The organism is Synechococcus sp. LTW-R (assembly GCF_014217875.1).
Lineage (GTDB): Bacteria > Cyanobacteriota > Cyanobacteriia > PCC-6307 > Cyanobiaceae > Vulcanococcus.
Window position 1 is genome coordinate 537,121 of sequence record NZ_CP059060.1, and the last position, 54,898, is coordinate 592,018.

At 63.2% G+C, this 54,898-nt stretch carries 57 protein-coding genes and 1 riboswitch (2 of these 58 running past the window's edge); of the genes, 41 read left to right on the plus strand and 16 right to left on the minus strand.

The features are described from left to right. Nucleotides 1–173 carry the 5' end (the start) of a class I SAM-dependent methyltransferase gene (locus H0O22_RS03105; RefSeq protein ID WP_185187573.1) on the minus strand. The gene continues 883 nt to the left of window position 1, outside the view, so the window shows 173 of its 1,056 coding nt (coding positions 1–173); it begins with the start codon at nucleotides 171–173; its stop codon lies off the left edge, out of view. Between the two features lie 162 nt (nucleotides 174–335). Between H0O22_RS03105 and H0O22_RS03110 the strand changes: the two genes are divergently transcribed. Continuing rightward, nucleotides 336–566, plus strand: a complete 231-nt coding sequence (locus tag H0O22_RS03110) for a hypothetical protein (protein WP_185187574.1) — start codon at nucleotides 336–338, stop codon at nucleotides 564–566. Between the two features lie 54 nt (nucleotides 567–620). Here H0O22_RS03110 and glnA read toward each other — a convergent pair whose 3' ends face one another. Continuing rightward, nucleotides 621–2,039, minus strand: a complete 1,419-nt coding sequence (gene glnA / locus H0O22_RS03115; protein ID WP_185187575.1) for a type I glutamate--ammonia ligase — start codon at nucleotides 2,037–2,039, stop codon at nucleotides 621–623. Between the two features lie 242 nt (nucleotides 2,040–2,281). On the opposite strand from glnA, the gene H0O22_RS03120 reads away from it, so the two are divergent. Together H0O22_RS03120 and H0O22_RS03125 are read left to right on the plus strand one after the other, a co-directional pair. After that, nucleotides 2,282–2,812, plus strand: coding sequence for an allophycocyanin subunit beta (locus H0O22_RS03120; protein ID WP_185187576.1), 531 nt, complete (start codon nucleotides 2,282–2,284; stop codon nucleotides 2,810–2,812). A 74-nt stretch (nucleotides 2,813–2,886) separates the two neighbouring features. Further along, nucleotides 2,887–4,056 carry an alanine--glyoxylate aminotransferase family protein gene (locus H0O22_RS03125; RefSeq protein WP_185187577.1) on the plus strand — a complete coding sequence of 390 codons (1,170 nt, stop codon included), beginning with the start codon at nucleotides 2,887–2,889 and terminating at the stop codon, nucleotides 4,054–4,056. Here the strand turns inward: H0O22_RS03125 and H0O22_RS03130 are convergent. After that, nucleotides 3,986–4,471 (minus strand): nucleoside deaminase, encoded by a 486-nt coding sequence (locus H0O22_RS03130; protein WP_370521469.1) that lies wholly within the window; start codon nucleotides 4,469–4,471, stop codon nucleotides 3,986–3,988. The two genes, H0O22_RS03125 and H0O22_RS03130, sit on opposite strands and share 71 nt — an antisense overlap. A 94-nt stretch (nucleotides 4,472–4,565) precedes the next feature. On the opposite strand from H0O22_RS03130, the gene H0O22_RS03135 reads away from it, so the two are divergent. After that, complete coding sequence (locus tag H0O22_RS03135) at nucleotides 4,566–5,996, plus strand: pyridoxal-dependent decarboxylase (protein ID WP_185187579.1); 1,431 nt, start codon at nucleotides 4,566–4,568, stop codon at nucleotides 5,994–5,996. Beyond that, on the plus strand, nucleotides 5,993–6,208 hold the full coding sequence (locus tag H0O22_RS03140) for a hypothetical protein (protein WP_185187580.1): 216 nt from the start codon (nucleotides 5,993–5,995) through the stop codon (nucleotides 6,206–6,208). The genes H0O22_RS03135 and H0O22_RS03140 overlap by 4 nt, the downstream gene beginning before the upstream one ends. Here the strand turns inward: H0O22_RS03140 and H0O22_RS03145 are convergent. From H0O22_RS03145 to H0O22_RS03155, 3 genes are all read right to left on the minus strand, one after another. After that, on the minus strand, nucleotides 6,132–7,709 hold the full coding sequence (locus tag H0O22_RS03145; protein WP_185187581.1) for a YcjF family protein: 1,578 nt from the start codon (nucleotides 7,707–7,709) through the stop codon (nucleotides 6,132–6,134). The genes H0O22_RS03140 and H0O22_RS03145 overlap by 77 nt on opposite strands. 61 nt (nucleotides 7,710–7,770) lie before the next feature. Then, a complete protein-coding gene (lspA, locus tag H0O22_RS03150; RefSeq protein ID WP_185187582.1) occupies nucleotides 7,771–8,220 on the minus strand; it encodes a signal peptidase II in 450 nt (149 codons plus the stop codon). Continuing rightward, on the minus strand, nucleotides 8,220–8,792 hold the full coding sequence (locus H0O22_RS03155) for a biotin transporter BioY (protein ID WP_185187583.1): 573 nt from the start codon (nucleotides 8,790–8,792) through the stop codon (nucleotides 8,220–8,222). Before H0O22_RS03155 ends, lspA begins: the two co-directional genes overlap by 1 nt. Nucleotides 8,793–8,847: 55 nt before the next feature. Here H0O22_RS03155 and H0O22_RS03160 point away from each other — a divergent pair, with 55 nt between their 5' ends. Beyond that, nucleotides 8,848–9,066: a DUF3148 domain-containing protein gene (locus tag H0O22_RS03160; protein ID WP_185187584.1), complete on the plus strand. Its 219-nt coding sequence runs from the start codon at nucleotides 8,848–8,850 to the stop codon at nucleotides 9,064–9,066. Here H0O22_RS03160 and H0O22_RS03165 read toward each other — a convergent pair. Both H0O22_RS03165 and H0O22_RS03170 read right to left on the minus strand, forming a co-directional pair. After that, on the minus strand, nucleotides 9,063–10,346 hold the full coding sequence (locus H0O22_RS03165; protein WP_255439437.1) for a pitrilysin family protein: 1,284 nt from the start codon (nucleotides 10,344–10,346) through the stop codon (nucleotides 9,063–9,065). The genes H0O22_RS03160 and H0O22_RS03165 overlap by 4 nt on opposite strands. Continuing rightward, a complete protein-coding gene (locus tag H0O22_RS03170) occupies nucleotides 10,343–11,599 on the minus strand; it encodes a pitrilysin family protein (protein WP_255439438.1) in 1,257 nt (418 codons plus the stop codon). Before H0O22_RS03170 ends, H0O22_RS03165 begins: the two co-directional genes overlap by 4 nt. Nucleotides 11,600–11,667: 68 nt before the next feature. Here H0O22_RS03170 and H0O22_RS03175 point away from each other — a divergent pair, with 68 nt between their 5' ends. The 11 genes from H0O22_RS03175 (at nucleotide 11,668) to H0O22_RS03225 (ending at nucleotide 22,433) form a co-directional block, all read left to right on the plus strand. Further along, nucleotides 11,668–12,399: a phycocyanobilin:ferredoxin oxidoreductase gene (locus H0O22_RS03175; RefSeq protein ID WP_185187587.1), complete on the plus strand. Its 732-nt coding sequence runs from the start codon at nucleotides 11,668–11,670 to the stop codon at nucleotides 12,397–12,399. Beyond that, a complete protein-coding gene (locus H0O22_RS03180; protein ID WP_185187588.1) occupies nucleotides 12,399–13,307 on the plus strand; it encodes an HlyD family efflux transporter periplasmic adaptor subunit in 909 nt (302 codons plus the stop codon). The genes H0O22_RS03175 and H0O22_RS03180 overlap by 1 nt, the downstream gene beginning before the upstream one ends. Further along, complete coding sequence (devC, locus tag H0O22_RS03185; protein WP_185187589.1) at nucleotides 13,304–14,491, plus strand: ABC transporter permease DevC; 1,188 nt, start codon at nucleotides 13,304–13,306, stop codon at nucleotides 14,489–14,491. Before H0O22_RS03180 ends, devC begins: the two co-directional genes overlap by 4 nt. A gap of 4 nt (nucleotides 14,492–14,495) precedes the next feature. Further along, on the plus strand, nucleotides 14,496–15,206 hold the full coding sequence (locus tag H0O22_RS03190) for a DevA family ABC transporter ATP-binding protein (RefSeq protein WP_185187590.1): 711 nt from the start codon (nucleotides 14,496–14,498) through the stop codon (nucleotides 15,204–15,206). A gap of 47 nt (nucleotides 15,207–15,253) precedes the next feature. Continuing rightward, the gene (locus H0O22_RS03195) at nucleotides 15,254–15,409 is read left to right on the plus strand and encodes a hypothetical protein (RefSeq protein WP_006850288.1); all 156 of its coding nucleotides are present in this window, start codon (nucleotides 15,254–15,256) and stop codon (nucleotides 15,407–15,409) included. Between the two features lie 72 nt (nucleotides 15,410–15,481). Beyond that, nucleotides 15,482–16,414 carry a glycosyltransferase family 2 protein gene (locus H0O22_RS03200; protein ID WP_185187591.1) on the plus strand — a complete coding sequence of 311 codons (933 nt, stop codon included), beginning with the start codon at nucleotides 15,482–15,484 and terminating at the stop codon, nucleotides 16,412–16,414. A gap of 154 nt (nucleotides 16,415–16,568) precedes the next feature. Beyond that, entirely contained in the window at nucleotides 16,569–17,288 is a 720-nt protein-coding gene (gene rpsB / locus H0O22_RS03205; RefSeq protein WP_185187592.1) for a 30S ribosomal protein S2, read from the plus strand. Between the two features lie 105 nt (nucleotides 17,289–17,393). Then, entirely contained in the window at nucleotides 17,394–18,050 is a 657-nt protein-coding gene (gene tsf / locus H0O22_RS03210) for a translation elongation factor Ts (RefSeq protein WP_185187593.1), read from the plus strand. A 29-nt stretch (nucleotides 18,051–18,079) separates the two neighbouring features. Next, nucleotides 18,080–19,258, plus strand: coding sequence for a hypothetical protein (locus H0O22_RS03215; protein ID WP_255439439.1), 1,179 nt, complete (start codon nucleotides 18,080–18,082; stop codon nucleotides 19,256–19,258). Next, on the plus strand, nucleotides 19,207–21,711 hold the full coding sequence (gene recG / locus H0O22_RS03220; RefSeq protein ID WP_370521470.1) for an ATP-dependent DNA helicase RecG: 2,505 nt from the start codon (nucleotides 19,207–19,209) through the stop codon (nucleotides 21,709–21,711). Before H0O22_RS03215 ends, recG begins: the two co-directional genes overlap by 52 nt. After that, on the plus strand, nucleotides 21,711–22,433 hold the full coding sequence (locus tag H0O22_RS03225; RefSeq protein ID WP_185187594.1) for a M15 family metallopeptidase: 723 nt from the start codon (nucleotides 21,711–21,713) through the stop codon (nucleotides 22,431–22,433). The genes recG and H0O22_RS03225 overlap by 1 nt, the downstream gene beginning before the upstream one ends. Here the strand turns inward: H0O22_RS03225 and sir are convergent. Beyond that, nucleotides 22,422–24,137 carry a sulfite reductase, ferredoxin dependent gene (gene sir / locus H0O22_RS03230; protein WP_255439440.1) on the minus strand — a complete coding sequence of 572 codons (1,716 nt, stop codon included), beginning with the start codon at nucleotides 24,135–24,137 and terminating at the stop codon, nucleotides 22,422–22,424. The two genes, H0O22_RS03225 and sir, sit on opposite strands and share 12 nt — an antisense overlap. A gap of 182 nt (nucleotides 24,138–24,319) precedes the next feature. Between sir and glyS the strand changes: the two genes are divergently transcribed. Both glyS and H0O22_RS03240 read left to right on the plus strand, forming a co-directional pair. Then, nucleotides 24,320–26,485, plus strand: a complete 2,166-nt coding sequence (gene glyS / locus H0O22_RS03235; RefSeq protein WP_185187595.1) for a glycine--tRNA ligase subunit beta — start codon at nucleotides 24,320–24,322, stop codon at nucleotides 26,483–26,485. 152 nt (nucleotides 26,486–26,637) lie between these two features. Next, on the plus strand, nucleotides 26,638–27,663 hold the full coding sequence (locus H0O22_RS03240) for a fatty acid desaturase (protein ID WP_221625490.1): 1,026 nt from the start codon (nucleotides 26,638–26,640) through the stop codon (nucleotides 27,661–27,663). A gap of 83 nt (nucleotides 27,664–27,746) precedes the next feature. On the opposite strand, the gene chlP is transcribed toward H0O22_RS03240, so the two are convergent. Continuing rightward, on the minus strand, nucleotides 27,747–29,111 hold the full coding sequence (gene chlP / locus H0O22_RS03245) for a geranylgeranyl reductase (RefSeq protein ID WP_185187596.1): 1,365 nt from the start codon (nucleotides 29,109–29,111) through the stop codon (nucleotides 27,747–27,749). A gap of 195 nt (nucleotides 29,112–29,306) precedes the next feature. Here chlP and H0O22_RS03250 point away from each other — a divergent pair, with 195 nt between their 5' ends. The 8 genes from H0O22_RS03250 (at nucleotide 29,307) to ccsB (ending at nucleotide 38,504) form a co-directional block, all read left to right on the plus strand. Then, on the plus strand, nucleotides 29,307–30,011 hold the full coding sequence (locus H0O22_RS03250; protein WP_185188268.1) for a D-alanyl-D-alanine carboxypeptidase family protein: 705 nt from the start codon (nucleotides 29,307–29,309) through the stop codon (nucleotides 30,009–30,011). A gap of 16 nt (nucleotides 30,012–30,027) precedes the next feature. Continuing rightward, on the plus strand, nucleotides 30,028–32,544 hold the full coding sequence (locus tag H0O22_RS03255; protein WP_185187597.1) for a U32 family peptidase: 2,517 nt from the start codon (nucleotides 30,028–30,030) through the stop codon (nucleotides 32,542–32,544). Nucleotides 32,545–32,829: 285 nt separating this feature from the next. Further along, nucleotides 32,830–34,638 carry a translational GTPase TypA gene (gene typA, locus H0O22_RS03260; protein WP_185187598.1) on the plus strand — a complete coding sequence of 603 codons (1,809 nt, stop codon included), beginning with the start codon at nucleotides 32,830–32,832 and terminating at the stop codon, nucleotides 34,636–34,638. Next, a complete protein-coding gene (locus H0O22_RS03265; RefSeq protein WP_185187599.1) occupies nucleotides 34,635–35,030 on the plus strand; it encodes a DUF309 domain-containing protein in 396 nt (131 codons plus the stop codon). The genes typA and H0O22_RS03265 overlap by 4 nt, the downstream gene beginning before the upstream one ends. Nucleotides 35,031–35,134: 104 nt before the next feature. Continuing rightward, the gene (locus tag H0O22_RS03270; protein ID WP_255439441.1) at nucleotides 35,135–35,611 is read left to right on the plus strand and encodes an LptA/OstA family protein; all 477 of its coding nucleotides are present in this window, start codon (nucleotides 35,135–35,137) and stop codon (nucleotides 35,609–35,611) included. Continuing rightward, a complete protein-coding gene (gene lptB, locus H0O22_RS03275) occupies nucleotides 35,608–36,336 on the plus strand; it encodes an LPS export ABC transporter ATP-binding protein (RefSeq protein WP_185187601.1) in 729 nt (242 codons plus the stop codon). The genes H0O22_RS03270 and lptB overlap by 4 nt, the downstream gene beginning before the upstream one ends. Beyond that, nucleotides 36,333–37,535, plus strand: coding sequence for an LptF/LptG family permease (locus H0O22_RS03280; protein WP_185187602.1), 1,203 nt, complete (start codon nucleotides 36,333–36,335; stop codon nucleotides 37,533–37,535). The genes lptB and H0O22_RS03280 overlap by 4 nt, the downstream gene beginning before the upstream one ends. A gap of 54 nt (nucleotides 37,536–37,589) precedes the next feature. Further along, nucleotides 37,590–38,504, plus strand: a complete 915-nt coding sequence (gene ccsB, locus H0O22_RS03285) for a c-type cytochrome biogenesis protein CcsB (RefSeq protein ID WP_370521471.1) — start codon at nucleotides 37,590–37,592, stop codon at nucleotides 38,502–38,504. A gap of 72 nt (nucleotides 38,505–38,576) precedes the next feature. Here the strand turns inward: ccsB and rpe are convergent, their stop codons facing one another. Continuing rightward, a complete protein-coding gene (gene rpe / locus H0O22_RS03290) occupies nucleotides 38,577–39,245 on the minus strand; it encodes a ribulose-phosphate 3-epimerase (RefSeq protein ID WP_185187603.1) in 669 nt (222 codons plus the stop codon). Nucleotides 39,246–39,483: 238 nt separating this feature from the next. On the opposite strand from rpe, the gene glpX reads away from it, so the two are divergent. The 7 genes from glpX (at nucleotide 39,484) to H0O22_RS03325 (ending at nucleotide 46,576) form a co-directional block, all read left to right on the plus strand. Next, entirely contained in the window at nucleotides 39,484–40,488 is a 1,005-nt protein-coding gene (gene glpX, locus H0O22_RS03295) for a class II fructose-bisphosphatase (RefSeq protein WP_010316931.1), read from the plus strand. Between the two features lie 87 nt (nucleotides 40,489–40,575). Beyond that, nucleotides 40,576–41,880, plus strand: a complete 1,305-nt coding sequence (locus H0O22_RS03300; RefSeq protein ID WP_185187604.1) for a glutamyl-tRNA reductase — start codon at nucleotides 40,576–40,578, stop codon at nucleotides 41,878–41,880. A gap of 137 nt (nucleotides 41,881–42,017) precedes the next feature. Next, nucleotides 42,018–43,313 carry a glucose-1-phosphate adenylyltransferase gene (locus tag H0O22_RS03305; protein WP_185187605.1) on the plus strand — a complete coding sequence of 432 codons (1,296 nt, stop codon included), beginning with the start codon at nucleotides 42,018–42,020 and terminating at the stop codon, nucleotides 43,311–43,313. Nucleotides 43,314–43,457: 144 nt separating this feature from the next. Further along, a complete protein-coding gene (gndA, locus tag H0O22_RS03310) occupies nucleotides 43,458–44,876 on the plus strand; it encodes an NADP-dependent phosphogluconate dehydrogenase (RefSeq protein ID WP_185187606.1) in 1,419 nt (472 codons plus the stop codon). A gap of 10 nt (nucleotides 44,877–44,886) precedes the next feature. Further along, nucleotides 44,887–45,612 carry a 6-phosphogluconolactonase gene (gene pgl / locus H0O22_RS03315; protein WP_185187607.1) on the plus strand — a complete coding sequence of 242 codons (726 nt, stop codon included), beginning with the start codon at nucleotides 44,887–44,889 and terminating at the stop codon, nucleotides 45,610–45,612. 4 nt (nucleotides 45,613–45,616) lie between these two features. Continuing rightward, a complete protein-coding gene (locus H0O22_RS03320; RefSeq protein WP_255439442.1) occupies nucleotides 45,617–46,189 on the plus strand; it encodes a CIA30 family protein in 573 nt (190 codons plus the stop codon). 3 nt (nucleotides 46,190–46,192) lie between these two features. After that, entirely contained in the window at nucleotides 46,193–46,576 is a 384-nt protein-coding gene (locus H0O22_RS03325) for a hypothetical protein (RefSeq protein ID WP_185187608.1), read from the plus strand. On the opposite strand, the gene ilvD is transcribed toward H0O22_RS03325, so the two are convergent. Genes ilvD through upp form a run of 3 tightly spaced genes read right to left on the minus strand, consistent with a single transcriptional unit; the run spans nucleotide 46,573 to nucleotide 49,284 of the window. Further along, the gene (ilvD, locus tag H0O22_RS03330) at nucleotides 46,573–48,249 is read right to left on the minus strand and encodes a dihydroxy-acid dehydratase (protein ID WP_185187609.1); all 1,677 of its coding nucleotides are present in this window, start codon (nucleotides 48,247–48,249) and stop codon (nucleotides 46,573–46,575) included. The genes H0O22_RS03325 and ilvD overlap by 4 nt on opposite strands. 42 nt (nucleotides 48,250–48,291) lie before the next feature. Beyond that, nucleotides 48,292–48,588 (minus strand): hypothetical protein, encoded by a 297-nt coding sequence (locus H0O22_RS03335; protein ID WP_185187610.1) that lies wholly within the window; start codon nucleotides 48,586–48,588, stop codon nucleotides 48,292–48,294. A 24-nt stretch (nucleotides 48,589–48,612) separates the two neighbouring features. After that, entirely contained in the window at nucleotides 48,613–49,284 is a 672-nt protein-coding gene (upp, locus tag H0O22_RS03340; RefSeq protein ID WP_185187611.1) for a uracil phosphoribosyltransferase, read from the minus strand. Between the two features lie 88 nt (nucleotides 49,285–49,372). Here upp and H0O22_RS03345 point away from each other — a divergent pair, with 88 nt between their 5' ends. The 3 genes from H0O22_RS03345 (at nucleotide 49,373) to cobW (ending at nucleotide 51,670) form a co-directional block, all read left to right on the plus strand. After that, nucleotides 49,373–49,855: a pentapeptide repeat-containing protein gene (locus H0O22_RS03345; protein WP_255439546.1), complete on the plus strand. Its 483-nt coding sequence runs from the start codon at nucleotides 49,373–49,375 to the stop codon at nucleotides 49,853–49,855. A gap of 5 nt (nucleotides 49,856–49,860) precedes the next feature. Further along, a riboswitch (cobalamin riboswitch) is annotated at nucleotides 49,861–50,009 on the plus strand. A gap of 21 nt (nucleotides 50,010–50,030) precedes the next feature. Continuing rightward, nucleotides 50,031–50,612 carry a HupE/UreJ family protein gene (locus tag H0O22_RS03350; protein WP_185187612.1) on the plus strand — a complete coding sequence of 194 codons (582 nt, stop codon included), beginning with the start codon at nucleotides 50,031–50,033 and terminating at the stop codon, nucleotides 50,610–50,612. Between the two features lie 2 nt (nucleotides 50,613–50,614). After that, on the plus strand, nucleotides 50,615–51,670 hold the full coding sequence (cobW, locus tag H0O22_RS03355; RefSeq protein ID WP_185187613.1) for a cobalamin biosynthesis protein CobW: 1,056 nt from the start codon (nucleotides 50,615–50,617) through the stop codon (nucleotides 51,668–51,670). On the opposite strand, the gene H0O22_RS03360 is transcribed toward cobW, so the two are convergent. Then, on the minus strand, nucleotides 51,667–52,002 hold the full coding sequence (locus tag H0O22_RS03360; protein ID WP_255439443.1) for a hypothetical protein: 336 nt from the start codon (nucleotides 52,000–52,002) through the stop codon (nucleotides 51,667–51,669). The two genes, cobW and H0O22_RS03360, sit on opposite strands and share 4 nt — an antisense overlap. A 92-nt stretch (nucleotides 52,003–52,094) precedes the next feature. Here H0O22_RS03360 and purS point away from each other — a divergent pair, with 92 nt between their 5' ends. Genes purS through H0O22_RS03375 form a run of 3 tightly spaced genes read left to right on the plus strand, consistent with a single transcriptional unit; the run spans nucleotide 52,095 to nucleotide 53,983 of the window. Continuing rightward, nucleotides 52,095–52,364 (plus strand): phosphoribosylformylglycinamidine synthase subunit PurS, encoded by a 270-nt coding sequence (purS, locus tag H0O22_RS03365; RefSeq protein WP_185187614.1) that lies wholly within the window; start codon nucleotides 52,095–52,097, stop codon nucleotides 52,362–52,364. Nucleotides 52,365–52,367: 3 nt separating this feature from the next. Beyond that, entirely contained in the window at nucleotides 52,368–53,021 is a 654-nt protein-coding gene (purQ, locus tag H0O22_RS03370) for a phosphoribosylformylglycinamidine synthase subunit PurQ (RefSeq protein ID WP_185187615.1), read from the plus strand. Next, a complete protein-coding gene (locus H0O22_RS03375) occupies nucleotides 53,018–53,983 on the plus strand; it encodes an LD-carboxypeptidase (RefSeq protein WP_185187616.1) in 966 nt (321 codons plus the stop codon). Before purQ ends, H0O22_RS03375 begins: the two co-directional genes overlap by 4 nt. 55 nt (nucleotides 53,984–54,038) lie before the next feature. Here H0O22_RS03375 and H0O22_RS03380 read toward each other — a convergent pair whose 3' ends face one another. Next, nucleotides 54,039–54,629: a peroxiredoxin gene (locus H0O22_RS03380; RefSeq protein ID WP_185187617.1), complete on the minus strand. Its 591-nt coding sequence runs from the start codon at nucleotides 54,627–54,629 to the stop codon at nucleotides 54,039–54,041. A gap of 153 nt (nucleotides 54,630–54,782) precedes the next feature. On the opposite strand from H0O22_RS03380, the gene H0O22_RS03385 reads away from it, so the two are divergent. Then, nucleotides 54,783–54,898, plus strand: partial view of a hypothetical protein gene (locus H0O22_RS03385; protein WP_185188470.1) — the 5' portion only. The gene runs 199 nt beyond the window's last position; only the first 116 of its 315 coding nucleotides appear in the window; its start codon is at nucleotides 54,783–54,785; its stop codon lies beyond the right edge, outside the window.

The window sequence follows — 54,898 nt, forward strand, 5'->3', positions numbered from 1 at the left end:
TGGGAGGCCTGGAGGCCCCGCAGCATCTCGGGTGGGATGGGCAGGGTTTTAGGCGCGCCGTCCGGGGCGACCAGTTCCATCAAGCGGGTGCTGATCTCCTTGTGGGCGACCCCGACCAGGCTCTTGCCCTGTTGCAGGGCCTCATAGGCGAGCTTGGTGACGGCGTCAGCCATGGGCGGGATTCAGGTGCAATGAAGCGATATCCATTTCAGCCGATGGAACGGCACTGCCGTGGCCCTGTATCGCCTTGAACCCAGGTCAAGATTAATGGAGTTACGGGCCATTCGGTAGTAACCGCTACAGAATGAAGGTGTGAAGCAGGAGGAAGGAGGCCAATGATCGAGTCCACCCCCACCGCTCGCTTAAACGAGCCCCACTACGTCGCTTGGGTGCGTGAGCGCCAGCGCAACGCCCGTCGTGTCTCTGGTTGGCTGTCCCAGCGCCGTGCCAAGCCCGATTTGGACCATGAAGAGCGGGTGGATGCCCAAACCTTGATCTGGGCTGAGCGCCACGCCCATGAACAACGGCTGCATGACAGCGCCCTCGAGCAGCTTCGCCACGGCTGAGTCGGCATAAAAAAGCCCCGGCCGAAGCCGGGGCAGTGGTTGCTGCGACGTTGATCAGGCGTCGTAGTACATGGTGAATTCGTGGGGGTGGGGCCGCTGACGCAGCTGCTGCACCTCCTCGTACTTCAGTGCGATCCAGTTGTCGATGAAGTCTTCGGTGAAGACGCCACCGGCCAGCAGGTATTCGTGGTCGGCCTTCAGGGCTTCGAGGGAGCCGTTGAGGGAGGCGGGGACGGTGGAGATCTTCGCCAGTTCCTCGGCGGGCAGCTCGAAGAGGTCGACGTCGGTGCCGTTACCGGGATCGATCTGGTTCTTGATGCCGTCGATGCCGGCCATGAGCATGGCGGCAAAGCCCAGGTAGGGGTTGGCGAGGGCGTCGCCGGAGCGGAACTCCAAGCGCTTGGCCTTGGGGTTCGACCCGGTCAGCGGGATGCGGACGGCGGCGGAACGGTTGCCCTGGGAGTACACCAGATTCACGGGCGCCTCGAAGCCTGGCACCAGGCGCTTGTAGCTGTTGGTGGTGGGGTTGGTGAAAGCCAGGAAGCTCGGGGCGTGCTTCAGCAGGCCGCCGATGTACCAACGGGCGGTCTGGGACAGGTTGGCGTAGGTGCCGTCGCCCCACATCAGGGTGTCGCCATTCTTCCAGATGCTCTGGTGGACGTGCATGCCGCTGCCGTTGTCGGCAAAGATCGGCTTGGGCATGAACGTGGCAGTTTTGCCGTACTTCTTGGCAACGTTGCGCACGACGTACTTGTAGATCATCACGTTGTCGGCCGCGGTGATCAGCTCGGCGAATTTCATACCGAGCTCGTGCTGCGAGGTGGCCACCTCGTGGTGGTGCTTCTCAATGGGAACCCCCAGGGAGCCCATGGTGAGGAGCATCTCGGTCCTCATGTCCTGAAGGGTGTCGTTGGGGGCGACGGGGAAGTAGCCCTCCTTCAGTTGGATCTTGTTGGCGAGGTTGCCGCCCTCTTCAACCCGATCCGTGTTCCAGGGGTTCTCGATCGAGTCGACGCTGTAGAAGCTTGAACCGTTCGCGCTCTTGTAGCGGACGTCGTCGAAAACGAAGAATTCGGGCTCGGGACCGAAGTAAGCGGTGTCGGCGAGGCCGGTGGAACCCAGATAGTCCAGGGCCTTTTGGGCCAGGGCCCGCGGGCAGCGGGAGTAGGGCTTGCCGCTGCGGGGCTCCTGAATCGAGCAGATCAGGCTGAGGGTCTTGTGGCCGTAGAAGGGGTCGATCCAGGCGGTGTTCGGGTCGGGCACCATGGCCATGTCCGACTCGTTGATGGCTTTCCAGCCGCGGATCGAAGAGCCATCAAAGGCCACGCCCTCGGTGAAGGCTTCCTCTTCCACCAGGTCAGGGGTGACCGTGAGGTGCTGCCACTTGCCGTGGAGATCAATGAACTTCAGGTCGATCAGTTCAATGCCTTCGTCCTTGATCTGACGGAGGACGTCCTGGGCGGTCTTGGCCATGACGCGTCGAAAGTGGCTGGGTGGGTGCCCGCCTATACCGGGCGGGAGTGACGGTACGGACTGGGTTGGGACCTGCTTTGTATCACCGGTAACCAAATGGGCGACTGATGGGCCTGCTTTTCGCCGGCGTCGCAGTTTGAGTAACCGTTTCTGTCAACTTCTTCAAAGGCTCGATCCAGCAAGGGATCTGGACGTTTGCCGGTGCTACGGTCCGCCTCAGGTGCGTCGATCTCTCACCCCCCATGCGTGATGCCATCACCGGTCTGATCGGCCGTTACGACCAGCTGGGTCGTTATCTCGATGGGTCGGCCCTCGACCGCATCGCCACCTATTACTCCGAGGCTGCCCTGCGCCTGGCCGCCGTCGAGCTGATTAACTGCGAAGCCGCTGAGATCGTCCGTGAAGCGAGCCAGCGTCTCTGGCAGGCCGATCCTGAGCTCCTCCTCCCCGGGGGGAATGCCTACACCACCCGTCGGTGGGCGGCTTGCCTGCGGGACATGGACTACTTCTTGCGCTACGCCAGCTACGCGCTGGTCGCCGACGACAGCACGATCCTCAACGAGCGCGTTCTCAACGGCCTCGATGACACCTACAAAAGCCTGGGTGTCCCCACTGGCCCCACCGTTCGCAGCATCGCCCTGATGGCCGACGTGGTCTCCGAGAAGTTGCTCGATGCTGGCGCCGCCAGTGCCGATGCGATCAACGCCGTTGTCCGTGCTCCCTTTGAGCATCTCTGCCGCGGTCTCGGTGCGACGAACGTCCGTGCCCGCTGATCGGTCGCACCTGCGACTGCGTAGTCTCAACCCATCCAGCCCCCTCCCAGGCCTTGGCTTCCATCACCTCAACCGTGTCTGACCGGCATCGGCTGTCGCTTGCTCCGATTGACACTCCGGAGCGTCTGCTGTTGGGACCCGGCCCCTCCAACGCCCATCCCACCGTTCTGGAGGCCCTGAGCCGCTCTCCGATCGGCCACTTGGACCCCCTCTATGTGGCCCTGATGGGTGAAGTCCAGGAGTTGCTTCGCTACATCTGGCAAACCGACAACCGCCTGACCCTGCCGATGAGCGGCACTGGCTCGGCGGCGATGGAGGCCACGATCGCCAACATCGTTGAACCGGGCGACACCGTTCTGGTTGCGGTCAAGGGCTATTTCGGCCTGCGTTTGAAGGACATGGCCGGCCGCTACCGGGCCAATGTTCAGACCATCGAGAAGCCCTGGGGTGAAGCCTTCAGCCTCGAGGAGATCGAAGCCGGCCTGAAGCAGCACAAGCCCAAGGTCCTGGCGATGGTGCACGCCGAAACCTCCACGGGCGTTTGTCAGCCGATGGAGGGCATCGGTGATCTCTGCCGTCAGCACGACTGCCTCCTGCTGCTGGACACGGTGACCTCCCTGGGCGCTGTTCCCCTCTACCTGGATGACTGGAAGGTTGATCTCGCCTACAGCTGCAGCCAGAAAGGACTGAGCTGCCCTCCAGGTCTGGGTCCCTTCTCCATGGGTCCCCGTGCTGAGGAGAAGCTCGCCGCCCGCAGCGGCAAGGTGCCCAACTGGTACCTGGATGTCAGCCTCTTGAACCAGTACTGGGGAAGCGATCGTGTGTACCACCACACCGCCCCGGTGAACATGAACTTCGGCATGCGGGAAGCTCTCCGCTTGATCGCTAAAGAGGGTCTTGAGAACGTCTGGTCTCGCCATCGCAGCAACGCCGAGCGTCTCTGGTCCGGACTGGAGCGCCTGGGCCTTGAGCCCCACGTGCCGCTCGAGCTGCGTCTGCCCACCTTGACCACCGTTCGCATCCCCGAAGGTGTGGATGGCAAGGCCTTCACCACCCACCTGCTGAACAAGCACGGCATCGAAGTGGGCGGTGGCCTGGGTGCGCTGGCTGGAAAGGTTTGGCGGATTGGCCTGATGGGTTACAACAGCCGCGAAGAGAACGTCGACCTGCTGCTCAACCTCCTCGAGCAGGAGTTGCCGGCTTTCCGTTCTTCTGCTCCTGCCGTTGCAGCCGCCGTTGCCTGAACCAGCGCTCTAGCGCACTGCGGCAGTCCGGCTCCAGCACGCCCCCCACGACTTCCATGTGGTGATGGGCGCTGGGGTCGGTTGCCAAGTTGAGGCATCCCCCCAGGGCGCCGCGCTTGGCATCGTGGGCCCCAAAAATCACCCGCCCCATGCGGGCTTGCACGAGGGCCCCGGCACACATCGGACAGGGTTCCAGCGTCACGATCAGGCTGCAGCCATTGAAGCGCCAGTCCCCCCTCAGCCGCGCCGCCTGCTCGAGGGCCATCAGCTCGGCGTGCCCCAGGGGACGTTGCTCCCGTTGCCGGCGATTCACCCCCCAGCCCACGGCCCGTCCCTCTTCATCCAGAACAACGGCGGCGACAGGGATCTCGCCGATCTCCCCCACCTGCGCGGCGCGGCGCAGCAGGCGTCCCATCCAGATTTCGTGTTCCTGAACTGCGTGCAAACCCGACGCCCACCGGCAGGCTTCTTGAACCATGCCAGCACGGCGGACCCGACGACACGGGACAATGACCGCTGACCGCCCAGGGCCATTGGCTCACCTCGATCCGAGCCAGCCGCCGCGCAGCCTTGTCTGCTTTCCGGATCCCCTGCGGGATGATCCGGCCCTTGAAGCTTTTCTGCAGCAGGCCAGCGATCGGCTCTGTCAATGGTGGGCCGGTTCGGAGCAGCGCTCGCCCCTGCCCCTGCTGAGCGTTCTGCCGGAGGCGGCTCCGCTGCAACAGGGCTTGAGCCCTGATGCTCTGCTCGAGGACCTACAGCTGGTGATGGATGGGGCCTACAACCCCGCACACCCCGGTGCCATGGCCCATTTGGATCCGCCACCGTTGACCGCTTCAGTCGCGGCGGATTTGGTCTGTGCAGGCCTGAACAACAATTTGCTGGCCGAGGAACTTTCCCCCAGCCTCTCGCGTCTGGAACGCAGCCTGACCACCTGGATGGCCGAGCAGCTGGGCCTGGGTGAGACCGCCGGTGGCGTCGCCGCCAGCGGGGGCAGCTTGAGCAACTTGATGGCTCTCGTTGTGGCCCGGCACCAAGCAGGCCTGGCTTCAAGGCAAGACCTGAGCGTCTTCTGCAGCGCTGATGCCCACGTCTCCATCAGCAAGGCCTTGATGGTGATGGGCTTGCCCAAAGGGTGTCTGCAGGCCATTGAGACCGATGCGGAGGGGCGTCTCTCCTGTGAGGCCCTCGCCGAAGGCCTGCTGGCGGCAGAGCGTGCCGGCCGCGCCGTGCTCGCCGTGGTCGCCACCGCCGGCACCACCGTCCGTGGCGCGATTGATCCCCTGGCCGCTATTTCGGACCTCTGCCGTCGCCATGGCGTTTGGCTTCATGTCGACGGTGCGATCGGTGCTGTCTTTGGCTTGAGCCAGAGCCACAGCCAGTTGGTGCCTGACCTTGATCGGGCCGATTCCCTCACGGTGAATCCCCAAAAGCTCCTGGGGATCACCAAAACCTCCTCCCTGCTTCTGCTGAAGCGTCCGGAGCTGTTGGCGGCTTGTTTTGGCACCGGCTTGCCCTACATGGAACCCAGTTGGGCCGACGCCCATGGCGGCGAATGTGGCCTTCAGGGCACACGCCCCGCGGAAATCCTCAAGCTGTGGCTCGGTCTACGGCAGCTGGGCCGTGATGGGATCGAAAGCCTTTTGCAGGGAGCCCTCGACCGCCGTGCTGAGCTGCAACGTCAGCTCTCGGTCTTGCCCTTGACGCTGCGAAGTGGCCCGCTGCATCTGCTCGCCTTCACGCCATCACACCTCGAGGCCCACGAGGCCGAAGCGTGGTCCGTTCAGACCCGGCAGCGCCTGCTGGAGCAGCAGCTCATGCTCTCCCGCCCCTTCTATGCGGGACGGCACCACCTCAAAGCGGTGCTGGGCAATCCCAACACCCGCTCCACTGACCTAGCGGCAGTGGCTTCGGTCATCCAAGACTCCCTTCTGCCATGACGCAAGCCAATCCCCAAGGCCGCTGGGTCGCGATCGTCACCGGCGCGATTTCGATCCTGATTGCTGTCGCCTACCTGGCCTTCATCACGGTCTTGGATGCCCGCGGTCCACTGCAACCGCCTCCGCCGGAGGCCTTCAGGGACGCTGCTGGGGGCGTGGCGGCAGTTGCCCCTGCTTCCCCTGACGCTGCAACGGCTCCACCACTCGGTTGATGGCGGCACTCAGGAAGGCATTGAGGGCGGACTCCCGCTTGTTGAGGTCGTACTGACGCTGGACGACTTCCTGAATCCCGCCGTCGCCCCAATCTTGGTCCTGCTGGAAGTAGGTGATGAAGCTGCGGCCCGCAATGCGGGTGAGCCAACCGGCACCGACCGCTTGAACGGCACGACTGAGCAGCAAGGCCGGCAGGTTCAAGCTCAGGGCCGCGCTGATCAGGCTGATCCCCCCCTTGATCAGGCCCAAGCTGGCCAAGGTCCGTCCCACGGAAACGGCTAATTCCTGCGCGGATGCCTTGGAGAGGCTCACGCCATAGACGCGTCCGATCTCCATCACCATTTGGGCATTGACCGCGGCGGCGCCGAGCAGATCCACCCCCGGTAAGGGCGTGGCCGCCAGCACCCCTGCACTAATCCAGCTGTAGCGATCCACCACCCCCTCGGCATCGAGCTGCCGCTGCTCTCCGAGGAGCCGCCGCCCCGCTTCGCTCAGGCGACTGCTCTGCATGAGGATGTTGTCCGCGATTAACTCCTCCCCATCGCTGTGGAGGACTTGGGCAATCCGTCGCAGAAGGCGATCGATTTCCGGCGGTGGTTGCAGTGGTCTCCCTCCGGGCATCGGGACCGACTGGGGCGAGGCGCTCGCCGTGATCACGTCCTCTGGGGCCATGCGTCCTTGGGTTCGCCGGCGCAGTAACTCCAGCAAGCGCTTCCCTTCGTCTTCACCGCGCAGGTCGCACTTGTTGAGCACAAGCAGCAGCCGTTTCCCCAGGCTTGCCAGGGCGGCAAAGACCTCGAGCTCGGCGGCCCGCAGGTCCCCATCGACGACCAAGACCAGTAGATCGGCATTGGCGGCCTGATCCCGGGCGATCTGTTCCCGCTTTTGCCCTTCAATGCCCGCTTCCAAAATCCCGGGCGTGTCAATCAGGCGAATGCCACGCTCCAGGTTTCGAAGGCGCAACCGATAGCTCGTGGTTGTCGTTGTCGATCCCATCGCGGCACCGACCTCCCCGACCACTTCCTTCAGCAGGGCTCGAATCAAGGACGTCTTGCCGGCGGAACCCGTGCCAAAGACCACCAGCACCAGATCGCCGCGTTCGAGCTCTGCGGCAACGCGCTCGCGCTCCTGCTGCAGAGCCTTGCGCTGAACCTCATCACGGATGCCTTGCAGTAGGGCATCCAAGCCAGCGAGATTTTGTTGCGCGGCCTCCTGGCGGTTGCTGGGGGCCTCAACCTCCACGGCGTCAGCCGGACCCTTTCCGTTGAAGACCGTCCAGCCGGAACGGCGGACACTGTTGAACCACGGCCAGGCAAAGCGGGCGATCAGGAGCGCCGCCCCTCCGAAGAGGAGCAGGCTGAAGGGACCCACCAGCCAGCTGGGCAGCAGATAGCTCAGCTGCCAGAGCAGGTTGTTGACCGCTTGAAGCACGGCCGTCACCACGACCAGGACCCCGAGGGCCAGACCGAGCCACAGCCAGATTCGACCAGGGGGTTTCACGGCAGCACCTGTGGGTGGAGGTCAAGAACGCCCAGACCACTCCCTCTGATGATCCCGTTGATTAGCGCCTGCGCCAACCGGGCAACAGGGAGAGCGCGAGGCAGAGCACGGCGAGGTTGATGGCGACATCCGCCAAATTGAAGATCGGGAAGGAGATCGGTACGAACTCCAGGAAGTCGACAACCCGACCGAGACGCCAACGGTCGATCCCATTGCCGATGGCCCCACCGAGGAGAAAACCCAGACCGAGGGCTTGCCAGCGCTCCATTGGGCCGCTGGTTTGAATCCAGACCACCAAGCCGGCGGCAACGCCGAGGCTGACGACGCCCAGCAGATTGGCGTTGCCCTCGAGCATGCTGAAGGCCGCTCCACTGTTGAAGACCAGTTGCTGCTGCAGCAGTCCTGGAACCAGTGGACGGATGCCGACTCCAGCGAGATGCTCGAGCGCCCACGCCTTGCTGAGCTGGTCCATCAGCACGACGGCGATGGCAATCCAGTAACTCGGGGCCATCAGCGATCCAGCAACAAGAGGCGGCGCGTTGGCCAGGCCAGCACCGCAACGGCGCAACACAACAACAGCTGGGGCAGCAGCGGTCCAAGGCTGTAGGTCAGCACCAACTGCGGGAGTTGTCCGCCCCAGCGTTGAAAGAGTCCCCCGAGCAGAAGGTTGGCTAAGCCGCATCCCTGGAGGATGAACAACCCCAAGACCGCCGCGCCCAGCAGGTTCAACAGATCATCCATGTCCTGCTGCTGAGCCAGGCGGCCGGTCAGCCAGGCCGCTGGCAGGAAGCCAGCCAGGTAGCCAAAGGCTGGATCGCTCAGGTAACTCAGCCCCCCGCCGCCTTGGAAGACCGGCAGTTGGAAGAGGCCGAGGCTGATGTAAGCCATGCCCGCCAACATCGCTGGGCGGTGGCCGCAGACGAGCGCCGTGAAGAGCAGGGCCGGCACCTGCAGGGTCATCGGCAAGGGCAGCACGGACACCCCCTGTTCCCCAGGCCACGGGATGGCCGCCTGAATTAACCCGCCACAAAGAATCAGGAGTAATCCGGCTAAGGCACCACTCCAGTTGGCAAGGGCGCGCACAGTTGGCCTCTCAGTGCGACCATCCTGCAGGAGAGTGGTGGTCTTGCAAGGACCGATGTCTCAGGAATCCATCAGTGTTGGCACCCAGGTGCGGTTGCTGCACCAACCCAGCTATCTGAAGACGGCCGATGCCATGTCGATGCTCCGCCCGCCGGACCTGATTGACGCCGGCGAGATCGGTCAGGTGGTCGCTCTGAAGGCGATGGAACAGGTTGCCGTGCGGTTCCGGCGCGGCACCTTTCTGCTCGAGCTCAAGCAACTGGAAACGCTCTAGGCGCGGTTCAGCGGGTGCTGGTTCCAGACCGTTTCGGCGACCTTGATCGCGTCGTCGGGTCCGCAGAGGCTCAAGCAGGGCTGCTGCAGAAGGGCCTTGGCCGCTTGATGCAGGTCGTTCGCGGTGAGGCTCTCGGCTTCGATCAGGCACCGATCCGCGAAGTCAAAGGGCAGTCCATGGCCCAAGACCAGGGCATGGCGGTCAGCGATCTGACTGCAGGTTTGACGGCCCAAGGCCTCCTGCCCTCGGAACTTCGCCTTGGCCAGTTGGAGTTGCTCCTCGCTGATGGGTTCCTCGAGGAGGCGCAACCATTCGTTCAAGAGCTCTTGGCTGGCCTCTTTGGCGCGATCGCTGGAGCTGGAGAGATGGAACACAAAGGGCGCATCGCCCAGCCGCGCCGGGTAGTGGACCCCCACGTCGTAGGCCAGACCGTGTTCCTCACGCAGGGCCACAAAGAGACGACTGGACATGCCGATGCCCAGATGACAGTGGAGCAGGCGTAGGGCCAGGGCCTGCTCGCTGCCGAGTGGGCCGGTGGTGGTCCCCAGCATCAGCACCAATTGCTCGGTGTCGTCGAGCTTGCTGGCGAGGGAACGCTGTTTCAGACCGGGTGCTCCAGGGTGGCGGACGGGGGCCTGAGTGCTCCAGCCTTGACCACCCAGACCCTCCAGCAAGAGCCGCTCCGGCTGCTCGGGCAGCTGACCGGCCAGTACCAGGACCGCACCGCCCTGCCCCAGCTCCTGGGTGCACTGCTGGAGCTCCTCTCGTCCCAGTTGGGCGAGCTCGGCCTCAACCCCGAGGGGGTCATGCCCGTAGGGCCCATCGCCGTACAGCTGATGGCGCAATTGGTCGTGGGCGACCTGGAAGGGATCCTCTTTTTGCCGTTGGAGGGTCTGCAGATTCAATTGGCGCTCGAGCGTGATCTGGTCCTCGACCAACCAAGGACTGCTCACCATCTGCAGGATCAGGGGCAACAGCAAGGTGGCGTCATCGCTGGCGCATTTCAGGCTGATCAAGGTGCCGTCTTCGGCGGCTTCGCAGCGCAGACCTGCTCCCCGTCCTTCCACGAGATCGGCCAGCGCTTCACCACTGAGGCGTCCGCAGCCTCGGCTCAAGACCCCAGCCAACAGCTGAGACCGACCGCGTTGGCCGGTGGGATCGGCGGCGCTTCCGCCGCGGATCCAGAGCTTGGCCGAGAGGATCGCCGGGCCCGGTCGATCGAGCAGCCAGAGCGGGCAACCGCCCTCCAGTTCGCGTTGTTCCACGCCGCCTGTCTTCACGCTGGGACGGCCTCCAGTACGAAAGCTCGCTGGGGCTGAAGCTGCGGAACGAGCTCCTGCACGAGGCGCCGACCGTCCCATTCATCCAGCCAGTCCAGCGGAGCTTGGAGATTGTGCTCGCGTCCCCAGAGGGCACTGTTGCCAACCATCGCGGCAACGGCGCTGGGTGCTTCGAGGCTGAAGCGGTAGCCGTTCCCGACCAATCGGCGGGCGCGATCCACCTCCGCCTCACTCGGACTCTCCTGCAGGAGTGCCAACAGAACGGCATTGATCTCGGCGCGAACCGCGCTGAGCTGCTCGGGTTCACAAACCGCCTCCAGCAGGACGAGGCAGCCGGACTCCAACACATTCAGATCCAGATCCACGCTCTCCACCAGGCGCAATTGCTCCCGGAGCCGCTCCACCAGACGACTGCGCCGTCCCTCCGCCAGAAGCGTGGTGATGAGATCGCCACCAACGACGGACATTTGATCCGCGGCACCGGGGAGTGGCCAGGCCATCAGCAGCCGTGCCGCCTCGAGCCGCGGCAGTTCAAGGCGTTCCTCGCCGGGTTCGAAGTGGAGGGGAACGGGACGAACATCCCGCTTGGATTGCTTTAAGCCGGCCAGGGCCGAGTTCGAGAGCAGTGCATCGAGCTCCAGGGCGGCCAGGGGACCGGCCACGGAGAGACAGCAGCGGTCGGCTCGGTAATGGCGGCCGTGGAAGGCTGCCATGGCCTCCGGTGTGTGGTCTAAGAGGGCCTCGCGGGCGCCAAGGATCGGAAGGCCATAGGCGTGATTCAGGCAGCTCTGCTTGAGCAGTTGCTGAAAAGCCACCTCTTCTGGCTGATCCTCACTTTGGGCGAGCTCCTCGAGCACCACCTGGCGCTCCATGTCGAAGTCCTTGGCGTCCAGCCGGGGTTGGAGCACCAAATCCGTGAGTAGCTCCAAGGCCTCGCCGCAGGCCCCTGGCGGTATCAAAACGTGGTAATGGACGTCGTCGAAGCCGGTTGCAGCGTTGCTGTTGCCGCCCAGGGCTTCGATGCGCAGGTCGAATTCCCCCGCCTGCAGGGTGCGACTCCCCTTGAACACCATGTGCTCGAGGAAGTGGGCGAGGCCGGACTCGTCCGGTCCTTCCATGCCACTACCGGCTCGGCACCAAAAGTCCAGGCAGACCACCGGTGCGTTTGGCAGGTCCAGTTGCACCAGGGTGGTTCCGTTGGCGAGCTGACCACGCTGCGGTTCCGGCAGCGGTGTGGTGTTCAGACCTGGCAACGACTGGAAATCTTGGGTTTGACCCATTCTGCTGGCAGGATCGCCCAGTCGGTCGTCCCCGAGCCCTGATGAGTTCTGCAGCCCTGGGCATTCATCCGCTGGTTGATGGGCTCGCAGAACGAATCCGTCAGCAATGGGAGTCGCTGCCCGAGGTTGAGCACCTCGCCGTCGATCCCGAGCTCGAAGCCATTACCGGCAGCTTGGATGGCGAAGACCTATTCATTCGCAACGAGCTGCGCTCCAGCCGTGGCTTGCGCAAATTGCACCTCGAAACGGCACGCCTTGGTGCTGGTCTCCAGGTCTTGCATTGCGTCTTCTTTCCCGATCCTCGCTTTGATCTGCCGGTTTTTGGGGCCGACATCGTTGCCGGTCGTGGCGTTGTCTCGGCCGCTATCGTTGATCTCTCACCTGTTGATGGGACCTTGCCGCCCGCGGTCCTGGAGCGTCTTGAGGACTTACCCAAGCGTGAGTTCAGTCAGGAGCGCGAGCTTCCTGAGTGGGGCACGATTTTTTCTCCGTACGTTCGCTTCGTTCGCCCTGCCGATGCCGAAGAGGAGCAGCGCTTCATCGAAGTGGTGAGTGATTTCCTCCAGGTCCTGGCTGAGGCCTGCCTGGAAGCGACGGCTCAGCCGATCGATCACCCAGATACGGTGAGGCGACATCGTGGCCAGCTCTCGTATTGCCAGCAGCAGAAGCGCAACGACAAGACCCGCCGCGTTCTCGAGAAGGCGTTCAACCCCGAGTGGGCCGATCGCTACATCGAGGAACTGCTCTTCGACGATCCCTTGCCCCTGCAGTGATGTGGCACTGGGTCCAGCGGCACCCTTGGCGCAGTGCCGGCGGGGCAGTCGCGTTGGTGCTCGCTTTCATGGCGATTGGGCGGAGCGTCGACCGCCCGGTCCCGCCCCCACCGGCCCCGGTGGTTCAACCCAGAATTGAGTCCGTTTCGGCTTTGGGGCGTTTGGAACCTGCGGGTGACGTTCGCCAACTGGCGGCCCCGATGGGTTCGATGGGCGGAAGCCCGCGAATTTCCAGCCTCTCGGTGCAAGAAGGGGATCGCGTGAAGCGCGGTCAGGTGCTCGCGACCTTCGATAACCGCCCTGGACTCCTGGCTGATCTGGCGGCCGTGAATGCTCGGATCAGCACCCTGGATCGTTCGATCGCGATGCAGCGTCGTGAGGTCAGTCGCTATCGCGACGCCGCCCGTGAAGGGGCGGCCAGCATGGTGCTGCTGGAGGAGAAGCAGGACGAACTGGAGAAGTTCGAGGGGCAACGCCGTGAAGCCCTGGCCGAGCGCCGTGGGGTGGAGGTGGACCTCAAGGACAGCCAGCTTCGCTCCCCGATCGATGGCACGGTCTTGCGCATCTATGCCAGGCCTGGTGAGCGCCCGGGTTCTGACGGAATCCTCGCGGTGGGTGCCAGCGACCGGATGGAGGCCATTGCAGAGGTCTATGAGAGCGACATTGGCCGGATCCGTCTGGGCCAGAGCGCCTCGTTGATTAGCGAAAACGGCGGCTTCACGGGCAAGTTGAAGGCCGAGGTGGTCCGGATCTCTCCGCAGATCCGCCAGCGGGATGTGCTGTCCACCGACCCCACGGGAGATGCGGACGCCCGCATCGTTGAGGTGCGTCTGGCCTTGAGCCCGGAGGATGCCAAGCGGGTCCAACAGCTTTCGGGCCTCAAGGTCATCGCTCGCTTTGATCCGTGAGCGTTCAGCGTTGGTTTGAGGGGGCTTGGCAGCGCCGGCGCATTCCACTGGCCCTGCTGCTGTTGACCAGACAGCCGGTTCGCTTGGCCGTCGCCCTGGCGGGCATCAGTTTCGCCGGGATTCTGATGTTCATGCAGCTCGGCTTTCGTGATGGTCTTTTCGATGCCAGCGTCACGATTCACCGGCTCTTTGATGCCGACTTGGTGCTGATCAGTCCGCGCTCCACCAGCTCGGTGAGCATGGCCGGCTTCCCGAAACGCCGACTGGTTCAGACCATGGCGGCCCCTGAGGTTGAGGGCATCACGCCTGTCCATTGGAACCTGCTGCTCTGGCGCAACCCCGAGACGCGGGGCACCCGCTCGATCCTCACCTTGGGCTTTGAGCCCAATGACCCCCTGTTCACCGATCCGACCTTGGCGCCGAAAGCCCGCGCCCTGACCCAAAAAGGGAGGGTCCTCTTTGATGCACAGTCCCGCCCCGAGTTCGGCCCGGTGGCGGAGTGGTTCAAATCCGGCCGCACCGTTGAGAGTGAAATCGCCGGAAAGCGGGTAAGGGTCGCCGGCTTGGTCGGTTTGGGCACCTCCTTCGGTGCTGACGGGAACCTGTTGACGAGTTCAGAGACCTTCATTGACCTGCTGCCGAATACGCCGCCGGGGAGCATCGAGGTCGGACTGGTTCGGCTCAAGCCGGGTAGTGATCCCGAGGCCGTTGCGCAACGCCTTCAGGCGCAACTGCCCAGCGACGTGAAGGTCTTGACCAAGCAGGGCTTCATCGATTTCGAACAGAACTACTGGCGCACCAGTACGTCCATCGGCTTCATCTTCACCTTGGGCGCCGCCATGGGCTTTGTGGTCGGCTGCGTGATCGTTTACCAGGTGCTCTATTCCGATGTCAGCGATCACCTGCCGGAATACGCCACCTTGATGGCCATGGGCTACAAGCTCCCCAGCCTGCTCGGCGTGGTTGCCCGAGAGGGCTTGTTGCTGGCGGCCTTTGGTTATCTGCCGGCCTATGCCGCCGGCCAAGGGCTGTATCTCATGGTCCGCTCGGCCACCCAGCTGCCGGTGTTTATGGATACGTCGCGAGCGGTGACGGTCTTCACCATGATTTTAGTGATGTGTATGGCCTCGGCCGGCCTCGCCATGCGCCGGCTCGCTGATGCGGATCCCGCGGAGATTTTCTGAACCCATGGGGACTTCAGCTGCCGTCGACCTCAAGGAGCTTTCCCATTTCTATGGAACGGGGACCATGCGCCGTCAGGTGCTGCAGGGGGTCAATCTGACCGTCGCCGCCGGGGAGGTGGTCCTGCTGACGGGCCCCTCCGGATGCGGCAAAACCACCCTCTTAACCCTGGTCGGTGCCCTTCGCTCCGTTCAAGAGGGGTCGGTGCAGGTCTTGGGTCAAGAGCTGGCCGGAGCAAGCCGCCGTGAGCGCCAGCGTTTACGCCGCTCGATCGGGATGATTTTTCAAGGCCACAACCTCTTGCGTTGCCTGACGGCGGAACAGAACGTGCAAATGGGTTCTGATCTTCTGCCGGGGTTGAGTTACCGGGCTCGACGCGATCAATCCCGCGAATGGTTGCGCGCGGTGGGCCTCGGAGACGAGCTCAACAAATTGCCCCATGACCTCTCCGGTGGTCAAAAGCAGCGGGTGGCCATCGCCCGTGCCCTGGCCGCCCATCCGCGCCTGCTCCTGGCGGATGAGCCGACGGCGGCATTGGACTCGCAAACCGGCCGTGAAGTGGTGGAGCTCCTGCGGCGTCTGGCCCGTGATCAGGGCTCTGCGGTCCTGATGGTCACCCATGACCCGCGGATTTTGGATATCGCGGATCGGTTGGTCCGGATGGAGGACGGACGTCTGTTTGAGGATGCCAAGCCGGCACTCAGCGCCACCCATTGAGGGTGATTCAGTACTGTGGTGACTAACCCGAACTTTCCGCCGTTTCGATGGCCAAACGCCGTAACCTCAAGAAGGAAAAGCAAGAGCGCAACCGCGCATACGCCCGCAAGTTCAAAAAGCGCAAGATGCGTAACGATGGTCGTGGCGAAGGTGCTGGCAACGGCGTGACCGGCACCGCGAACAATGGCGGCGCTGCCGACTGATCCTCAGTCCGAACTTGACCGCTCTGGGATCCTGAGGGATCCCTTTTTTTTGCTCAATCTGTCGACCTGGCCATGTTTCTCAGCGTCGTCATCCCCACCTACAACCGTCTGCCGATCCTCGAGAAGTGTCTTCGGGCCCTCGAGCGGCAGCGACTGGCTGCGCCGATCAGCGACTACGAAGTGGTCGTCGTGGATGACGGTTCAACCGACGAAACGGTGGCCTGGCTTGGCCAGCATCAAGCGGAACTTCCCCACGTTCGCTTGGTTCAGCAGGACCATGGGGGACCAGCGGAAGGCCGCAACCGGGGCGTTGACCATGCCCGCGGTGACGTCATTGTGTTCATCGACAGTGACCTGGTTGTCACCGAGGAGTTCCTCCTCAGCCACGCCAGCGCACTGCAGCTGAGTTGGCAGGAGCAAGGCAACCGCCTCTGCTTCACCTACGGCGCGGTGATCAATACGGCGAATTTCGAGGAGCCCACCAGCGAACCCCACAAGCTGCGCGACCTCTCCTGGGCCTATTTCGCGACAGGCAATGTCGCGATTGACCGCGAGGTTCTCGAGCGCAGTGGTCTCTTTGACACGCGCTTCCGCCTCTATGGCTGGGAGGACCTGGAACTGGGAGAGCGGCTTCGCCAGATGGGTGTTGTGCTGGTGCGCTGCCCATCCGCGGTTGGCTACCACTGGCATCCGCCCCTGAGCCTCGAGCAGGTTCCCCGTCTGATTGCCGTCGAGGGTGAGCGGGCCAAGATGGGCCTCGTCTTCTACAAAAAACACCCCACCCGAAGGGTGCGGTTCATTATTCAGTTCACCGTCCTGCATCGGATTCTCTGGGAACTGTTGACCCTGGGAGGCCTCGTCAATGAGCGCAGCCTGCGTCCGCTCTTGGCTTGGTTGATTCGTAAGGGTCAGGCGGCATGGGCCATGGAGCTGCTGCGTCTTCCTCTGAATCGCATCGGTGTGCGGGCGCTCTACGCCGAAGCGCGCGCCGCCGGACTGCGCTAAGCGCTCCAGGGAGTGCTGGCGGCCTGTTTGGTAGTGTTCACAGGCACTTTCAAACCGCACACCTGCGTGTTTCGGGTGATCAACCGGTGATGCAGGTTCGCCCTGTTCGGTCGGTCCCTGGCAGGTGGAGGCAAACCCGAAACCTCAACAGAACATGGCTGTCGTCACTCTCGCCGAAATGATGGAGGCGGGTGCTCACTTTGGGCACCAAACCCGCCGTTGGAACCCCAAGATGTCGCGCTACATCTACTGCGCGCGCAACGGTGTTCACATCATCGACCTTGTGCAAACCGCGGTTTGCATGAACAACGCCTACAAATGGGTGCGTAGTGCTGCACGCAGCGGCAAGCGCTTCCTCTTTGTCGGCACCAAGAAGCAGGCCTCCGAGGTGATCGCCCTGGAAGCCAGCCGCTGCGGCGCGTCCTACGTGAACCAGCGCTGGCTGGGCGGCATGCTCACCAACTGGACCACGATGCGCGCGCGTATCGACCGTCTGAAGGACCTCGAGCGCATGGAGTCCTCCGGCGCTATCGCGATGCGTCCCAAGAAGGAAGCCGCCGTTCTGCGTCGTGAGCTCGATCGTCTGCAGAAGTACCTGGGCGGTCTGAAGAACATGCGCCGTCTCCCCGACGTGGTGGTCCTGGTGGACCAGCGCCGCGAAACCAACGCCGTGCTCGAGGCCCGCAAGCTGGATATCCCCCTGGTGTCGATGCTCGACACCAACTGCGATCCCGATCTCTGCGACGTGCCCATCCCCTGCAACGACGACGCCGTGCGCTCGGTGCAACTGGTGCTGGGACGCCTGGCCGATGCCATCAACGAAGGCCGTCATGGCTCTGCTGAGCAGGGTGCCTACGACGAAGCCCAGTCCTGATTCGCCTTTGAACCCAGTGGTTGATGCCAGGAGCTTTCCCTCGGGGAGGCTCTTCGGTGTTGAGCCCCTGTCTTGATTTCCACCCCCTCATCACCGCGATTACCCATGGCTGAGATCTCCGCCAAGCTCGTTAAAGAACTGCGCGACATGACCGGCGCAGGCATGATGGACTGCAAGAAGGCCCTCAAAGAGACCGAGGGTGACAAGGACAAAGCCGTCGAGTGGCTGCGTCAGAAGGGCATTGCCTCCGCTGAGAAGAAGTCCGGCCGTGCCGCGGCTGAAGGGGCCATCGGCAGCTACATCCACACCGGCGCTCGCGTTGGCGTGCTGGTTGAGGTGAACTGCGAGACCGACTTCGTGGCCCGCGGCGACATCTTCCAGGAGCTCGTCCGCAACGTGGCTATGCAGGTCGCTGCATGCCCCAACGTTGACTTCGTCAAGGTCGACGACATTCCTGCCGAAGTCGCTGAGCGCGAGAAGCAGATCGAGATGGGCCGCGATGATCTCGCCGGCAAGAAGGAGGAGATGAAGGAGAAGATCGTCGCTGGCCGTATCGGCAAGCGCCTCAAGGAGATGTCCCTTCTGGATCAGCCCTACATCAAGGACAGCGGCATGACCGTTGACCAGCTCGTCAAAGAAGTCTCCGGCAAGATCGGCGAGAACATCCAGGTTCGCCGCTTCGTTCGCTTCAACCTGGGCGAAGGCATCGAAATCGAGAAGATGGACTTCGCTGCTGAAGTGGCTGCCATGCAGGCTGCCTGATCGGGAGCACCCCTTTCAGCGCACTGTTGGTGGACTCCAACGTTCGATCCCTCGACGAGGCCAAGGCGCAACTCCTCTCGCTGCTTGAGCAGCAGGAGGAGTTCACCCCGGCCCTCTACCGCGATTTGGCCTTGTACCTCCAGGTCCTGCGCGATGGCCTGTTGCACAGCGTGCAGCAGGCCTGTTTTCATTTGGCCACCCAGGTGGTCCCTGAGCGCTACAACCAGTTGCCACCTGAGCGCCGCGAGACCTTTCAGCGTCGCCTTCAGAGCTTGGTCAAGCGCTCCTGCTCCCTGTTGACGGTCGAGCAGGTGATGGGTCTGGCGGCCCAACAGGCCCGCAAACAGGAGAGCCGGCAGCTGCAGGAGCAGCAAAAGATCCTCCAAACGATGCTGGAGGGTCGTGAGGCCGCCGATGAGCCAGCCCCCCTCGAAGCCAGCCCAGAGCCTCAATCGGTCAACTTGAGCCTGGATTTGCCGCTGGCGGCTGAGCTCTTCGACAGTGGTGTCCCCGGTCTGCCCTCCCTGAGCCAACAGCAGCGGCCCAGCGAGGAGACAACTCCACCACAAGAGTCCGCCCCTCCTGAGGGGGAGTTGGAGCTGCTGCAGTCCCTCTTCACGATGGCCTCGGAGACCCTCTCCGCCGCTGCACCGGACAGTTCGGACGAGGAGGACGACGGGGAGACCAGTGGCGGCTCTCCCTTCGCTTCGGCCTCGGTGGAGGTCACCCGTTCGCAGTTGCCGAAGGACCCTCTGCTGCAGGTGCGCTGGTGGGTGCACTTCGATCGGGCGCTGCGCCGCCGCCTGCGCAACCTCTCCCACGCCATCAACGTCGAGATGATGCGGGTCGGGCTGGCCCAAGGCCTGCTGCCCTTGAACCTCTTGGATGCCGTACTGGATGGACAAGTGGAGGCTCTTCCTGCCCCCGCGAACGTCTTGCGGATGACCCTGCCGCTTTCGCTGAATCCGGTTGCACCAGCCAGCGACCCGACTGAGGTGCTGACCCTGCTCCTGCGCAGCGGTGATCTTGAGTTTGAGCAGCCCCGTTTGCGAACGTGCCGGCAGCGACTCGAACAGCGGCGCCGCACATTGCGCACAATGGCCAAGCGGTATCGCACCTGGCAGCGCCGGGTCAGCGCCCTCGAGGCCGAGCAGCAGTGGTTCCAGGACAGTGCCCCACCCCAGGATCCAGCGGCGGATCGCACCTAGCGGTCCAGGCCTGGTTGCGTCCTCTGCAACAGGCCTTGCAGCTCGAGGCTGACCGCGGTTTTGAGGATTTGCTGGGGCGCAAGGAGCGCTTTAGTGCGTTTCTCCATCGGGCTTTGGCGACCCCACCGGAGGAGCTGGATGTTCAGCGCTTTTCCGGTCTCCGGGAGTTGTCCAGCGATTTTTCCCGCTACGGGGAGTTGAGCCAGTCCCGCCGCCAGAGCTTGGTTCGCCGCAGTCGGCAGTACCTCTTCGAACTCCAGCGGGCTGTTCAGCCGGTCCAGCCTGTTGCCCCTCCCCGCCTTCGGGTCGTGCCGGCGCCCCCCACGGGCAGCACCGCGGCTGCCCAGGTCATCCGCCCAGAGACTCCATTGAGTGAGGTCCGCGGGGTGGGCCCCAAAAGCGCAACGCGGCTCGCATCCCTGGACCTCTGGCTGGCCCGGGACCTGGTGCGCTACTACCCGCGGGACTACCTCGATTACGCCAATTTGGTCCGCATTGCGGGCCTCGAGCCAGGCAAGACCGCCACCATCGTCGCGACGGTTCGCCGAAGCCACAGCTTCACCAGCCCCCGCAACCCCAACCTCTCAATCCTGGAGTTGCATCTGGCCGATGTCACGGGCCGCATTCGCGTCTCCAAATTCTTTGCGGGCAAACGCTTCAGTTCGCCCGCCTGGCTGAAGGCCCAGCAGCGCAATTACCCCGTGGGTGCTTCCGTGGCTATCAGCGGCCTGGTCAAGGAGACCCCCTATGGCCCGGCTTTTCAGGACCCTTTAATGGAGGTGCTCGAGAGCCCGTCGGCAACGGTCCGCAGTGAGCAGATTGGACGCTTGCTTCCGGTTTACGGCCTGACGGAGGGCTTAACGGCCGACCGGCTTCGAAACCTGATGCGCCCCGTGGTGGCGGCCGCGCGCCATTGGGGGGATCCCCTGCCTGCGGCGATCCAGGCCCGTGAAGGACTGGTGACGCTGCCGGATGCCCTGCTCCAGATCCACGGCCCCAGCAACCAGGTGAGCTTGAGTGCGGCCCGCCATCGCTTGGTCTTTGACGAGTTCCTCCTGCTGCAGCTCGGGCTGCTGCAACGGCGCCGCCAGCTGACCAATCGCCCGGCCCCCGCGTTGGCGGTGGAGGGTGACGCGTTGCTGCACGCCTTCCTCGAGCTGTTGCCCTTTCCCCTGACGGGGGCCCAACAGCGTGTCCTGGTGGAGATCCGCGCCGACCTCTGCCGCGATCAACCCATGGCCCGTTTGGTGCAAGGCGATGTCGGCAGTGGCAAGACCGTGGTGGCCATCGCCGCGCTGCTCACTGCTATTGATTCCGGCTGCCAGGGGGCCCTGATGGCCCCCACTGAGGTCCTCGCGGAACAGCACTACCGCAAGCTCTGCGAGTGGCTGCCGCAGTTGCATGTCACCTGCGCCCTGTTGACCGGTTCAACACCGCTGCGCCGGCGCCGTGAACTTCTGTCGGATTTGGCCAACGGCAGCTTGAAGATGTTAGTGGGCACCCATGCGCTCTTGGAGGACCCGGTTCAGTTTCAGCGGTTGGGTCTGGTGGTGGTCGACGAGCAACATCGCTTTGGCGTCCATCAGCGCAACCGACTGCTCGACAAGGGACTGCAGCCCCATCTGTTGACGATGACGGCCACGCCGATCCCCAGGACCTTGGCCCTGTCGATTCACGGTGACCTGGAGGTCAGCCAGATCGATGAATTGCCGCCCGGGCGTACACCGATTCGCACGAGCCTCCTGGCTGCTGCCGATCGGGATGAGGCCTACAGCTTGATTCGTGAGCAGGTGGCCCTGGGCCAACGGGCCTATGTCGTTCTGCCCCTGGTGGAGGAATCGGAGAAGCTTGATCTGCGCTCTGCCGTTGATGTCCATCAGCAGCTCAGCGAGCAGGTCTTCCCCAACCTTCAAGTCGGATTGCTGCATGGCCGCATGCCCAGTGCGGAGAAGCAAGCGGCGATTACGGCCTTTGCCAGTGGCGAGACCCAGGTGCTGGTCAGCACCACCGTGGTTGAGGTGGGTGTGGATGTGCCGGAGGCCAGTGTGATGGTGATTGACCACGCCGATCGCTTTGGACTGGCCCAGCTGCACCAATTGCGGGGGCGGGTTGGCCGGGGCGCGGCAGCGTCCTACTGCCTGCTGGTGAATGACAGTCGCAATGCCCTAGCCCGTCAGCGATTGGAAGTGTTGGTGCGCTCGAACGATGGGTTCGAAATTGCTGAGATGGACCTGCGCTTGCGCGGCCCTGGTCAAGTCCTGGGCACGCGCCAGAGCGGCTTACCCGATCTGGCCCTCGCCAGCTTGACCGACGATGGCGAGGTGCTTGAGCAGGCCCGCCGGGTCGCGCAGGAGATCGTCTCGGTGGACCCGGATCTGGAGGACCATCCCGGTCTTGCCAAAGTGCTGAACGACCAGCGACACCGGGTCGCCCAAGCCGCCCGTTTGAACTGATGCCCCAACGGCCTTGGAGTGCGATTCCCATCAGCGATTGCGCTGAGTTGCTCGAGCCTTTGCCCGAGGCCTTCTTCCGCATCGAGCCCCATCCCTACGCCGCCGTTGGTGCTCCCTATGGCGCGGGTGCCTCGCCCTTTCGCTTGCGCCGTGGTGTGATCCAGCGTCTCCTGCAGGCTCAAGAGACGCTGCAGGCCCAAGGCCTTGGCTACCGACTGGCGATCTTTGATGCCTGGCGCCCGATCGCCGTACAGCGCTTCATGGTCGACTACACCATCCGCGTGGAGTGCGAAGCGAGGGGATTCGATCTCGATCAGGATCTCCCCGAAGTCCGTTCAGTGATTGAAGAGGTCGGACGCTTTTGGGCTCCACCCAGCTTGGACCCGATGACCCCACCACCCCACAGCACGGGCGGAGCCGTCGACCTGACTTTGCTGGATCGCTCTCAACAGCTCGTCGATATGGGCTCGGAGATCGATGCCATTGGAGTGGTCTCAGAACCCAACCACTACCTCGCGGTCGCCAAGACCGCTCAGCACGGCACGGACCGTGAGCGGGCATTGGAGTGGCACCAGCGGCGCAGCCTGCTGGCCGATGCCATGGGGGCAGCGGGATTTGCGCAGCACCCCAACGAGTGGTGGCACTTCAGCTATGGCGATCAGCTGTGGGCCTGGCGCAGCGGCCAGTCCCAGGCGGTCTATGGCCGCTCCTTAGATGGCTGAATTGACTAGCTCTTTGACCGATTCGCGGCCGAGCTTGGCGACGTAGTCACCAAAGCTGCGGCGACCACCGGCCGCTTTCCAACCCTTGAGGAGCGGTTCGATCGTGCTCTCAAGCTTGTCCAGGGGCATGCGCTCGAGGTAAGGCTCTGCCAGGCGGCTGAGGTTTGGGGTTCCCCCCAGCCACAGTTGGTACTGATTGACGCCATCCCCGACCAGCCCCAGCTCCGCCATGTAGGGGCGGGCACAACCATTCGGGCAGCCGGTCATGCGCACCAGGATTGATTTCTCAATCTCAAGGCGTCGCAGCTGTGCATCGAGACGCTCCAACACCTCCGGAAGGATGCGTTCGGCTTCGGTGACCGCGAGACCGCACAGGGGCAACGCCGGACAGGCAATGGCATGGCGGGCCAGCAGATCTGGAGCATCGGGGGTGTCAACGCCAAGGCTGCTCAAGGCGTCCTTGACCGCGGCGCGTTGAGCCGTCCCGATGTTGCACAGCAAGAGGTCTTGGTTCGGGGTTAACCGAATTTCCAGTTGGTAGGTCTCCACCAGCTCGCGCAAACCGCGCTTGAGGTCACCGGACAGACGGCCGCACAGCAGCGGAATACCAACGAACCATTTGCCTGCACTGATGCGGTGCCAGCCCAGGTAGTCCTCCAGCTTGGCCTTGGGCTCAACCCGCAGGCCCTTGATGGGGTGGGAGAAGTACTTGGCATTGAGTTCTTGCTTGAACCAGCGAATGCCTTGGTCGTGGATCAAGTACTTCAGACGGGCGTGCCGCCGGTTGCTGCGGTCACCGTGATCCCGCTGCAGGGCAAGGATCGCCTGCACCAAGTCAAAGATGTGCTCCGCTGCCACATAGCCCAGGGGATCAGCGGTGCGGGCGAAGGTTTCCTCTTTGTTGTGGGTGCGGCCCATGCCACCACCCACATAGACATTGCAGCCCCTCAGTTCGCCATTGGCGTCGGCAAAGGCCACTAGGCCAATGTCCTGGGTGAGAAGGTCAACGGAGTTATCGCCCGGGACCGTGACGGCCACCTTGAATTTGCGCGGGAGGTACGTGCCTCCGTAGAGGGGTTCGTTGGCATCACCGCTGAAGACCCCACCTTCCTGCTGGCGTGAACGGGCCTTCTTCACCGCCCGGGTGGGCTTGATCCGATAGCTGAGATCCCCGTCGACCCAGAGGTCGAGGTAACTGCCCTCGGCCGCTTGGGGACTCAGGACATCAGCAATGTCATTGGCCAACTGACGGGCTGCTGGATACCCACCCTTTTCAAAGGGTGCAGCCGGAGCCATGACGTTCCGGTTGATATCGCCGCAGGCGGCCAGGGTGGAGCCCATCGAGCGAAGGATGGTGCCGATGACCTCCTTGAGGTTGTCCTTTCGGATGCCGTGCATCTGGAAGGCCTGACGGGTCGTGGCCCTCAGGGTTCCGTTCCCCAGGCGATCCGCCAACTCATCCATGGCCAGATAGAGGCCGGTGGAGATGCGTCCGGCAGGGCTGCGCAAGCGCAGCATCATTTGCCAGTCCTTCTCTTGTCCCTTCTGGCGGTTTTCGCGGTTGTCCTGCTGATAGCTGCCGTGGAACTTCAGCAGCTGGACGGCACCTTCGCTGAAATGGCTGAGGTCGTTCTTGAGCTCGGCAGCCAGAGGATCCTTGAGATAGTCGCTGTCGGCCTTGAGCTGCTCAAACTTGGTGCGCACTGCTCCAGTGGCGATTGAAGGGGAAAACGTCCGTTCCTCAGGGCTGTTTTGCTCTACGGACTGCCCTACGGACACGCTCACGCACCAGGTTCTTCTTCTGCTTCGAAGGTAGCGAAGCGCCGATCTGGCTTGGGACTGGGGCCGTTTCAATAAGCTGAGCGGCTGTCGAGGCCCCCCGCTCCGTGTCCACCTTTCTGCTTGAGATCGGGACTGAGGAGTTGCCCGCGGATTTCGCCCGCCTCGCCTTGCCGCAACTGGAGCAGCAGGTCAAGCGTGATCTGGAGGCGGCTCGACTGAGCTTTCGTCAGGTGGAGACCACCAGCACCCCGCGCCGCCTCGTGGTTCAGGTGGCCGATCTCGCAGATGTGTCCCCGGACCTCCGCGACGAGCGCAAGGGGCCTCCGGCTGCCCAAGCGTTTAAGGACGGGGTCCCCACCCAGGCCGCCATTGGTTTTGCCAAGCGCTGCGGGATCGACCCCGCAGATCTCGAGGTGCGCGAGACCCCCAAGGGTCCCTTTGTCTTCGCTGAGGTGCTGGAGAAGGGGCGTCCCGCCCGTGAACTGTTGGCTGAGGTCATTCCCCAGTGGATTTCCGCCCTGCAGGGCCGCCGCTTCATGCGTTGGGGCGTCGGGGAGAGCCGCTTCTCCCGCCCGGTTCGCTGGTTGGTGGCTTTGCTGGGGACCGAGCTGATCCCCGTCACCCTCTCCGGCAGTGACCCGGTGGTGCAGTCCGGGCAGACCAGCCGTGGTCACCGTCTCTACAGCGACGCTGTGGCGATCCCGTCCGCCGACGATTACGCCTCCGCCCTGGCTGCTGCAGGTGTCGTTGTGAACCGCAGTGAGCGTGCATCAACGATTCGCACAGCCGTGGAGACCAGTGCTGCTGCCTTGGATGCGGTCCCCGACCTTCCGGGCGAGTTGTTCGAGGAGCTGACGGATCTGGTCGAGACCCCCCTCTTGATCGAGGGCAGCGTCGCCGACCACTACCTCGCCCTGCCCGCGGAAGTGCTGAGCACCGTCATGCGTGCCCATCAGCGCTACGTGCCGCTCTACCGCAAGGACGCGGATTCCGATCCCTTGGCCTTGGACGCGCGGAAGAGCCTGTTGGCACGTTTCCTCTGCATCGGCAACGGTCTGGCGGACGCCACCGACACCGTTCGACGCGGGAATGAACGCGTCTTGAAGGCACGACTGGCCGATGCTGAGTTCTTTGTCCAGGCCGATCGGGCGGTCCCCAGCATCGACCGCCGCGATCAACTCCAGCGGGTGACCTTCGCCGAAGGGTTGGGCTCCCTTCTCGATCGGGTGGAACGCCTGGAGTGGCTCACCGACGTTCTCGCCGAGCAGCTTGAGCTGCCGCAGGACTCCGTCGCCCATGCCCGTCGTGCGGCCCATCTCTGTAAGCACGATCTGGTCAGTCAGATGGTTGGTGAGTTCCCTGAGCTTCAGGGGGTTATGGGCGGCAAGTACCTGCTCGCCGAAGGGGAGCCCAGGGAAGTGGCCCTGGCTGTTCTCGAGCACTATCAGCCCAAGGGCGCCGGCGATGTCCTGCCCAGCTCCGTCGCTGGTGCCGTCGTGGCCTTGGCGGAACGCCTCGAGCTGCTCTTGAGCATCTACGCGAAGGGTGAGCGCCCGACGGGTTCGTCGGACCCCTACGCCCTTCGCCGGGCTGGCAATGGGATTCTTCAGATCCTCTGGGATCAGGGATGGAGCCTGAACCTCCAGACCCTGCTGGAGCGCGCCACCAGCCATTGGGCGGGGCTGCTGCCTGCCTTCAAGGTCGATGCCTCGGCCTTGGCGGATGAGCTGGGCGAGCTGTTGCGTCAACGCCTGCAGAGCTTGCTGGAGGAGGCCGGCACCGATGCTGATCTGGTTCAGGCCGTCGCTGGTGACGGTGTGTCCTTGACCCGTGTCCTGGCGGATCCGGGCGATGCCCGTCAGAGGGCTGCCTTGCTCCGAACCCTGCGCTCCGCCGGTGACCTGGCGGCCGTGCAGGCCGTGGTCACCCGTGCGGCCAAGTTGGCCACGAAGGGCGACCTGCCCACGAGCGTCCTCTCTGCCCAAATGGTTGTGGACGACAACCTCTTTGAGAAGGGCAGCGAAGCGGCCATGCTGGAGGTCCTCAATGGCTTGGAGCCCATCGCGACGGGATCGGATCTTGATCGCTACGGCCAATTGGCCCAAGGCTTGATCGCCGGATCCTCGGCCCTGGCCAATTTCTTCGATGGCGATGACAGCGTGATGGTGATGGCTGAGGATCCAGCCGTTCGCACCAACCGCCTCAATTTGCTTGGTGTTCTCAACAACCAGGCTTCGGTCTTGGCCGACTTCAGCCGCATCAGCGGCTGAGGCAGAAGGCCTAGCCTGTTACGAATCGAGCGGGCAATCAGCTGACGACACTGAACCGATCCGTTGAACGGAATCAGCCCTTAAGTCGCGGCGATTTTTCCCTCGCTCCGTTCCGGCAATCCAGTGATGCCAGGGCTTTGTGGCAACTGACGGTGACGTTGGTTCCTATCGCGCTGCTCTGGGCATCCATCCCTGTCCTTGCCGCTGAGCCTGCTCTGCGTTGGCTCATGGTTCCGGTTTTGCTCGCACTGTTGCTGTTTTCGGCCCGCAGCTTCTCGTTGATGCACGACTGCGGTCACAACACGCTGTGGTCGTCGTCGCTCGGCAATCGGATCACGGGCTTTGCCCTGGGTTGCCTGAATGCCATCCCGCAATTTCCCTGGTCCCGGGGCCATGCGTTTCACCACAAGCACAACGGCAATTGGGAGGTCTACCGGGGACCGTCCTCGCTGTTGACCGTTGAGCAGTTTCTGCGTCTGTCCCCCGCGGCGCAGTGGCGTTATCGCCTGATCCGCCACCCGTTGATGTTGTTCCCCGGTGGCTTCTTCTACCTGGTGATTCGCCCAAGGCTGCAGCTGTTGCTTGGGATGGCTGAGTTCTTTGGCGCGGCCCTGAAGCACGCCATGGCATCGCCGCGCAGTGGTTTCCAAGCCTGGAAACGCTTTGTGCTGACCTTCAAGTCAAGCCACTGGTACACAACCGGCGAGTGGTTGGACCTCTTGTCTAACAACATTGTTGTGGTTACCAGCTGGTACCTGATGGCGGCCTGGCTTGGGCTAGGACTCTTTGTGAGTTGCTACTCCGTGGTCATGGCCTGTTCCGCGGCCATGTTCATCTGTGTCTTCTTTGTCCAGCACAATTTCAGGGGTTCCTACACCAGTGGTACCCGGGGCTGGAGTTACTTCAAAGGGGCGATCGACGGCAGCAGCAATCTTGTTTTGCCTGAAGTGCTCAACTGGTTCACCGCTGATATTGCCTTCCACTCGGTTCACCATCTCTGCGAGCGGATCCCCAACTACAAGCTCAGGGAATGCCACCGTTTGCATGCCGATCTTCTCAAGGGCTGTACCTACTTGAGCCTGAGAGATATTCCGCGCTGTTTTGATCTGATTCTTTGGGACTCCGACGCAGAGGAACTGGTCAGTATTGATGAAGCGCTGGCCGCAGCAACCCGCTGAAGGTTGATCAACAGTGCCTTGGCTGTGGGCACAAAAAAAGGTAGTGGATGAACCACTGCCTTTTGTAATCTCAGCGAAATCCCTTATTTGCTGGTGAGGGCCGGTTCGCGTTCTGCAGTCGCTTTGGCCTTCTGGTTGCCGACGCGGATCCCACCCTTGATGGTGCTGACCGCCAGCATGGCGTTGACCTCACCGTCTTCGCGGACGGCGCTGGGAACGGGTTTGTAGCCCTGGGGTGCGAGGGCGTTGCCGCGGAGGACAGAGCCAAGGGTCAGCAGGGTGAGTTTGAGCTGCTGCCAGGGGTTCATCGCCACCACCCGTTTGTAGAGGTAGCTGTCGAAGGTCAAGCGCTGAACGTCCTTGTCGTCGCACATTTCGACGAAGGCTTCGCGGGCCGCGTCGTTGCGATAGAAGATGTTCTGAAGGATTTCGAGCACCTTGTAGGTGGCGCCGTATTGGCGGTCCCACTTCTTCAGGTACTTCTTCAGGTCTGCTTCGCTCGGGACACGCTGGCCGTTCTGGCTCGCTTCGACGATCTGTTCGGCGCACATCCGACCGCTCTTGGCGGCGAAATAGATGCCTTCGCCGGAGCTCTTGGTCACGTAGCCAGCGGCGTCACCCACCAGGGCCATGCGGCCCACCACACGGCGGGGACGGGGATGCTCGGGAATGGGGTGAGCTTCCACCTTGATCACCTCACCGTTGACCAGGCGCTTCTTGGCCCGCTCACGGATGCCTTCCTGCAGGCTCTTGATCAGGGCCTGGTTCTCCTGCATGGTTCCGGTGCCGACCGCCACGTGGTCGTACTTGGGGAACACCCAGGCGTAGAAGTCGGGGGACACGTCCGTGCCCACGTACATCTCGGCGAGGCTCTCGTAGTACTTCATCTCCTCCGCGGGGAGCTTGATGCGCTCCTGGAAGGCGATCGCCACGTTGTAATTGCCAGCGTCCATCGCCTTGGCCACGCGGCTGTTGGCACCGTCGGCGCCAATGATCAGGTCTACCTCAAGGCTCTTGGTTTCGCCCGTGGCCTCTCCTTCGCTGTAGTCGGAATAAGTGAGGGTGTACGGCCCTTGGCGCTTGGCACCGGTGTCGATCTTGGTGACCAGGCCATTCACCAGGTGCGCACCCAGTTCGGCGGCACGGTCGCGCAGGAAGGCATCCATGACCTCCCGGCGGCACATGCCGATGTACTCGTTCTCGTTATCGAGATTGATGTCCACCTCGCGGTTCGAGGGGGAGATCATCTTCATGTTGCGGACCTTGCGGTCGATGATCGACTCAGGCAGGTCGAACTCAGCAACCATGCAGAGGGGGATCGCACCACCACAGGGTTTGGCGTTATCGAGCTTGCGCTCAAAGATCCAGGTCTCGATGCCCGCCTTCGCCAGAACTTCCGCAGCACACGAACCACTCGGGCCGCCGCCCACCACCGCGACTCGCAACATCTTGAAACCCGCTCCGCCAGAAGGATGTTGAGGCGAAGCTAACACCGCTTGATGGGCAACCGCTGGCATCTCCAGCATGAGCTCGTAACATCACATAACCCCAGTTCCAACGGGAGTTTTCGCTTGCCTAGCCCCGGTCGTCAGACCAGTACCTCCAGGGCGGGCTCAAGCAAGGGCGGCGCTCACCCCGCTGTGGTGGACGACATTCCTCTCGCCACGCGCACCGTCTCCCCCACCCTTCAGCGCAAACGCCGCACTCCCGTCGCCTTGGCGAGCGCCGGTGGAGCGCTCGTGGTTGTGGCCTCTGCGCTGTACGCCCTCAGGGCTCCGATCCTTGAGCGTCTGGCTCCCGTTCCCGTTGCAGGCCTCAGTGCCCGGCTGAGCTCTGATGGACGGCTGTTGGGCCACTTTCCCTATCCCGAAGCGAACGATGCTGAATTAATCAGCATTGGTCCCGGCGTGGCACTCAATACGCAGGCCGCCGACGCCCTGCGTCAGATGCGCCGCGCTGCGGATGCTGAGGGCGTGGACCTCAGGGTTCTCAGCGCGTTCCGTTCGATTGCGCTGCAAAAACAGATTTTCTTCGACGTCAAATCGGAGCGCAACCAAAGTGCCCGGGAGCGGGCCCGGGTGAGTGCGCCTCCGGGCTTTTCTGAGCACAGCACTGGCTATGCCGTTGACTTCGGCGATGGCCGTCGCCCCGAGACCCATCTGTCCCAGAGTTTCGACAGCACCGAGTCCTATGCCTGGCTCAAGCGCAATGCCAATCGTTTCCACTTCGTGCTCTCGTTCCCTGAAGAGAACCGGCAGGGCGTGAGCTACGAGCCCTGGCACTGGCGTTTTGAGGGTTCCGCTGATGCCCTCAAAACCTTTGATGCAGCTGGACGTTTTTCGGATTAATCGATGGGGTTGATCCATGGCTGAGGCCGCACGGCCGGAATTGCTGGCACCGGCGGGCTGCTGGGAGTCCCTGAAAGCCGCCGCAGCCAATGGAGCGGACGCCGTCTACTTCGGTGTCGAGACCTTCAATGCCCGCCTCCGGGCCGAGAACTTCAAGGTCGCCGATCTCCCGGAGGTGATGGCTTGGCTGCACCGCCGCGGCCTGAAAGGTTTCCTGACTTTCAATGTCCTCGTCTTCACCGATGAGCTCAGCCGCGCTGCAGAGCTGCTCCTGGCCGCCGATGCTGCCGGCGTCGATGCCCTGATCGTTCAAGACATCGGTCTGGCGGCCCTGGCCCAAGCGCTCACGCCTGAGCTGGCCATCCATGGCTCGACGCAGATGTCCATCACCAGTGCGGCTGGTGTCGCGATGGCTCAGGAGCTCGGCTGCCAGCGGGTGGTCCTCGCCCGTGAGCTGAGCCTGAAGGACCTGCGGCGCATCCAGGAGCAGCTGCGCCAACGCCAGATCGAGATGCCTTTGGAGGTTTTCGTCCATGGCGCCCTCTGTGTGGCCTATTCCGGCCAATGCCTGACCAGCGAAGCCCTGGGCCAGCGGAGCGCCAATCGCGGCGAATGTGCCCAGGCCTGCCGCCTCCCCTACGAATTGATCGTGGATGGCGAGGAGCTCGACCTCGGCGAGCGGCGTTATCTGCTGTCTCCGCAGGATTTGGCCGCCTGGGAGCTGCTTCCGGACCTGGTGGATGCCGGGGTTGCCAGCCTCAAGATTGAAGGGCGGCTTAAGGACGCCACTTACGTCGCCGCGGTGACGGACGCCTATCGCCAAGGGCTCGATCAGCTTTCGGGAGAACGCGGACCGGTCTCGCCGGACGAGCAAGTGGAGCTGCGCCGCAACCTTGAACTGAGCTTTTCGCGGGGTCTGAGTACGGGCTGGTTGGCCGGCATTGATCACCGTCAGCTGGTCCACGGCCGCTGGAGCAAAAAACGGGGTCCCTGGCTCGGCCGTTTGGAGCGCGTGGATGGGGATTGGCTGCTGTTCAGGCGTCGCCTGGAGTGCAAACCCGGAGATGGAGTGGTGCTCGAGATTCCCAATCCCGATCCCCTCTTGCCTCCCCAGGAAGTCGGCGGCCGGGTGATGGCGGTGGAACCGCGGCCCCGCGGTGGTTGCGCTGTGCGGCTGGGACCGAAGCGGTTGGATCTACGGGGCTTGCGCTCGGGCAGTCCCTGTTGGTTGACCAGCGACCCCCAGCGGGAGAGTCGCTTCCAGCGCATGGCGGATCGCGCTGCTGAGGAGCTGCGCTGTCCCCTGGCCCTGAGGGTCTCAGGTTCCTCGGGCGAACCCCTCCGTTTGGACGTCCTGAGCGCCGCTGGGCTGCCGGTCGAGGGCTGCACGGTGCTCAGCCAGCAGCCGTTGGAGCCCGCCCAAGGTCAGGCCCTCACCCGGGAGAGGCTGGAGCAGCAACTCGGGCGCCTCGGCGGGACCCCCTGGCGCCTGGACCGGCTGGAGTTGCAACTCGACGAGGCGTTGTTTCTACCCGTTGCCCAACTGAATCAGCTGCGTCGCGCCTTGGTGGATCAGCTCGATCTTCAAGGGAACACGGACGTTTCTCGCTCCATAGAGCCAGAGCAGCGTTCTGTGCTGCAGACCCTTGAAGAACTCATGCCGGCGGCCGTTGAGCCCAGCCAGCAAGAGCCGCACTTAACCGTCGTGGTGCGTGACCTCGAGCAGCTGGAGGCGCTCAAAGCCCTGCCTGTTGATCGGGTGATCGTTGACCTGGAGCATCCAGCGCAGCTGCGGGAAGCCGTCAAGCGCGGCAAGGGCTGTTGGCCGGGTGGACTCTGGTTGGCGGGTCAGCGGATCTGCAGGCCCGATGAGGCCTGGAGCCTGGAGCCGCTCATTCGGGCCGAGCCCGATGGCTATTTGGTTCGCAACATTGATCAGTTGGAGCGTCTGACGCCCCTGGCCCCCTGTCAGGGAGATTTCTCCTTAAACGTGGCCAACCCGCTCACGGCACGTTGGCTGCTGAAGCGCTGGGGTTTGGAGCGTCTCACGGCCAGCTACGACCTTGCTTTGGATCAGTTGCTGGCCCTTGTTGCCGCCTGTCCACGCGATGCCCTTGAACTGACGCTGCACCAGCACATGCCCCTCTTTCACATGGAGCATTGCCTGTTCTGCGCGTTCCTCTCGGAGGGCCATGACCACACCGATTGCGGCCGCCCCTGCGAGCAACACCAGGTGCTCCTGCGGGACCGCAGTGGTGCGGAACATCCGCTGCGCGCCGACCTGGGCTGCCGGAACACCCTCTTCAACGGGCGTGCCCAGACCGCCGCGGAAGCCATCCCCCAGTTCCTGGTGGCCGGCGTACGCCATTTCAGGCTCGAATTGCTGCAGGAGAGCCCGGCCGACACTGAGCGCCGAGTTGGTCTTTACCGCCAGGCCCTCAACGGAGAGATCAGCGGCCGGATGGTCTGGCAGAGCGAGCAGCTCGAGAGCCGACTCGGGGTCACCCGCGGAACCCTCTCGGAACGTCACTGACGGTGGAAATCCCGGGTGTGTTGCTGGGATAGATTGCGTTAACGCACCGAAGGGTTCTTTGGTTTTGGTGTGTGGTCGTTCGTCACGAACGCTCTCAACACATCAGCCACGCTGCAAGAGATACCGGCTTTGTTCGATCAGGTTCATTCCTTCGACCTTGCCCATGGGTTTCAGCCACCGTTCCCACGCCAACGCCTGCTCCTGAGTTGAGCGTTGCGGCCGCTAGCTCGAGCTGCGGCGTGCTCCAGCCAGACCATCCCTGACCTCCTCCCTCGAGCCCAATCCATGAGCGGCGAGCATCCCGGAACACCGATTCGCAATATCGCGATCATTGCCCACGTCGACCACGGCAAAACCACTCTGGTGGATGCCCTGCTGGCGCAATCGGGCATCTTCCGCGACAACGAGGCCGTCCCCACCTGCGTGATGGACTCCAACGACCTGGAGCGTGAGCGTGGCATCACGATCCTCTCCAAGAACACCGCGGTGGACTACGAGGGGATCCGCATCAACATCGTGGACACCCCTGGTCACGCCGACTTCGGCGGTGAGGTGGAACGGGTCCTCGGCATGGTCGATGGCTGTCTGCTGATCGTGGACGCCAACGAGGGGCCGATGCCCCAGACCCGTTTTGTGTTGAAAAAGGCCCTTGAAAAGGGTCTCAGGCCGATCGTCTTCGTCAACAAGATTGACCGCGCCCGCGTTGACCCCGAGCAGGCCGTCGACAAGGTCTTGGACCTGTTCTTGGAACTCGGTGCTGACGACGACCAGTGCGACTTCCCCTACCTGTTCGGTAGCGGCATGGGCGGCTACGCCAAGCCCGACATGAAGACCGAGAGCGAGGACATGCGTCCCCTCTTCGACGCGATCCTTCGCCACGTCCCGCCGCCGGTCGGCGATCCCGAGAAGCCCCTGCAGCTGCAGGTGACCACCCTCGACTACAGCGATTTCCTCGGCCGGATCATGATCGGTCGGATCCATAACGGCACGATCAAAGGCAACCAGCCCGTTGCTCTGTTGCGTGACGACGGCAGCGTCAAGCGCGGTCGCATCAGCAAGTTGCTCGGTTTCCAGGGCCTCCAACGCGTCGAGGTGGAAGAAGCCCGCGCCGGTGACCTGGTCGCCGTCTGCGGTTTCGACGAGGTGAACATCGGCGAAACGATTGCTTGCCCCGACGAGCCCCAGGCCCTGCCCCTGATCAAGGTGGATGAGCCCACCTTGCAGATGACCTTTGTGGTCAACGACTCCCCCTTCGCGGGCAAGGAAGGCAAGTTCGTCACCAGCCGTCAGGTGCGTGATCGCCTGAACAAGGAGCTCCTGACCAACGTCGCCCTGCGGGTTGAAGACACCGATTCCCCTGACCGCTGGGCTGTGAGCGGCCGTGGTGAGCTTCACCTGGGCATCCTGATCGAGACCATGCGCCGCGAGGGCTATGAGTTCCAGGTGTCTCAGCCCCAGGTGATCTTCCGCACCATCGATGGCACTCCCTCAGAGCCCTACGAGACCCTCGTGCTCGATGTTCCCGAGGAGTCCGTTGGTGCCTGCATCGAGAAGCTCGGCGTCCGCAAGGCCGAGATGCAGAACATGGAAAATACGAATGACGGCCGCACCCAGCTCGAGTTCGTGGTGCCCTCCCGTGGCCTGATCGGTTTCCGCGGTGATTTCATCCGCGCCACCCGGGGCGAGGGGATCATGAGCCACTCCTTCCTCGACTACCGCCCGATGCAGGGTGAGTTCGACACCCGCCGCAACGGTGTCCTGATTGCCTTCGAGGAAGGCACCGCCACCTTCTATGCCCTGAAGAACGCCGAAGATCGCGGCCAGTTCTTCATCAGCCCCGGCACGAAGGTCTACAAGGGCATGATCGTCGGTGAAAACAACCGTCCCCAGGACCTCGATCTGAACGTCTGCAAGACGAAGCAGCTCACCAACATGCGCTCGGCCGGTGCAGAGGAACTCGATACCCTCCAAGCCCCGATGCAGATGACCCTGGAGCGGGCCCTGGAGTACATCGGTCCCGACGAGATGCTTGAGGTCACTCCCGAATCGATTCGACTGCGCAAATTGCCCGCCAAGAAGCCGGCGAAGCGTTGAGCGATCACCTCGATCCAGAGGAAGCCAGCCTGACGTGCGATCCCCGACTCGGGGAAGCCGTCAGGCTTTTTAATGCCGGTGAGTGGTATGCCTGCCACGACGGTTTCGAAGCGCTCTGGCATGAAACCCAGGGCCCTTGCCGGCGGACCCTGCAGGGCATTCTCCAAATCGCGGTGGCCCACCACCACTTGGACCGCGGCAATCAGAGGGGGGCGATGGTCCTCCTGGGTGAGGGACTCGGTCGCCTGCAGGGTGCTGGGGCGGTGCAGTTCAACCTTGCCCTCGATCCCCTGCGTGAAACCGCCCGCGACCGTCTCTTAGCCCTGCACGAGAACCGCTCGCTCACGGATCTTCCTCTCCCCAAGCTCACCGTCATCTCTGCTGATTCCTAGGGAGGAGTCCAGCTGCACGGCGATACGATGGTTGCTCTTGCGTTGCATGAGTGGGCTTGGCCGCAAATCGCAGCAGTGCCCGCCGCCGGTGCAGCCTTTTGAGCATGGCCGCCAGCCTGGGCTGTTTGGCACTGCCGGCTTGGTCCCAGTCCGCCGTTCCGGGTGCTGAAGTCATCAGCGTCGAGTCGATGGAGACCACCGTCGTTGAGGTGGAGGGTGCCGAACCCCTTCCCACCAAACCCCTGCGCATCAATACCGGCTTGGTCACGATCGAATCGGATCAACAGCAGGCGGACCAGCAGACGGGGGTGATCACGGCCCTTGGCAACGTCAGGATCGTTTATCCCGATGAGCGCGTGGTGGCCACCGCACGCCAGGCCCAGTACTTCAGCAATGAGGGGCGCGTTGTCCTCAGCGGAGACGTCGACATCCTTCAGGATGGCGGCAATTGGCTGCGGGCCGAACAGGTCACCTACCTGGTCGATAGCGAGCGGATGCAGGCCATCCCGGCGAAGGGGCAGCAGGTCTTCAGCCGCGTCGTCCTGCAGACGCTTCCGAGCGCAGAGCCAGCGAAGCGATGAGTTTGGTTCTTGATCGCGTCGCCTTAAACATCGGCGGTCGCCCGTTGGTTAAAGAGGTCAGCCTCAACCTCAACCCTGGCGAGGTGGTGGGTCTGCTCGGTCCCAACGGGGCAGGCAAAACCACGACCTTCAACCTCGTCACCGGTCTGCTGCGCCCGGATTCCGGCGCGGTGACGATGGATGACACCTGCGTCGCCGACTTCTCCATGCCGGAACGTGCACGCTTGGGGATCGGCTACCTGCCCCAGGAAGCCAGCGTGTTCCGAAGCCTGAGCGTCCAGGACAACCTGATGCTAGCCCTCCAGGAGAGTGGAGCGCCCAAGCAGCAGCGGCGGGAGCGGGTGGAGCAATTGGTCGAGGACTTCCACCTCAAGCCCTTTCAGCACCGCCTGGGTTACCAGCTCTCTGGTGGTGAACGGCGCCGCTGCGAAGTCGCCCGGGCCCTGGCCGTCGGCGAGAGCGGACCGCTGTACCTCCTGCTGGACGAACCCTTCGCAGGTGTGGATCCCTTGGCCGTCGCGGACCTGCAGGCGTTGATTGCTGGGTTGCGCGATCGGGGCATGGGTGTCCTGATTACGGACCACAACGTCCGCGAGACCCTCTCGATCACTGATCGTGCCTACATCCTCACGGAGGGGAGCATCCTGGCCAGCGGCCCGTCCCGCGAGATGGCCAATGATCCCCTGGTCCGCCGCCACTACCTCGGAGAGGACTTCAGGCTGTGACGATCGCCCCGACCTGGACTGAGCCCCTGCGCCGTCAGTCCCAAAAACTCCAACGCCACTGGCGCAGCCTTCCCCTCTTGGATCGCTGGCTGTTCGCCGAGATGTTGGGGCCGCTGCTCTTTGGCATCGCTGCCTTTACCGCGGTTTCCCTCTCCGTGGGTGTCGTCTTTGAGTTGGTCCGCAAGGTGGCTGAGGCTGGCTTGCCGCTCTGGGCTGCTGGCAAGGTCTTGGCCCTGCGCATGCCTGGGTTCCTAGTGCTGTCGTTCCCCATGGCGACGCTGATGGCCACCCTGTTGGCCTTCAGCCGTCTGTCAGGCAGTAGCGAATTGACCGCCCTGCGCAGCATCGGTGTGAAGACCTGGCGGATGGTGGTCCCCGCCTTGGTGCTCGCGGCCCTGATGACACTGCTGACCTTTGTCTTTAACGACGTCATCGTCCCGAGCGCCAACTATTCGGCCTCGAATGTTCTCGACAGCGCCCTCGGCCGTGCCCTCTCCGCTCAAACCGGCAAGAACGTTGTCTATTCCCGTTTCGGGCGGATCACCCCCAAGGAACCGGGGGGCAATGCCGGTGAGGGACTGACCCAACTCTTCTATGCGAAGGAGTTCAAGAACGGAGAAATGCAAGTGGTCACCTTGCTCGATTTCTCCCGCGAGGATCAGCAGCAGGTCCTGACCGCGAATACGGCGGTCTGGGATGAGAACCGGGCGATGTGGGAGTTCCGCAATGGCCGCATTCTGAATATCGACGCGGCCAACAACTTCACGACATCGGCCAATTACACGAGTTACTACTACCCCTTCACCCGGGCTCCGCAGGACGTGGGCATGCTCCCCAGCGATGCCGCCCAAATGACCGTGGCCCAGGCGCGTCGAGCCGAAGCGCTTCTGGTTCAGGCGGGTGACCAAAAGGAGGCCCGCCGCCTGCGGGTCCGGATCCAAGAGAAATTTGCTTTCCCCGCGATCTGCCTGGTCTTTGGCTTGATCGGCAGCAGCTTGGGGGTGAGGCCGAACTCTCGAACCAGCCGCAGCCAGGGTTTCGGGATCAGCGTTCTGCTGATCTTTGGCTACTACTTGATGTCCTTCATCTTCAGCTCCTTGGGCATCAAGGGCACCCTCTATCCGTTTTTTGCCGCCTGGCTGCCGGTCCTGATCGGACTTGGCGGCGGACTTGTGCTGCTTCGCAAGGCCAGCCGCTGAATCTGGCCCTGGCGCGGCAGACTGGTCGGGATCTTTGACCTCGTCAGCGGTTTCGTGACCGATCCGGTTCTCGCGCTTGGCCTTGCAGCGTTTGTTTTGCTGCTGTTGGCCCTGCCCCTGTCCTTTTGGAGCGTGAGTGGTGCCGGTCAAGGCAGCACCGTGGTGCGTCTGCTTGTGGCGACGGCCAACCTGGCCCTGACCGCTCAATTGGTCCTGCGCTGGTGGCAATCCGGCCACTTCCCGATCAGCAACCTCTACGAGTCCCTCTGCTTCCTGGCCTGGGCCTGCACCTTGACCCAATTGCTGGTGGAGCGCACCTACCGCTCGCCGCTGGTGGCCGCCTCCGCCACACCGATGGGTCTGGGCTGCGTGGCCTTCGCGTCCTTCGCCCTACCCGACCAACTTCAACAGGCCGCTCCGCTGGTCCCGGCCCTGCGTTCCAGCTGGCTGGTCATGCACGTCAGCGTGATCATGGTCAGCTACGCCGCCCTCCTGGTCGGCTCCCTTCTGTCGATGGCGGTGCTCTTCACCGATCGCGGCCAGGCCCTGGAATTGCGCAGCAGCTCCATCGGTAGCGGCGGCTTCCGTCAGGCGCGACTGGCGGCCGATGGTGCCCCCGCTGATCTCTCCCTCAGCAGCGCCGCGTTGTCTTTGAGCGAGCAGCTCGACAGCCTGAGCTACCGAACCATCACCGTCGGTTTTCTGCTGCTCTCCGTTGGCATCGTCAGTGGCGCGGTCTGGGCCAACGAGGCCTGGGGTAGCTGGTGGAGCTGGGACCCGAAGGAGACCTGGGCTCTGATCTGCTGGCTGGTGTATGCCGCTTACCTGCACACCCGCTTGAGCCGGGGTTGGCAGGGGCGTCGCCCCGCCCTGGTTGCCGTGGCTGGCTTTGTTGTCATCTGCGTCTGCTACATCGGCGTGAACCTGCTGGGCATTGGTCTGCACAGCTACGGCTGGTTCTTCAGCTAAGCGCTGCTGCTCGCAGTGGCCATGAAAAAGCCCCGGCATGCCGGGGCTTTTCTGTGGAAGCCTTGGCCTCACTCAGGGGCGCTTGCTGTTGCGGATGCCGGTGATGGCATCGGCGTAGCTGGGCTGGTTGAAGACGCCGGAGCCGCTGACGATGGCGTTGGCGCCTGCCTCGATCACCTTCCAGGCGTTCTCGGCTTTGATGCCGCCGTCGACTTCGATCCAGGGATCGAGACCTTTCTCATCGCACATGCGGCGCAGGTCGCGGATCTTTTGGACCTGGCTCTCGATGAAGCTCTGGCCACCGAAGCCGGGGTTCACGCTCATCACCAACACCAGATCGCAGAGCTCGAGGCAGTACTCGAGGGTGTCGATCGGGGTGCTCGGGTTGAGAACCGCGCCAGCCATCTTGCCCAGGTCCTTGATCTGAGCCAGGTTGCGGTGCAGGTGGGGGCAGGCCTCGACCTGCACCGAGATGATGTCAGCTCCAGCCTTAGCGAAGTCGGGGACGTACTTCTCGGGCTCAACGATCATCAGGTGAACATCCAGTGGCTTCTGAGTCACCGGGCGCAGGGCCTCGACGATCATTGGGCCAATGGTGATGTTCGGCACGAAGCGTCCGTCCATCACATCCACGTGGATCCAATCCGCACCGGCCTGATCCACCGCACGAACGTCTTCACCAAGCCGGGAAAAATCCGCGGAAAGGATGGAGGGGGAGATCACCAGGGATTTGGTGCTCATGGGACGCAACCGCGGCTGAACAGGGAGTGATTGTAAGAATCGCCCAGTCCGCCCCCTCTAGCCCAGCCGCGGCGGCGGGTTCACCGGGAAGCACTGATACAGTGGGCGGCGCTTAAAGCCCGAGAGGCCCTGCTGCTGCTGGACTTCCACTCTTTGATTGGCCTTGAGGCCATCAACGCAGTGCCACAGCGCTTCTGTGCCTTCTCAGCGCTTCATCCCTACCCATCGCCGGACCGCCGTGGATCGCACCCTGATTCAAGAAATTCTCGAGGTTGTTGAGCAGGCAGGCATTGCTTCCGCCAAGCTCACCGGCATGGGCCTCAAGAACGAGGCAGACGCAGCCGCCGTGGAGGCGATGCGTGAGCGCATGTACAAGATCCAGATGCAGGGCCGCATCGTGATCGGTGAGGGAGAGCGCGACGAAGCTCCCATGCTCTACATCGGCGAAGAAGTGGGCAGCGGCACTGGCCCTGGCGTCGACTTCGCTGTTGACCCCTGCGAAGGCACCAACCTCTGCGCCAACAGCCAGCGTGGCTCCATGGCCGTTCTGGCTGCCTCCGATCGCGGTGGCCTCTTCAATGCCCCCGACTTCTACATGAAGAAGCTGGCTGCTCCCCCGGCCGCCAAGGGCAAGGTGGACATCAACAAGTCCGCCACCGAGAACATCAAGATCCTCAGCGAGTGCCTCGGCCTGCCCGCTGAAGAGCTGGTGATCGTGGTCATGGATCGCGCCCGCCACAAGGACCTGATCAAGGAAATCCGCGCCACCGGCGCCCGCGTTCAGCCCATCTCTGACGGCGACGTTCAAGCCGCCATCGCTTGCGGTTTCGCCGGCACCGGCACCCACTGCCTGATGGGCATTGGTGCTGCTCCCGAAGGTGTGATTTCCGCAGCCGCTCTGCGCGCTCTGGGTGGTCACTTCCAGGGTCAGCTGGTCTATGACCCCGCCGTGGCTCAGACCTCGGAGTGGGAAGGTCTGACCAAGGAAGGCAACCTGGCCCGCCTGGCAGAAATGGGCATCACCGATCCCGACCGCGTCTACGAAGCCAACGAGCTCGCCTGCGGTGAGAACGTTGTGTTCGCAGCCACCGGCATCACCGACGGTCTGCTCTTCGATGGCGTCAAGTTCGAGAAGGACTGCACCCGCACCAGCTCCCTGGTGATCAGCACCCTCGACAACACCGCCCGTTTCACCACCACGGTGCACATCAAGGACGGCGCCCAGAGCATCGCTCTGCGCTGATCGTTCGATCAGACCAGGCCGGGTCTTCTGCGGGAGGCCCGGTTTTCTTTTTTGCCGTTCTCGCTGCGCAACCCAGGGTCACCCTTCATGCACATTGCCGTCGTCGGACTCAGTCACCGAACGGCCCCGGTTGAGATCCGGGAACGTCTCAGCATTGCTGAGCAGAGCATGGAGGACTCCCTCCAGCGCCTGCGGGCGGATGAACAGGTACTGGAGGCCTCGATCCTCAGCACCTGCAACCGGCTTGAGATCTACACCCTGCTTCGCAACCCTGAGCAGGGGGTTTCAGCGGTTGGCAGTTTCCTCTCCCAGCATTCCGGCTTGGAGCTCTCTGAGCTCATGCCCCACCTGTTCGCCTACCACCACGAAGAAGCGATCAGTCACCTGATGCGTGTGGCCGCGGGCTTGGACTCGCTTGTTTTGGGGGAGGGTCAGATCCTCTCCCAGGTCAAAAAGATGTATCGCCTGGGCCAAGAGCATCGCTCGATCGGCCCGATCCTCAATCGTCTGCTCAACCAGGCCGTCAGCACCGGTAAGCGGGTTCGCTCCGAGACCAACCTGGGTACCGGTGCGGTCTCTATTAGTTCGGCAGCCGTTGAGCTCGCCCAACTGAAGGTTGGTCAGGCCCGCGGCATCGATGATCTCGTTCCCCTGGATCAGGAACAGATCGCCGTGGTCGGCGCCGGCCGCATGGCCCGACTGCTGCTCCAGCACCTTCAGTCCAAAGGGGCCAGCGGCGTCGTTCTGCTGAACCGCACGGTGTCCCGGGCCGAGGAGATGGCCGCCGATTTCCCGGGCCTCCCCGTCCAATGCCGCCCCCTCAGCGATCTCAACCATTGCCTGAGCACCTGCTCCCTGGTCTTCACCAGCACCGGAGCGGATGACCCGATCATCACGGCTGAACGCCTGGGCCAGCTGAATCGACGCTCCTCGTTGATGCTGGTCGACATTGGTGTCCCCCGGAACATCTCCGCGGATGTCTCCGAGCTGAGCGGCATTGCTGCCTACGACGTCGATGATCTCCAGGAGGTCGTTGCCCGCAACCAGGAAGCCCGCCGCGAGATCGCCGCTGAAGCCGAGGGGATGCTCCAACAGGAGGGCCAACAGTTCATTGAGTGGTGGGATGGACTAGAGGCCGTCCCGGTGGCCAATCGCCTGAGAACCCAACTCGAGGAGATTCGCGAGCAGGAACTCCAGAAGGCCTTGAGTCGGATGGGTCCCGACCTCTCCGCCCGCGAGCGCAAGGTCGTCGAGGCCCTGAGCAAGGGGATCATCAACAAAATCCTGCACGGACCGGTCACCAAACTGCGGGCTCCCCAGCCCCGTCAGCAGCGCCATCAAGCGATGAAAGTCGTTCAAGACCTCTTCGATCTCGACGAGCTCCAGGCTTGATTTCAAGCCGGATTGTCAGGGCCACTGGGCTTGCTCAGGCAATCCCGTACGAATTCCCGCCAATGTGCGCCAAAACCCGTGGAGCGGCCTCAAGAATCGCTTAACGTCTCCGTGCTTTAAAGGCGAAGAGGGAAGCGATGAAGCGCGTTCTGGCGATCATTCTGGGCGGTGGAGCAGGCACCCGCCTCTACCCTCTGACCAAGATGCGGGCCAAGCCCGCCGTGCCCCTGGCTGGCAAATACCGACTGATCGATATCCCCATCAGCAACTGCATCAACTCGGACATCAACAAGATGTACGTGTTGACCCAGTTCAACAGTGCGTCACTCAATCGCCACCTGACCCAGAGCTACAACCTCTCCTCTGGCTTTGGCCAAGGTTTCGTTGAGGTACTGGCGGCGCAACAGACTCCGGAGAGCCCCAGTTGGTTCGAAGGCACGGCTGACGCTGTCCGCAAGTACCAGTGGCTCTTCCAAGAGTGGGATGTTGACCACTACCTGATTCTCTCCGGTGACCAGCTCTACCGGATGGACTACAGCGAGTTCGTCAATCACCACATCGCCACCGGTGCTGACATCAGCATTGGCGCTCTGCCGGTGGATGCCCCCCAGGCCGAAGCCTTCGGCCTGATGCACACCGATGAGAAGGGCAAGATCCGCGAGTTCCGCGAGAAGCCCAAGGGTGAGGCCCTTAAAGAGATGTGGGTCGACACCTCACGCCTGGGTCTTTCTGCTGAAGAAGCTGAAAAGCGTCCCTACCTCGCCTCGATGGGGATCTACGTCTTCAGTCGCGAGACCCTCTTTGATCTCCTGGCCAAGAACCCCAGTGCCACCGACTTCGGCAAGGAGCTGATCCCGGCCGCCCTCGAGCGTGGTGACCACCTCCAGAGCTATCTCTTCGATGACTACTGGGAAGACATCGGAACCATCGGCGCCTTCTATGAGGCCAACCTGGCGCTGACCGATCAACCGAATCCGGCCTTCTCCTTCTACGAGGAGTCCTTCCCGATCTACACCCGTCCCCGCTACCTGCCCCCCAGCAAGTTGCTGGACTCCCAGGTCACCCAATCGATCATCGGCGAGGGCTCGATCCTCAAGGCCTGCAGCATTCATCACTGCGTCCTCGGTGTCCGCAGCCGCGTCGAAGAGGATGCCGTCCTCCAGGACACCCTGGTGATGGGTAATGACTTCTTTGAGTCCCCCTCCGACCGCAACGCCCTGCGCCAACGGGGTGGAACTCCCGTCGGGGTTGGTCGTGGAACGACTGTGAAGCGCGCGATCCTCGACAAGAACGCCCGCATTGGTGACAACGTCACCATCGTCAACAAGGACAACGTCGAGGAGGCGGACCGCCCCGAGCTCGGCTTCTACATCCGCAACGGCATCGTCGTTGTCGTCAAGAACGCCACCATCCCCGACCACACGGTCATCTGATCTGATCCTTTCTGCCGCCCTGCCTCCTTGGTCCGCCAGGGAGGTTTTTTTGTGCCGATCCGTCCTGTTTCAGTGTTCCCCCACAACGGTTCACGCCGCTGGAGGACGTCGCCACACTGATGCCATTGGACACCGCAACGCTCCATGGACAAGGCCCATTTCGGCTTGATCGGTCTCGGCGTCATGGGCGAGAACCTGGTTCTCAACGCTGAGCGCAATGGTTTCTCGAGTGTGGTGTACAACCGCACCTACGCCAAAACCGAAGAATTCCTCGCCGGTCTGGGAGCGGGCAAGCAGATCGTTGGGTCCTCCAGCCTGGAGGATTTTGTGAGCAAGCTCCAGCACCCTCGCCGGATCTTGATGATGGTCAAAGCCGGTCCGGCGGTGGATGCGGTCATTCAAGAGATCTCGCCCTATCTCGAAGCGGGCGATCTCTTGATCGATGGCGGCAACTCCGAATACCACGACACTGAGCGCCGCGTCGCTGAGCTGGAGAGCAAGAGCTTCGGCTTCATCGGCATGGGCGTCTCGGGTGGTGCCAAGGGGGCACTCGAGGGGCCGAGCATGATGCCCGGCGGCACGAAGGCCTCCTATGACGCCATCGAGAGCCTGGTCTGCAAGATGGCAGCCCAGGTCGAGGACGGACCCTGTGTGACCTACATCGGTCCAGGCGGTTCGGGCCACTTCGTCAAGACCGTTCACAACGGCATTGAGTACGGCATCGAGCAGATCCTTGCCGAGGCCTATGACCTGCTGAAGCGGGTGGGGGGCCAGACCGGCACCCAAATGGCGGACATCTTCCGCCATTGGAACAGCACCGAGGAGTTGGCCTCCTACCTGGTGGAGATCACCGAGGTCTGCCTGCGCACCAAGGACCCCAGCGACGGCAGTGACCTGGTGGAGAAGATCGTCGACCAGGCCGGTCAGAAGGGCACGGGCCTGTGGACCGTCGTGAGTGCCCTGCAGATGGGGGCCTCTGTGCCGACGATTTACGCCGCCTTGAATGGCCGCGTGATGAGCTCGATGAAGCCTCAGCGCATCGCGGCGGAGTCCATCCTCCATGGCCCGGCTGCCAAAGCCTTCGATCTCGTGAATCTCGCCGATGGCAGTGGCCCGCTGATGGATGCCGTCGTCCTGGCCTGCATGGCGAGCTATGCCCAGGGAATGGAATTGCTGCGGATCGCCTCCGCTGAGCATGACTACAACCTGAACATGCCCTCCATCGCTCAGATCTGGAAGGGGGGATGCATCATCCGCGCACGGCTGCTCAAGCGCATTCAGGATGCCTTCAACGCCAATCCGCAGCTGGAGAATCTGCTGATCGACCCCTGGTTCGCTGACCAGGTGAACCGTCGCCTCCCCGGCCTGGCCAAGGTCGTGGCTGGTGCCGCTGAGGCGGGGATCCCGGTTCCCTGCCTGAGCAGCACCCTGGACTACATCAACAGCTATCGCACGGCCCGTCTTCCCCAGAACCTCGTGCAGGCCATGCGGGATTGCTTCGGCTCCCACACCTATCAGCGAGTGGATCAAGAGGGCACCTTCCACACCGAATGGCTCGATTGAGGTCAGGGCGATGACCACCTATCGGATTGAACGGGCCCGGGATTCCCAGGATCTGGCGCGGATGGCGGCCCAGACCATCGCGTCCTATCTCGACCTCGCCCTTGATCAACGGGATCGGGCACAACTCGCCCTCTCGGGTGGCAGCACCCCCGCGGTGGCCTATGGCCTTCTCGGTCAGGAGCACCTGCCCTGGAAGCGCGTCGATGTCTTTCTCGGCGATGAGCGCTGGGTTGATGCAGACGATCCCTCAAGCAACGCCCGGATGCTGCGCCAGACGCTCCTTCACCAGGCCCCCGGGAGCCATGCGGCCTTCCATCCCGTCCCGACGGTGAGTCTTCCGACGCCGGAGGACAGCGCTACCGCCTTTCAGGCCGCCATCGAGAAGGTGTGTCCCGGTGAGCCGCCAATCTTTGACTTGATGGTGCTCGGTCTTGGGGAAGACGGTCACACGGCCTCGCTCTTTCCGGGCACGGAGGCACCGATGGTCACCGATCGCTGGACCACCGTTGGCCGTGGAAAGGGACTTGAGCGCATCACGTTGACCGCGCCGGTTCTCAGTGCCTCCCGCCAAGTGATCTTTCTGGTGAGTGGTGCGGGGAAGGCCCAGGCGCTAGCCCGTCTGCTGGATCCCGCTGAATCCCCCCAGAGGACACCAGCCAAGTTGGTGACGCCCCGAACGGAGGTCCTGGTGTTGGCCGATGAGGCCGCGCTCGCCGGAGGTGCTGCGGCAGGCTGAGGCGATGTTCTCTTGGATCGCGTCCATGGTTGCCCCGCTGCTGCTCGCGTCTGGAGCTGACTTCCCGGGCTGGCAGTCCCTGAACGACACCATCATGGGTGGCCGCAGCCAAGGCCAATGCACTGCTACCACCGATGGATTGCTGATGGAGGCCATCGTCGAGCAGGAGGGTGGTGGCTTTGTCAGTTGCCGTTCACCGGTCCTCGAGCCGTCTCGCGATCTCTCTGCCTACGGAGCCCTCGAGCTTCAACTCGATGGGGATGGTCGGCGTTACAAGCTCGCCATCGCCTGCCGGGATGGGGTCGGAGGTCTAACCGAGCTCATTCCTGGCGGCCTCCGCTGGGTGTCTGAGTTCTCAACGCGCCCGAATGGCACCTCAGTCGTGACGATTCCGTTCAATCGACTCACTCCAAGCGTGCGTGCGACTCCCGTGGGCTTTCCGCTTCGTTTTAACGCGCGAGCGGTCACGCGGATCCAGGTGCTCCACTCCAAGTTTGGCGACGTGGGTGGTCGAAACCCCGGGTTCAGACCTGGACCCCTGCGCCTCTTAATCCGCTCGATCCGTGCGGTGACCTAACGGATGGACGATGAACCTCTGCTTAGTGAACTGGCGAAGGCCGCGGATGTCTGCCTGAAGCCCTACCGCCATGCCCTTCGCTTCAGCGGTGAGCCCCCAGCAACGTTGGGCGATTGCAGCGACTGTTGCCTGCTGATCGAGGCCCGTGATGTGGACGGGGTCCGTCACCCCGACCGGGATTTGGAGCTGGAGATCTACAGGAGCGGAGAGGAGCTCAACCTGATGCTGAGCATGGTGGCCGATGAGGAGGCTCCGATGCTCTGGCACGGCAGCCACCCCGTCTGGATGCAGTCGCACTCCGGGGAACGCTGTGAGCGCCCCAGCGCCGGGGCCCCCCTTGAGGCCCTCTGCCGGCGCATTCGCGCCTTGATCGCCGGGGAGGCCTAGAGGCCGGGCTGGTCCGTCACAGCGCCCTTGCTGCTGGAGCTCACGAGCCGTGCGTACTTGCCCAGAACACCGGTGCGGTAGCGCGGTTCGGGCTTGCTCCAGGCGGCGCGCCGGGAGGCCAACTCGGCCTCGTCCACGTTCAGCTGAATTAAGAGCTGATTGGCATCGACCGTGATGCTGTCCCCCTCATGGACTAGACCGATCGTTCCCCCCACAGCAGCCTCAGGGGCGACATGGCCGATGACGAGGCCATAGGAACCGCCGGAGAAGCGGCCATCGGTGATCAGGGCCACCTTGTCGAGCAGGCCCTGGCCCACGATCGCGGAGGTCGGCGAGAGCATTTCCCGCATTCCCGGTCCGCCGACCGGTCCCTCGTTGCGGACGACCACCACATCGCCGGCATTGATCTGCTTGTCGAGGATCGCGTCGAGGCAGGTTTCTTCGCTCTCGAAGACCCGTGCCGGTCCAGTGATGACGGGGTTCTTGACGCCACTGATCTTCGCGACGGCGCCCTCTTGGGCCAGGTTGCCCTTGAGAATCGCCAGGTGCCCCTTGGCGTAGAGGGGGTTGCTCAGCGGACGGATGACGTCTTGGTCAGCGGCGGGCACCGACGGGACATCGGACAGCAGTTCATGCAGCGTCTTGCCTTCGATCGTTCGGCAATCGCCATGCAGCAGACCGGCATCCAGGAGCAGCTTCATCACCTGAGGGATGCCACCGGCCTGGTGCAGATCGACGGTCACATAGCGACCACTGGGTTTGAGATCGCAGATCACTGGAACCCGCTGGCGGATGCTTTCGAAGTCATCGATGCTCAGCTCCACACCCGCAGTGCGGGCAATGGCCAAGAGATGAAGGACGGAGTTGGTGGAGCCGCCCACGGCCATGATCACGCTGATGGCGTTCTCAAAGGCTTCCCGGGTCAGCAGATCCCGGGGGCGAATGTTGGCCTTGATGGCGTCAACAAGAACCTCAGCACTGCGCGCTGCGCTGTCCGCTTTTTCGGGATCTTCTGCCGCCATCGTTGAGCTGTAGGGCAGGCTCAAACCCATGGTTTCGATAGCCGCACTCATCGTGTTGGCCGTGAACATGCCGCCACAGCTGCCGGCTCCCGGGCAGGCGTTCTTCTCGATTTCGGTGAGCCGTTCCTCGTCAATTTGGCCGCTGGTGAGCTGACCGACTGCCTCAAAGGCACTAACCACCGTCAGATCGCAGCCGCCCAGCTTTCCGGGTTTAATTGTGCCGCCATAGACGAAGACCGACGGAATATTCATCCGCGCCATGGCCAACATGGCGCCAGGCATGTTCTTGTCGCAGCCGCCGACGGCCAGAACGCCGTCCATCGACTCGCCGTTGCAGGCGGTCTCGATGGCGTCGGCAATTACTTCGCGGCTCACCAGGGAGTACTTCATCCCTTCGGTGCCCATCGAAATCCCGTCGCTGACGGTGATGGTGCCGAACATCTGAGGCATCGCCCCGGCCCCCAGTGCAGCCTGCTCGGCCCGGCGTGCCAGGTCGTTCAGGCCGACGTTGCAGGGCGTGATCGTGCTGTAGCCGTTGGCGATGCCAATGATCGGCTTGTTGAAATCAGCGTCTCCGAAACCGACAGCCCGCAACATGGCGCGGTTAGGGGAGCGCTGAATGCCCTGGGTGATCGCGGCGGAGCGGAGCATGGCTGCGGCGTTGTCTACCCAGCAACCTACCGAGGAGCCTGATCAGCTCTGGGGGCTCAGCCCTTCCAGTTGACGGCGCACGTCCTCGATCGCCTGGTTCAGCTGCTGAACCTTGTCCTGGAGCTCATGCTCACGGACGACCGGACTCTCGCTATTGGGGTCGAAGGCCTGATCGTCGTGGTCGGCCAGACGGCTCAGGCGCAGACTGCGTTGCTGCCGGGTCTGCTGCTGTTTCCGCTCCGCTTCGGAATACAGCCACCAGGCAAAGCCGGCTGCACCGATCACCGCACCAACCAAGAGGGTGCCCAGAGATCCGGAACCGCCATCTCGGTTGGACATTGCTGCAGAGCGCTCGAATAGACCTCAGCCTACGAAGCCTGACTGCGGCTTGCCATAGAGACGGTCACCCGCGTCACCCAATCCGGGAACGATCCGCAGCTGCTCGTCCAATTCAGCGTCGATGCAGCCGGTGTAGATCGTCAGATCGCTGTAGCGCTCACCCAGGGTTTTCAAGCCAGGGCTGGCGGCAAGAGCTGAGATCACGCGGACCCGTTGCCCAGTGACCCCTTTGGTCTCCAGTTGCTCGAGCACATTCAGAAGCGTGGCGGCGCTGGCCACCATCGGATCGAAGACCAACACACCCGCATTGGCTGGGATCGATTCGGGCAAACCGTTGAAGTAACAGCGGCAGCGGCCGCTGACCTCATCCCGCTGCAGACCCATGTGGGCCACGGAAGCGCTCGGGATCACGGTTTTGGCTCCGTCCCAGAGCCCCAGTCCCGCCCGCAGGATGGGCACAGCCAGCAAGGGAATGGAGCCATCCACGATGGTTCCTTCGGTCTGGGCGAGGGGTGTGCTCACCTGGACCCGTTGGTAGGGGATCCAGTCCCGCATGCCCTCATAGGTCAACCAGCGCCCCAATTCGGCCATGGCCGTGGCAAACAACGGTTGCGGGGTCTCCGCGTCACGGAGCAGGGTCAACCAGTGGCCAATCAGGGGATGGGGCGGCACCACCACACGCAGGGTCTTGCTCATCGGTCGCGCTCCGGTATCCGCCTGCAATAACTTGATCGCCCAAGTTAAAGCTGCAGTGCGGAACCTCGTAGCCCGATGGCTGAGCTCCATCGCCATCGCCCTGGCGCTGCAGCTGACGTTCCTGTTGCCCGCTGCTGAGCCGGCATTGGCGATTACGGCTCCCGAGCTGCGCGGCCAACGCAGTGCCCAAGATCTCCAGCCGGACATGCATGGACGGAACCTGCAGCAGCAGGAGTTCCTCAAGGCCTCGATGGAGGGGTTTGATCTCAGCGAGACCGACCTGCGCGGAGCGGTCTTCAACACCGCCAATCTCCAAAACGCCAACCTGTCTGCGGCTGATCTGGAGGACGCCGTGGCCTTCGCCACGCGCTTTGACAACGCGGATCTCAGCGGTGCTGTCTTCCGCAACGCCATGTTGATGAATAGCAAGTTCACCGGCGCTCAAATCGAGGGAACCGACTTCACTGATGCGGTTCTCGATCTGCCCCAGCAAAAGGCGCTTTGCGCTCGGGCCAGTGGTGTCAACCCGCGGACCGGCGTTGAGACCCGCGAAAGCCTGGCTTGCCGCTAACCAGCGCTTAGGCTCTGAGCTCCGGTTCTTCGGGGGATCAGCCCGAAGAGGAAACGGGGAAAGTCCGGTGCAATTCCGGCGCTGTCCCGCAGCTGTGAAGAGTCCTGGCTCCAGGATTCCAGTCAGAACGCCCGCCGGTGCAACCCATGATTCCTGGCGCGGACCAGTTCTGTTGATGTTTAAGCGTTTCGGGGCCGCTGCGCTCCTCTTGAGTGCTGGCCCCGCCCTGGCCCATCACCCGATGGAGTCCCTGGGCTTGCAGCCCTCGGCCATCAGCGGTCTGCTCAGCGGTCTGGCCCACCCGCTTCTGGGCCCTGATCACCTGCTCTTCCTATTGGCTCTGGCTCTGGTCGGTCTGCAGCGCTCCATGCGCTGGACCCTGGGCCTGCTCGTCGTTGGTCTGGCGTCGAGTGCGGTTGGTCTTTGGCTGCCCGGCCTGCCCGCCGCCGAGGCCTTGGTCTCCCTCTCACTGGTGCTGGAAGGCCTCGTGATTGCCGGACGCCTGCCAACCCTGACGCTGATCCCGGCCTTTGCCCTCCACGGATACGTCCTGAGCGCTTCGGTCATTGGCTGGGAGTCCACTCCCATTGCCTTCTATCTCCTGGGTTTGCTGCTCAGCCAAGCCCTCTTGCTGACGGCGTCCCTGGTGGCGCTGCGCCGTCTGGCCGTTGATCTGCAACCCGCCACGAAGATCGTCCTCGCTGGTGTGCTCGTGGGCATCGGTGCGGCCTTCACCTGGACGGCTCTGGTCGCCTGAGCATGATCACGGCACCTGCCTCACGCCTTCCGGTCACCGTGGTGACCGGTTTCCTGGGCGCCGGTAAATCCACCTTGCTGCGCCAGCTGCTGCTCTCGAGTGGCCTGCGCCTCGCCGTTCTGGTCAACGAATTCGGGGAAGTCGGCATCGATGGCGATTTGATCCGCAGCTGCGGCTTTTGCCCAGAGGAGGACCTCGACGGCCGCGTAGTGGAACTGGCCAATGGCTGCCTCTGCTGCACCGTTCAGGACGAGTTCCTTCCGGTGATGCAGCAGCTGCTTCAGCGGGCCGATCAGTTGGATGGAATCGTTGTTGAAACCAGCGGTTTGGCCTTGCCGCTTCCGTTGGTCCAGGCCTTTCGCTGGCCTGAGATCCGAACCCGAACCCGTGTCACCGGCGTGGTGACCGTGGTCGATGGGGAAGCCCTCAGCAACGGCAGCGTTGTGGCCGATCCGGCGGCCCTCGAGGCCCAACGCGCGGCTGATCCCAGCCTGGATCACCTCAGTGACATCAACTCCCTCTTCGACGATCAGCTTGGCGCCGCCGATCTTGTGCTGATGAGCCGGGCGGATTGCCTCAGTGAGGAGGCGATTCAAGCCCTGCAAAGCCGCTTAAGCGAGCAGCTCCGCCATGGGGTCTCGGTCTTGCCGATGGCGCGGGGACAAGTTCCTGCTGCGCTTCTGATGGGCCTCGATCGGCCTGAAGAGGACGAGCATCACCACGATCACGATCACGACCATCACCACCATGACCACAGCCATGTGGCGATGGAGTCGGTTTCGCTGAACTGGGAAGGGACCACCAGCAAGGCGCAGTTGGAAACCCTGCTCCCAGCGCTGATCGCCGACCACGGTTTGCTCAGGCTCAAGGGTCGGGCCTGGCTGCCTGGCAAGAGCCACCCCCTCCAGATCCAAGCGGTGGGCCCCAGGCTGGAGTGTTGGTTTGACAGCAACTCCCGTTTGGACCGTCCCAGCAGCGATGGGCTGGAACTGGTCGCGCTTGGGCTATCCCTCGATGTTGCAGGGGTTCAGGAGCAGCTGAAGGGCGGATTGGCCTAATCCAGCGGTAGGTTTCCCTTGGTGCAGACCCCGTCCCAGCAGAGGGCCTGTTGGCTGCTCCAGCTCGGAGAGACTTCTCGCGGGGGCCCGGACGCCTCTTGCAGCTCGATGCGCCCCTGTCCGTCGTGGCGGAAATCAAAGCGGCGCTGTCCCACCTGGAGCCACCAGTGCTCGCCAATGCGCTCCACGGTCATGGTGCAGGGATGCCATCCGCCTGACTCGAGCTGGCACTCCAGCGGAACCGAGAAGGGTTGACGGGCCTGGGCAGATGCTTGGGCCGCCAGGGCCATGGACGCCAGCACGAGCACGGGCAGGGGCTGTAAACGACTCACGGCGACCCCAGCGGACCATCCCCAACCTGTCCAGACAGAGGTTCGCCGTCAGCCGGCCTGCCAAGATTTGACAAACCCCACCTAGAGCTCAGGTGCCCGTCTTCTTTGCCCGTGTGTTGGTCTCCCTGAGGCCCTCCGTGCTCGATCCCGCTGGTGAAGCCACCCGAGCCGCCGCCTCGCGCCTGGGTGTGGATGGCATTAGCAAGCTGCGCATCGGCAAGGCCGTTGAAGTGGAGCTCGAGGCTCCCGATGCCCAGAGCGCGCGGCAGCAGTTGGAGCTCCTGAGTGATCGGCTCCTGGCTAATCCCGTGATCGAGGATTGGACCCTCGAGCTCAAGGACGACTCCAACGCAGGAGCCTGAGCCATGACCCTCGGCGTCGTCGTCTTTCCCGGGTCCAACTGTGACCGGGATGTTCAGTGGGCGGCCCAGGGCTGCCTGGGGATCGAAACGCGTTTCCTCTGGCACGAGGAGCGCGACCTGAGTGGTCTGGATGCGGTCGTGATCCCTGGCGGGTTCAGCTACGGCGACTATCTCCGCTGCGGTGCGATTGCCCGTTTTGCCCCACTCCTGGAGGAGGTGGTCGCGTTTGCGAATCGCGGTGGTCGCGTGCTGGGGATTTGCAACGGGTTCCAGGTGCTGACGGAGATGGGCCTGTTGCCGGGGGCACTGACCCGCAACCAGAAACTGCACTTCATCTGTGAACCGACGGATCTGCGCGTGGAACCCGGCCAGTGCAGCTGGCTCCAGGGCTACACGAGCGGTGAGGTGGTGAATTTCCCCATCGCCCATGGCGAGGGCCGCTACCAGGCCGATCCGGATCAACTCAAAGCCCTTGAGGATCAGGGCCAAGTGGTCTTGCGCTACTGCCGCAACCCCAATGGCTCCGTGGCTGATGTGGCTGGCCTGACCAATGCCCAGGGCAATGTTCTGGGTCTGATGCCCCACCCGGAGCGGGCTTGTGATCCGGCCACCGGTGGTGTCGATGGCCGCCGCCTCCTGGCCAGCCTGTTGGGATGAGCCTGTGGCGGCGCCGTGAGCTCCTGCTTGGGGCGCTAACGGCCGTTCCCTCCCTCTCTGCCGCTGCCCAGGCAGCCAGTCAGGACCGCCCTGCCCCGTTGAAGCGTGGCGCTCGAATTGCCGCTCTTGCTCCAGGCACCTGGATGGAGCGCGGTGATCCCTTGCTTGAGCAGCTGCGATGGCGTTGCCGGCAGCAGGGCTGGGTCTTGGTGACTCCCCCCGAGCTCAGCGGTCAGTGGCGCTGGTTCTCTGGGACTGATCAGCAACGCGCTGCTGCCCTCCGGCAGGCCTGGCTTGATCCCTCGATCGATGCCCTGTTCCTGGTCGGAGCAGGCTGGGGCAGCGCTCGGGTGCTGGAGCAGGGCTGGACGATCCCGCCCCGTCCGCGCTGGTGCGTTGGCTTCTCCGATTGTTCTGCGCTGCTCCTGGCTCAACTCGTCGCGGGCAGCTCTGGTGGCATCCATGGCTGGTTCGGCGGCTCCAGTGGGCAATGGCAGCGGCTCGTTGCTCTCCTCACGGGTGCGTCTGTGCAGCCTCTCCGTGGCGTTGGCATGCGGCCAGGGCTGGCGGAGGGACCGCTGGTGGTGAGCAACCTCACCGTGGCCACCAGCCTGATTGGGACCCCCTGGCTTCCCTCCTTGAAGGGAAGGGTCTTAGTCCTTGAAGACACCGGCGAGGCGCCCTACCGGATCGATCGGCAGCTGACCCAATGGCGAGCGGCTGGCCTGCTGGATGGAGTCCGCGGGATTGGTCTTGGTCGTTTCTCTTGGGCTGAGGACGACGTGCTCCCCGGCGACTTCTCGATGGCCGAGATCCTGGAGGAACGGCTGGGAATCTTGGGTCTTCCGATCGTGAAGGATCTGCCCGTTGGCCATGGCCGCCCCAACCTGGCGCTGCCCCTCGGCGTTCCGGCGCGACTGGATGGCCGCACAGGCGAGCTCAGTCTGATGCTCGCGGGTTGAGCCGCACATAAAAAAAGGGGCCCATGGGCCCCCGAGGAGTGGTCGAAGACGGAGCTCAGTTGACGGCGGCGAAGAACTCTTTGCTCTTCACGGGGTCGGGGTTCATGGTCTTCTCGCCGGGGGTCCAGTTGGCGGGGCAGACCTCGTCGGGGTGGTTGCGGATGTGCTGGAACGCCTGCAGCAGACGCAGGGTCTCATCAACACTGCGGCCGACGGGCAGGTTGTTGATGGTGCTCTGCATGATCACACCATCGGGATCGATGATGAACAGGCCGCGCAGGGCCACACCGGCGTCCTCGTCGAGGACTTCGTAGGAGCGGGCGATGTCCTTCTTCAGGTCAGCCACCAGGGGGTAGGCGATGTCGCCCAGGCCACCATTCTTACGGTCGGTCTGAACCCAAGCCAGGTGGGAAAACTGGCTGTCCACGGATACGCCCAGCACTTCACAGTTGCGGCTGGAGAACTCGCTGTAGCGGTCGGAGAAGGCGGTGATCTCCGTCGGGCAGACGAAGGTGAAGTCGAGGGGGTAGAAGAAGAGCACCACGTACTTGCCGCGGTACGAGGAGAGAGTCACCTCCTTGAATTCCTGATCCACCACAGCGGTGGCGGTGAAATCAGGAGCTTGAAGACCGACGAGCCTCGACATAGTCAGTGAGATGAATGTTGGAGACAGGGATGACGAACTGAATTGCGCTTAATGCGAACCCGGATCGACTTCCAGTTGTCACCGCAACAATTTATCACGCTTCTACAGGTGGCGTGCTGCCCCATAGGCTGTGGGCATTACGGACAAGCGCTGATGGCTTGGGATCCCTCGCTGCTGCGGAAATACAACACCACGGGTCATTTTCGTCTGCTGAACCAGCTGCGTGGCGAGCTCAAGGACCAACCGATTCAGCGTCCTCTCTCCACCAG

What these genes read in the sequence shown, in the direction of transcription:
- H0O22_RS03180 (WP_185187588.1), top strand. Translation starts at nt 12,399, where the DNA reads ATGTGGCACTGGGTCCAGCGGCACCCTTGGCGCAGTGCCGGCGGGGCA.
- H0O22_RS03110 (WP_185187574.1), top strand. Translation starts at nt 336, where the DNA reads ATGATCGAGTCCACCCCCACCGCTCGCTTAAACGAGCCCCACTACGTC.
- H0O22_RS03200 (WP_185187591.1), top strand. Translation starts at nt 15,482, where the DNA reads ATGTTTCTCAGCGTCGTCATCCCCACCTACAACCGTCTGCCGATCCTC.
- H0O22_RS03135 (WP_185187579.1), top strand. Translation starts at nt 4,566, where the DNA reads ATGACCGCTGACCGCCCAGGGCCATTGGCTCACCTCGATCCGAGCCAG.
- H0O22_RS03195 (WP_006850288.1), top strand. Translation starts at nt 15,254, where the DNA reads ATGGCCAAACGCCGTAACCTCAAGAAGGAAAAGCAAGAGCGCAACCGC.
- H0O22_RS03140 (WP_185187580.1), top strand. Translation starts at nt 5,993, where the DNA reads ATGACGCAAGCCAATCCCCAAGGCCGCTGGGTCGCGATCGTCACCGGC.
- cobW (WP_185187613.1), top strand. Translation starts at nt 50,615, where the DNA reads ATGATCACGGCACCTGCCTCACGCCTTCCGGTCACCGTGGTGACCGGT.
- H0O22_RS03190 (WP_185187590.1), top strand. Translation starts at nt 14,496, where the DNA reads ATGGGGACTTCAGCTGCCGTCGACCTCAAGGAGCTTTCCCATTTCTAT.
- H0O22_RS03335 (WP_185187610.1), bottom strand. Translation starts at nt 48,588, where the DNA reads ATGTCCAACCGAGATGGCGGTTCCGGATCTCTGGGCACCCTCTTGGTT.
- H0O22_RS03120 (WP_185187576.1), top strand. Translation starts at nt 2,282, where the DNA reads ATGCGTGATGCCATCACCGGTCTGATCGGCCGTTACGACCAGCTGGGT.
- tsf (WP_185187593.1), top strand. Translation starts at nt 17,394, where the DNA reads ATGGCTGAGATCTCCGCCAAGCTCGTTAAAGAACTGCGCGACATGACC.
- H0O22_RS03305 (WP_185187605.1), top strand. Translation starts at nt 42,018, where the DNA reads ATGAAGCGCGTTCTGGCGATCATTCTGGGCGGTGGAGCAGGCACCCGC.
- H0O22_RS03130 (WP_370521469.1), bottom strand. Translation starts at nt 4,471, where the DNA reads ATGGGACGCCTGCTGCGCCGCGCCGCGCAGGTGGGGGAGATCGGCGAG.
- ilvD (WP_185187609.1), bottom strand. Translation starts at nt 48,249, where the DNA reads ATGCTCCGCTCCGCCGCGATCACCCAGGGCATTCAGCGCTCCCCTAAC.
- H0O22_RS03300 (WP_185187604.1), top strand. Translation starts at nt 40,576, where the DNA reads ATGCACATTGCCGTCGTCGGACTCAGTCACCGAACGGCCCCGGTTGAG.
- H0O22_RS03175 (WP_185187587.1), top strand. Translation starts at nt 11,668, where the DNA reads ATGAGTTCTGCAGCCCTGGGCATTCATCCGCTGGTTGATGGGCTCGCA.
- upp (WP_185187611.1), bottom strand. Translation starts at nt 49,284, where the DNA reads ATGAGCAAGACCCTGCGTGTGGTGGTGCCGCCCCATCCCCTGATTGGC.
- gndA (WP_185187606.1), top strand. Translation starts at nt 43,458, where the DNA reads ATGGACAAGGCCCATTTCGGCTTGATCGGTCTCGGCGTCATGGGCGAG.
- chlP (WP_185187596.1), bottom strand. Translation starts at nt 29,111, where the DNA reads ATGTTGCGAGTCGCGGTGGTGGGCGGCGGCCCGAGTGGTTCGTGTGCT.
- lspA (WP_185187582.1), bottom strand. Translation starts at nt 8,220, where the DNA reads ATGGCCCCGAGTTACTGGATTGCCATCGCCGTCGTGCTGATGGACCAG.
- typA (WP_185187598.1), top strand. Translation starts at nt 32,830, where the DNA reads ATGAGCGGCGAGCATCCCGGAACACCGATTCGCAATATCGCGATCATT.
- rpsB (WP_185187592.1), top strand. Translation starts at nt 16,569, where the DNA reads ATGGCTGTCGTCACTCTCGCCGAAATGATGGAGGCGGGTGCTCACTTT.
- H0O22_RS03325 (WP_185187608.1), top strand. Translation starts at nt 46,193, where the DNA reads ATGGACGATGAACCTCTGCTTAGTGAACTGGCGAAGGCCGCGGATGTC.
- rpe (WP_185187603.1), bottom strand. Translation starts at nt 39,245, where the DNA reads ATGAGCACCAAATCCCTGGTGATCTCCCCCTCCATCCTTTCCGCGGAT.
- H0O22_RS03350 (WP_185187612.1), top strand. Translation starts at nt 50,031, where the DNA reads ATGTTTAAGCGTTTCGGGGCCGCTGCGCTCCTCTTGAGTGCTGGCCCC.
- H0O22_RS03380 (WP_185187617.1), bottom strand. Translation starts at nt 54,629, where the DNA reads ATGTCGAGGCTCGTCGGTCTTCAAGCTCCTGATTTCACCGCCACCGCT.
- H0O22_RS03375 (WP_185187616.1), top strand. Translation starts at nt 53,018, where the DNA reads ATGAGCCTGTGGCGGCGCCGTGAGCTCCTGCTTGGGGCGCTAACGGCC.
- H0O22_RS03255 (WP_185187597.1), top strand. Translation starts at nt 30,028, where the DNA reads ATGGCTGAGGCCGCACGGCCGGAATTGCTGGCACCGGCGGGCTGCTGG.
- H0O22_RS03270 (WP_255439441.1), top strand. Translation starts at nt 35,135, where the DNA reads ATGGCCGCCAGCCTGGGCTGTTTGGCACTGCCGGCTTGGTCCCAGTCC.
- H0O22_RS03320 (WP_255439442.1), top strand. Translation starts at nt 45,617, where the DNA reads ATGTTCTCTTGGATCGCGTCCATGGTTGCCCCGCTGCTGCTCGCGTCT.
- pgl (WP_185187607.1), top strand. Translation starts at nt 44,887, where the DNA reads ATGACCACCTATCGGATTGAACGGGCCCGGGATTCCCAGGATCTGGCG.
- glnA (WP_185187575.1), bottom strand. Translation starts at nt 2,039, where the DNA reads ATGGCCAAGACCGCCCAGGACGTCCTCCGTCAGATCAAGGACGAAGGC.
- lptB (WP_185187601.1), top strand. Translation starts at nt 35,608, where the DNA reads ATGAGTTTGGTTCTTGATCGCGTCGCCTTAAACATCGGCGGTCGCCCG.
- purQ (WP_185187615.1), top strand. Translation starts at nt 52,368, where the DNA reads ATGACCCTCGGCGTCGTCGTCTTTCCCGGGTCCAACTGTGACCGGGAT.
- H0O22_RS03225 (WP_185187594.1), top strand. Translation starts at nt 21,711, where the DNA reads ATGCCCCAACGGCCTTGGAGTGCGATTCCCATCAGCGATTGCGCTGAG.
- H0O22_RS03160 (WP_185187584.1), top strand. Translation starts at nt 8,848, where the DNA reads ATGTCTCAGGAATCCATCAGTGTTGGCACCCAGGTGCGGTTGCTGCAC.